We start from the raw sequence: 57,671 nt of genomic DNA, 5'->3' as shown, positions 1-57,671 counted from the left end.
GCACCTACGAGAATCCGTACTCCGAATACGGCCGCCTGATGTCCGAAATGTGGCGCGCGATCCGCCTGGTGGTCGACACCGGCATGCACGCCAAAGGCTGGACGGAGGAAGAAGCCGTCGAATACTTCTCCGCCAACAGCTCCATCCCCGAGGCCGCCATGCGCTCGGAGATCCGCCGCTACCTGATCATGCCCGGCCAGGCCACGGCCTATAAGGTCGGCATGATCAGGATGCAGCAGCTGCGCGCCAAAGCCGAGGCCGAACTGGGCGAAGCCTTCGACATCCGCAGCTTCCACGACCTCATCCTCGGCGGCGGCGCCATGCCCCTGGATCTTCTGGAGCAGCGCGTGGATACCTGGATCGCCCAGCAGCAAGGCTGACCCGAACGCCGCCCAGAACAACCCGGCGCCCGGCTTCCCCACCGAAGCCTAGAAAACAACAGATGGAGTGAGCCGCGCCCCGGCGCCGGGGGGATCGCGCCAAGCAATACATGGATGTATTGCGCGCGCGTCGGGACAGGATGTCCCGCCGCGCGAAAAGCGATCCCCCCGGCGCCGGGGCGCGGCGTCCCTCCGAAGGAACAGCGTCCGTCCGAAGGAACAGCGCCCCACCGAAGGAACAACATCCCTCCGAAGGAACGGCGTCCGAATCAGCCCCCCGCAGCCCCTTCCCGCTGCTCCATCCGCCGGCACACCGCCGCAGTAAACAGGATGTCGGTCGAAGAGTTCAGCGCCGTCTCCGCAGAGTCCTGCACCACGCCCACCACGAACCCGACCGCCACCACCTGCATCGCGATATCCGCATCGATCCCGAACAGCCCCGCCGCCAGCGGAATCAGCAGCAGCGAACCGCCCGGCACCCCCGACGCCCCGCACGCCCCGACCGCCGCCACCACGCTCAGCAGCAGCGCCGTCGGCAGGTCGACCGAAATACCCAGCGTGTGCACCGCCGCCAGCGTCAGCACCGAAATCGTCACCGCCGCCCCGGCCATGTTGATCGCCGCCCCCAGCGGGATCGCCACCGACGCCGTCGCCTCATGCAGTCCCAGCCGCTTCGCCAGCGCCAGGTTCACCGGAATGTTCGCCGCCGAAGAGCGGATGAAGAACGCCGTGATCCCGCTCTCGCGCAGGCAGGTGAACACCAGCGGGTAGGGATTGCGCCGGGTCACCGCGAACACGATCAGCGGATTGAGCACCAGCGCCACCGCCAGCATCGAACCCAGCAGCACCGCCAGCAGGTGCGCGTAGTCCAGCAGCACGCCCAGCCCGGCCGCGGCCAGGGTCGAAGCAACGATGCCGAACACCCCCACCGGCGCCAGCCGGATCACCCAGCGCACCACCGTGCTCACCGCCTCGGCCAGGTCGGCCAGTCCGGCGCGGATGCCGTCACCGGCCCGGCGCAGCGCCAGCCCCAGGGCCACGCCCCAGGCCAGCAGGCCGATGTAGTTGGCCTCGGCCATCGCCTTGGCCGGATTCTGGAACACCTGCAGCAGCACGCTGCGCAGCACCTCGCCGATGCCGCCGGGCGGGGACATCGCCATGTCCGGATCGACGTTGAGCACCAGCGTGGTCGGGAACAGGAACGAAGCCGTCACCGCGATCAGCGCCGCACCGACCGTGCCGATGAAATACAGCAGCAGGATCGGCCGCATGTGGGTGCCGCCACCGCCGCGGTGGCCGGCGATCGCGGCGGCCACCAGCACCAGCACCAGCACCGGCGCCACCGCCTTGAGCGCCTCCACGAACGCGGTGCCCAGCAGCTCCACCGAGCGCCCCGCCGCGGGCCAGGCCACGCCCACCAGGGTGCCCAGCAGCAGGGCGATGACGATCTGGGTGACCAGGCTCGGGCGGCGCAGGAACTCGGGCAATGCCATGCAGTAAACCTTTTGCGAGTGGGTCGTATCAGGCGGGCCGCGGCGGGGATACCGGCAGCGCGCGGTCAATGATCGCCGCAATCACCGTCACCACCAGCACCGGCACCGTCCAGCCCAGCCCCATCGCCGAGCCCGGCAGCACCGTCAGCCAGGACGGGATCCAGGCATCGAAACCGGCGGCGATCAGCCCGTCGATCACGCCGAACACCGTCGCCACCGCCATCGCCGGCACGAACACCCGCCGCGGCCAGCGCCACAGGCGCCAGGCCAGGCCCAGCACCATCAGGGTGATCGCAATCGGGTACAGCCCCACCAGCACCGGCACCGAGACCGCGATCAGCTGCGCCAGGCCCTGGTTGGCCACGGCCATGGAGAACAGCCCCATCACGATCACCACCGTGCGGTAGGACACCGGCAGCAGGCGGCTGAAGTATTCGCCCAGCGCCGTCAGCAGCCCGACCGCGGTGGTCAGGCAGGCCAGGGTGATCACCACCCCCAGCAGCACCCCGCCGGCGGGCCCGAATGCATGGTGGGCGTAGCCGGTGAGCAGGGCCACGCCCGTCTCGGCCTCCGGCGCGACGCTGCCGCTGGTCGCGCCCAGCCACATCAGCGACAGGTACACCAGCGACAGGCACAGCCCGGCGATCAGCGCCGCCACGATCGTGTAGCGGGTCACCAGCCGCCCGCTCTCCACGCCGCGGGCGCGGATCGAGGTCACGATCACCACCCCGAACACCAGCGCCGCCAGCGCGTCCATGGTCAGGTAGCCCTGCACGAAGCCCTGCGACAGCGGCGCGGCCTGGTAGGCGGCGTCGAACACGCCCGCGCCGCCGGCCGGCTTGACGATGGCCGCGATGCCCAGCACCACCAGCGCCAGCAGCAGGGCCGGCGTGAGCACCTTGCCCACGCTGTCGATCAGCCGCCCCGGGAACAGGGCGATCAGCGTCGCCAGCGCGAAGTACACCACCGTGTAGCCGAACAGCTGCGCCCTGCCGTCACCGATGAACGGCGCGAAGCCCATCTCGAACGACACCGTGGCCGTGCGCGGCGTGGCGAACAGCGGCCCGATGGTGAGGTAGACCGCCACCCCGAAGGCGGTGCCGGCGACCCGGCCGATCGGCGAGGTCAGCATGTCCAGGCCGCCGCCGACCCGGGCCAGGGTCACGATCGCCAGCACCGGCAGGCCCACGCCGGTGAGCAGGAAGCCCAGCGCCGCCCACCACAGGTTGGGGCCGGAGGCCAGGCCCACCATGGGCGGGAAGATGATGTTGCCCGCGCCCAGGAACAGCGCGAAGGTCATGAAACCCAGCGCAACGACGTCCTGCGTTTTCAAGCTCTGCATCCGGCGGCTCTCCCCCGCGACAAACGCGCCATTCTAGGCACAGGTCGGCGCGGCACGCCCGGGCCGCTGGTCATGCACGCACCCGACGCGCCACCGCATCCCGGTGCGCGCCGCTGAAGCCCAGCCAGCGGCGGCGCCCGCAGCGCATGAACACCTGTTCGGCCTCCGCCGCGCCGGCCGGCCGCAGCGCCAGCTCCAGCCAGTCGCCCCACAGCACCGCTTTTTCCAGCGCGACGGGCTCGCCGTCCACCCAGGCCCGGCCGGTGACCTGCTGGAAGTCCTGGAGCAGCGCCACCCGGTGGCGCCGGCCGCGGCCGCACGTCCACTCCCAGGCCCCGTGCACCCGCGCCGGGATGATCCACAGGAACACCCCCACGCCGTCCACCATCACCTTGCGATCCGGCTTCCACTCGCCCATGTCGAACGCGTGCGAGACCACCCGGGTGCCGGGCCGCAGCTCATCCAGCAGGCGCGGGCGCAGCTCCATGTTCAGCCCGTGCAGCAGGTACAGGGTGACCACCGTGGCCGGGCTGAAGTCGGCGTGCAGCAGGTCGTACTCGATGAAGCCGGTCATGTGCCCGACCCCGGCCCGCTCCGCCCAGTCCCCGGCCTGCTCCACCCGCCGCCGGTCGATCTCCACGCCCACCGCCCTGGCCCCGAAGCTGCGGGCCGCGGCAATCACGATCCGGCCGTCGCCCGAGCCCAGGTCGTAGACCACGTCGGCGGCGTCCACCGCGGCCAGCCGCAGCATCGCGTGCACCACGCGCTGCTCGCTGGGCACGTACGGCACGTCGAGCAGGTGATCCGGCTCCACCGGCCGGCCCTGGAACCACAACCCTTCGCTGTGCAACCGCCGTTCCTCACCCATGGTTCACGGCCTCCAGCATAGCAGCGGCCTTTTTTGTTCAATGGTTTACGAGTCACCTGCCGCGGACTATGCTGCAGGTTGCGCCCTTGTTTTTTTACGGCGCGCGAGCCAGTCAGTTTCCGATAGCCAACCACTTCCCGAGGATCGCTTCATGGCCAGCATGAATCGACGGCAGTTCCTCAAGGTCACGGGCACCAGCCTGGCCGGATCGAGCATGGCGGTACTGGGGATGTCCCCGGGCACCGCGATGGCCGAAGTCCGCCAGTACAAGCTGGCCCGGATGACCGAGACCAGGAATACCTGCCCCTATTGTTCGGTCGCCTGCGGCGTCCTGATGTACGGCCTGGGCGACGGCGCCAAGAACGCCCCGTCCAACATCGTCCACATCGAGGGCGACCCCGACCATCCGGTGAACCGCGGCACGCTCTGCCCCAAGGGCGCGGGCCTGCTCGACTTCATCAACAGTCCCAACCGCCTCAAGCAGCCGGAATACCGCGCGCCGGGCTCGGACACCTGGGAGACCATCTCCTGGGACGACGCCATCGACCGCGTCGCCCGGCTGATGAAGGACGACCGCGACGCCAACTTCGTCACCACCAGCGACGAGGGCAACACGGTCAACCGCTGGCTCAGCACCGGCATGCTCGCCGCCTCGGCCAGCCCCAACGAAGTCGGCTACATCACCCACAAGGTGATGCGCAGCTTCGGAATCCTGCCATTCGACAACCAAGCCCGCGTTTGACACGGCCCGACGGTGGCAGGTCTTGCCCCGACGTTTGGCCGTGGAGCGATGACGAACCATTGGGTCGACATCAAGAACGCGGACATTGTGCTGATCATGGGCGGCAACGCAGCCGAGGCCCATCCGTGCGGATTCAAGTGGGTCACTGAGGCCAAGGCGCACAACGCCGCCAAGCTGATCGTGGTCGACCCGCGCTTCAACCGCTCGGCGTCGGTCGCCGACTACTACGCGCCGATCCGGACAGGCACGGACATCGTGTTCCTGGGCGCGGCGATCAAGTGGCTGATCGACAACGACCGCATCCAGCACGAATACGTACGCAACTACACCGACATGACCTTCATCGTGCGCGAGGACTTCGCGTTCGAGGAAGGCGTGTACTCGGGCTACAACGAGGCCACCCGCACCTACGACAAGTCCACCTGGGACTACGAGCGCGGCGACGACGGCTACGTCCGCACCGACCCGACGATGCAGCACCCGCGCTGCGTCTACCAGCTGCTCAGGAAGCACTACGAGCGCTACACGCCGGAGATGGTGGAGCGCGTCTGCGGCACCACCAGGGAGCAGTTCCTGACCGTGGTCGAGATGCTGGCCTCCACCGCCACGCCCGACCGCGCCGGCACCATCCTGTACGCGCTGGGCTGGACGCAGCACTCGATCGGCTCGCAGATGATCCGCACTGGCGCCATGCTGCAGCTGCTGCTGGGCAACATCGGCATCGCCGGCGGCGGCATGAACGCGCTGCGCGGCCACTCCAACATCCAGGGCCTGACCGACCTGGGGCTGATGACCAACCTGCTGCCGGGCTACCTGACCCTGCCCAACGAGGGCGAGCAGACCTACGAGCAGTACATCACGGCACGCACGCAGATGCCCCTGCGCGCCAACCAGATGAGCTACTGGCAGCACTACCCGAAGTTCCACGTCAGCCTGATGAAGACCTGGTGGGGCGACGCGGCCACGGCCGAGAACGACTGGGCCTACGACTACCTGCCCAAGCTCGACAAGCCCTACGACATGCTCCAGACCTACGAGCTCATGGACGCGGGCAAGGTCAACGGCTACATCTGCCAGGGCTTCAACCCGCTGGCCGCCGCGCCCAACAAGGCGAAGATGAACTCGGCGCTGGCCAAGCTCAAGTACATGATCGTCATGGATCCGCTGGTCACCGAGACCTCCGAGTTCTGGAAGAACTACGGCCGGCCCAACGACGTCGACACCGCCAGCATCCAGACCGAGGTGATCCGCCTGCCGACCACCTGCTTTGCCGAGGAGGAGGGCGCGCTGGTGAACTCGGGCCGCTGGCTGCAGTGGCACTGGAAGGGCGCCGAGCCGCCCGGCGCGGCCAAGAGCGACATCGAGATCATGGCCCGGATCTTCACCCGGATGCGCGAGCTGTACGAAACCGAGGGCGGCGCGTTCCCCGATCCGATCCTCAACCTGACCTGGGACTACGTCCGCCCGCAGTACCCGACGGCGGAGGAGCTGGCGAAGGAATACAACGGCCGCGCGCTGGAAGACCTGCGTGATCCGAACGACCCCTCGCGCATCACCCGCCGCGCCGGCGAGCAGGTCGCCGGCTTCGGCGAGCTGCGCGACGACGGTACGACTGCCAGCGGCTGCTGGATCTACGCCGGTGCCTGGACCGAGGACGGCAACATGATGGCGCGGCGCGACAACAGCGACCCGACCGGCATCGGCCAGACCCTGAACTGGGCCTGGTCGTGGCCGGCCAATCGCCGCATCCTCTACAACCGCGCCTCCGCCGATACCGCCGGCCAGCCCTTCGATCCGAAGCGCCCGCTGGTGTGGTGGGACGGCAAGCGCTGGACCGGCGCCGACGTACCGGACTTCAAGGCCGACGAGGACCCGGCGGGCGGCATGTCGCCGTTCATCATGAACCCCGAGGGCACGGCGCGCTTCTTCGCCAAGGGCGCCATGGCCGAAGGCCCGTTCCCGACCCACTACGAGCCCTTCGAGACCCCGCTGGGCTACAACCCGGTCTATCCCGACGCGCCCGGTTCCACCAGCAACCCGGCCGCGCGCGTGTTCGAGTCCGACCTTGCGACCATGGGCACGGCCGAGGACTTCCCCTACGTGGGCACGACCTACCGCCTCACCGAGCATTTCCACTACTGGACCAAGCACGTCAAGCTCAACGCGATCCTGCAGCCGGAGCAGTTCGTGGAGATCGGCGAGGGCCTGGCACACGAGATCGGCGTCGCCAACGGCGACCGCGTGAAGGTCTCCTCCAAACGCGGCTTCATCGAGGCCGTGGCGGTGGTGACCAAGCGCATCCGCGCGCTCAAGGTCGACGGCAAGACCGTGCACCAGGTCGGCATCCCCATCCACTGGGGCTTCGTGGGCCTGGCCAAGCCGGGCTTCCTGGCCAACACCCTCACCCCATCGGTGGGCGACGGCAACTCGAACACACCCGAGTTCAAGTCGTTCCTGGTGAACGTGGAAAAGGTATAGGAGGCGCGCCATGGCACTGCAATCGCTTGATATCAAACGCGTCTCCGCAACCACCACCCAGCCGCCGGCCGCGCGCGTGGATGCCACGATGAGCGTCGCCAAGCTGATTGACGTCAGCAAGTGCATCGGCTGCAAGGCCTGCCAGGTGGCGTGCATGGAGTGGAACGACCTGCGCGACGAGGTCGGTGACAACGTCGGCGTCTACGACAATCCGGCCGACCTGACCCCGGAATCGTGGACGGTGATGCGCTTCACCGAGCACGAGACCGACGACGGCAACCTGGAGTGGCTGATCCGCAAGGACGGCTGCATGCACTGCGAGGATCCGGGCTGCCTGAAGGCCTGTCCGTCGCCGGGCGCGATCGTCCAGTACGCCAACGGCATCGTGGACTTCCACGAGGAAAACTGCATCGGCTGCGGCTACTGCATCACCGGCTGCCCCTTCGACGTGCCGCGGATCTCGAAGAAGGACAACAAGGTCTACAAGTGCACCCTGTGCTCGGATCGCGTCGCGGTCGGCCAGGCGCCGGCCTGCGCCAAGGTCTGCCCGACCGGCGCGATCGAGTTCGGCACCAAGGAGCGGATGACCCAGCACGCCGAGCTGCGGGTGCTCGACCTGAAGTCGCGCGGCTTCGACAACGCCGGCTTGTACGACCCGGCCGGCGTCGGCGGCACCCACGTGATGTACGTGCTGCACCACGCGGACAGGCCGGAGCTCTACAACGACCTGCCGAAGGATCCGAAGATCAGCCCGATGGTGTCGGTGTGGAAGGGCGCCGCCAAGCCGCTGGGCCTGGCGGCGATGGCGCTGACCGCGGTCGCCGGCTTCTTCCACTACATCCGCATCGGCCGCAACGAGGTCACCGAGGAAGACGAGCGCGAGGCTGCCCGCGAACGCGACGCCGCCACCGAGGAGGTTCGCCATGACTGAGCACCGCACTCCCGAGGAAATCCCGCGCTACACGCCCAACGAGCGCACCAACCACTGGCTGACCGCGATCAGCTTCGTGCTGGCCGCGCTCTCCGGGCTTGCCCTCTACCATCCGGCAACCAACTGGATGGCGGCGCTGTTCGGCGGCGGGTCGTGGACGCGGATCCTGCATCCGTTCATCGGCAGCTTCATGTTCATCGTGTTCGCGCTGCTGGCCGCCCGCATGTGGGGCCACAACCGCATCGAGCCGCGCGACCGCGAGTGGATGAAGCACACCGGCGACGTGATCAACAACCGCGAGGAGAACCTGCCCGAGGTCGGCCGCTACAACGGCGGGCAGAAGGTGCTGTTCTTCGGCCTGATCGTGGCCATGATCGGCCTGCTGGTCACCGGCCTGCTGATGTGGCAGCCGTGGCTGGCCCCGCTGTTCCCGATCACCGCGATCCGCTGGGCCTCGGTGCTGCACGCCTTCTTCGCCACGGTACTGATCGTCATGATCATCGTCCACGTCTACGCCGCGTTCTGGGTCAAGGGCGCGATGGGCGCGATGATCACCGGCAAGGTCACCCGCGGCTGGGCCTGGAAGCACCATCGCGCGTGGCTGCGCGAGGTCGACCGCGAGGGCGGCACCAAGTAGCGGCCCTGCCGGCTTTGCCCTAACCTGCCCCGTGCGGGGCAACGGCGCGCCCCACCAGGCGCGCCGTTCCTTTTTTTACGCACCCCCGATGGAGGAGCCGTGCAACGCATCCTGCCCCGAGGCGAGATCGAAAGCCTCGACCACACCCGCATCCCGCGCCTGCGCATGCCCGAGCGCGCGAGCGTGTTCTCCGACCGCGCCGCGCGCCTGCGCAGCCTGGCCGCCTCCAGCCCGATCGGCGACTACCTGGAGCTGATGGCGCGCCTGGCCGACGCCCAGCAGCGCGCGCTGAAGGAGTTCACCCCGCCCGAACCGGATCCGAAGCTGGTCGAACAGGCCCGCGAGCACAACATGCCGCCGCTGCAGCCGGCCAGCGCGCCGCGCGACGCGCCCGCCTGGCGCGCGCTGCTGGCGTGCCTGCTCGACGACGTCCTCGCCGGCGACGGCCTGTCCGACGGCGCGGCCGCCGCCTGCACCCGGCTGCGCCAGACCCTGGAGTCCACCCCGGAAGACGTGGAGGACATCGCCGACGCCCTGCTGGCATCGGGCTACGACAGCGTCGACGTCGACGCTGCGGCGGCGCCGTTCGTGATGGCCGCGCTGCAGGTGTACTGGACGGCGATGGCGGCCGCGTTCGATCCCGAGCAGGTGCCGTCCGGGCCGTTCGGCGTGTGCCCGCTGTGCGGCACCCCGCCGGTGGCCAGCGTGGTGCGCATCGGCGGCGCCTACGACGGCTACCGCTACCTGTGCTGCCCGCTGTGCAGCGTGGAAACCCATCTGGTGCGGGTCACCTGCTCGCACTGCTCGCAGACCAAGGGCATCGCCTACCACCACATCGAGAACGCCCAGGGGGTCACGCCGGAGGCAATCAAGGCCGAAAGCTGCGAGGGCTGCCGCAGCTATCGCAAGATCTTCTACCAGGAGAAGGATCTGCACGTGGAGCCGGTGGCCGACGACCTGGCCAGCCTGGCGCTGGACGTGCTGATGGGCGAGGAAGGCTACACCCGCAGCAGCGGCAATCCGCTGCTGTGGCAGGCGCGCGAGGACTGAGCGTGGCGGCCGGTGCGGAGTCGGCCACCGGGGCGGCGGCCAGCGACATTCCCTCGCTTGACCGGCTGCTGCGCGATCCGGCATTTGCGCCGCTGCTGCAGGGCCACGGCCAGACCCGGGTGACCGCCGCCGCGCGGGCGCGGCTGGGCGCGCTGCGACAAGCCGCGCTTGAAGGCCGCCTGCAGCATGCCGCGCTGGCGCCGCAGGCGCTGGCCACAGACGTCGGCCGCGCGCTGGAGGAGGGTTCGCGCGCACGCCTGCGCAGCGTGTTCAACCTCACCGGCACCGTGCTGCACACCAACCTGGGCCGGGCCACGCTGCCCGAACAGGCGCTGGAGCCGGTGCTGCGCGCGCTGACCACGCCGGTGGCGCTGGAGTTCGACCTGGGCCGCGGCGCCCGCGGCGACCGCGACGACCTGGTCGAAGACCTGCTGTGCGAACTCACCGGCGCCGAGGCGGCGACGGTGGTCAACAACAACGCCGCCGCGGTGCTGCTGATGCTCAACGCGCTGGCCAACCGGCGCGAGGTGGTGGTCTCGCGCGGCGAGCTGGTGGAGATCGGCGGCGCGTTCCGGATCCCCGACATCATGACCCGGGCTGGCGCGAAGCTGGTGGAGGTGGGCACCACCAACCGCACACACCCGGCCGACTACGAGCAGGCCATCGGCCCGCGCACCGCCATGCTGATGAAGGTGCACTGCAGCAACTACGCCATCGAAGGCTTCACCCGCAGCGTGGACGTGGCCGCGGTGGCCGAAATCGGACGGCGGCACGGCGTGCCGGTGGGCGTGGATCTGGGCAGCGGCACCCTCATCGACCCGGCCCGCTGGGGCCTGCCGCACGAACCGACCGTGCGCGAAACCATCCAGGCCGGCGCGGATCTGGTGACCTTCAGCGGCGACAAGCTGCTGGGCGGGCCGCAGGCCGGGCTGATCGTCGGCCGCGCCGACCTGATCAACAAGATCCGCCGCAATCCGCTCAAGCGCGCGCTGCGCGTGGGCAAGCTCACCCTGGCCGCGCTGGAGCCGGTGCTGGCGCTGTACCGCTCGCCCGAACTGCTGCCCGAACGCCTTGCCGCGCTGCGCCTGATGCTGCGCCCGCAGGCCGCGATGCAGGCCCAGGCCGGGCGCCTGAAGGCGCCGCTGCAGCAGGCGCTGGGGCCGGACTGGCGCGTGGACGACTGCGCGATGAGCAGCCAGATCGGCAGCGGCGCGATGCCGGTGGAGGCGCTGCCCAGCTGGGGCCTGTGCCTGCGCTGGAGCGGCAAGGGCGGCAGCGGCCGCGCGCTGGAGCGGCTGGGCAAACGGCTGCGCGAACTTCCGCAGCCGGTGATCGGCCGCATCGGCGACGACGCGCTGTGGCTGGATCTGCGCTGCCTGGAGGAGGGGGACGAAGCCGCCTTCGCGGCCCAGCTGCAGGCGCCGCACGCGTGATCGTCGGCACCGCCGGCCACATCGACCACGGCAAGACCACCCTGGTGGGCGCGCTGACCGGGGTGGCGACCGACCGCCTGAAGGAAGAGCAGGCGCGCGGCATCTCGATCGAACTGGGCTACGCCTACGCGCCGCTGGCCGACGGCAGCGTGCTGGGCTATATCGACGTGCCCGGCCACGAGAAGCTGGTGCACACCATGGCCGCCGGCGCCTCGGGCATCGATTTCGGGCTGCTGGTGGTGGCCGCCGACGACGGCGTGATGCCGCAGACCCTCGAGCACCTGGCGATCCTGGGGCTGCTGGGCATCGCCGCGGGCGCGGTGGCGCTGACCAAGGCCGACCGCGCCGACGCCGCGCGCCTGGCCCGGGTGCGGGCCGACATCGATGCGCTGCTGCAGGGCGGGCCGCTGGACGGCGCGCCGGTGTTCGAAGTCAACGCCACCGCCCCCGGCGACCCGGGCGTGGCCGCGCTGCGCGGGCACCTGGAGACGGCCGCCCAGGCCTGGCAGGGGCGCAGCGACGACGGCCTGTTCCGGCTCGCGGTGGATCGGGTGTTCACCCTCACCGGCCACGGCACCGTGGTCACCGGCACCGTGCACGGCGGCCGGGTGGTGGCCGGCGACGACGCCGCCCGGCTGGTGCTGGCCCCGGCCGGCAGGCCGCTGCGGGTGCGCAACATCCACGCCCAGGACAGGCCCAGCCCGGACGGCCGCGCCGGCCAGCGCTGCGCACTGAACCTGGCCGGCATCGACCGCGAGGCCATCGCCCGCGGCGACTGGATCGCCGACGCCCGCGCGTTCCTGCCCACCCGCAACATCGACGTCGAACTGCAGCTGCTGGAAGGGGCCGGCACCGCGGTCGGCAACTGGAGCCCGCTGCACGTTCACCTGGGCACCTCGCGCCGGCTCGCCCACGCGGTGCCGCTGGGCGAGGCGGGCGTTGCCCCGGGAACCACCGAACGGGTGCAGCTGGTGTTCGCCGAGCCGCTGTGCGCCGCGCCCGGCGACCGCTTCATCGTGCGCGACGCCAACGCCACCCACACCATCGGCGGCGGTCGGGTGCTGGATCCCAACGCGCCCACGCGCAGGCGGCGCTCGCCGCAGCGCATGGCGTGGCTGGACGGCCTGGCCGCGATGCTCGACGGACAGGGGCTGCAGGCCCTGCTGGAGCACGCCGAATACGGCGTCGACGAGGCCACCCTGGTGCGCCTGGCCGGCATGCCGCCCGAGCGGCTGCAGCTGCCCGAAGGCACGCGCTGGCTGGCGCCGCGCAACGGCCCGCAGGTGGCGATCACCGCGCCGCGCATGGCCGCCCTGCGCGCGCGCGTCGAGCAGGCGCTGGCCGACTTCCACCGCGACAGCCCCGACGAGCCCGGCCCGGAAGCCGCGCGCCTGCGCCGGATCGCCCTGCCCACCGCGCCGGCAGGACTGTGGCAGGTGCTGCTGGATGAACTGGTGGCCGACGGCAGCGTGCGCCGCAACGGGGTCTGGCTGCACCTGCCCGGCCACAGCATCACCCTGGACGAGGCCGACGCCGCGCTGGCCCGGCGCCTGCTGGCGCGCATGGCCGAAGGCGGTTTCGAGCCCTCCTGGGTGCGCGACCTGGCCAAGGCGGAGGCGGTGCCCGAGGAGCGCGTGCGCCGCCTGCTGCGCACCCTGGCCCTGCAGGGCGATGCCTTCCAGGTGGTGCGCGACCTGTTCTTCCATCGCGAGGGCATGCGCGCGCTGGCCGAACTGGTCGCCTCGCTGGCCGCGCGCGACGGCGAGGTCACCGCCGCCACCTTCCGTGACGCCACCGGCCTGGGCCGCAAGCGCGCGATCCAGATCCTCGAGTTCCTCGACCGCACCGGCCTCACCCGCCGGGTGCGCGATACCCACCTGCTGCGCGAGGACAGCGCCTGGCTGCAGGCCCTGCGGGCGCAGCCGGGGTAAAGTAGCCGCATTGGAAGGCAAGCGCGCCCGGTGGCGCGGCCGGGCTTCAAACCCGGTTGGGGGCGTCAGCCGCTCCCAGGCAGGTTCGACTCCTGTTGCCTTCCGCCACCCCCCGGCCACGCGCCTGCCATCCGCATGACGCACCCCCGCGCGGCGGGCGATACTGGGCCCATGACTGATTCCCCCGATACCGCCAGGCCCCGCCTGACTTCGCTCTCCCACGGCGGCGGCTGCGGCTGCAAGATCGCGCCCGGCGTGCTGGCCGGCCTGCTCAAGCGCGCCGCCCCGACCCAGGCCTGGCCCGGCCTGATGATCGGCAACGACACCGCCGATGATGCCGCGGTATACCGGCTCAACGACGAGCAGGCGCTGATCGCCACCACCGACTTCTTCATGCCGATCGTCGACGACCCCTACGACTTCGGCCGCATCGCCGCCACCAACGCGCTGTCGGACGTGTACGCCATGGGCGGCAATCCGATCATGGCGCTGGCCATCGTGGGCATGCCGATCAATGCGCTGCCGCACGAGGACATCGCCGCGATCCTGCGCGGCGGCGAAGACGTTTGCGCCGATGCCGGGATCCCGGTGGCCGGCGGCCACAGCATCGACTCGGTTGAACCCATCTATGGCCTGGCCGCGATGGGCATCGCCCACCCCGACCGCATCCGCCGCAACACCGACGCCCGCCCCGGCGACCTGCTGGTGCTGGGCAAGCCGCTGGGCGTGGGCGTGATGTCGGCCGCGTTCAAGCGCGGCGTGCTGGACGACGCCGGCTACAGGACGATGATCGAGGCCACCACCCGGCTCAACCGCCCGGGCGTGGCGCTGGCCGCGCTGCCCGACGTGCATGCGATGACCGACGTCACCGGCTTCGGCCTGCTGGGCCACGCGCTGGAACTGGCACGCGGCGCCGGGCTCACGGTGCGCCTGCGCTTCGAGGACCTGCCGTGGCTGCCGGGCGTGCGCGAGCTGGCCGCTGACGGCGTGGTCACCGGCGCCTCCGGGCGCAACTGGGCGTCGTATGGCGATGGAGTGGAGCTCGGCGCCGGCATCGACCAGACCGCCCGCGACCTGCTCACCGATCCGCAGACCTCCGGCGGCCTGCTGGTCTCCTGCGCCCCGCAGGCGCTGGGCGAGGTGCTGGAGACCTTCCAGAAGCACGGCTTCGCGGACGCCTCCATCATCGGCGAAACCCGCGCCGGCGAAGCGCGCGTGGAAGTCTCGTAGGCCGGGCCTACGCCCCCGACGCCCGACGTACCATCCCGACCCCCGCGTTCGCCGCGGGCCGGACATCCCTCGCGTCGGCCGCGTAGGGCCGACCTACGGGGACACCACGCGGCGTTGCCGTCGAACCCGACGGGCCACGCGGCGCTCGATATCCAGGTCTCGGATACTGGAGGGGGGTATACTTCGCCGCATGGAAACCATCGCACTCATCAACGCCTATTACGACGCCTTCAACCGGGCCGACTGGGAGGGCATGCTTGCCCTGCTGACCGACGACGTCGCCCACGACCTCAACCAGGGCCCGCGAGAGACCGGGCGCGACGCCTTCCGCACCTTCCTGGCGCGCATGGATGCGAACTATTCGGAGCAGCTGCGCGACGTCGCCGTCATGGCCTCTCCGGACGGCACCCGCGCGGCCGCCGAATACGTGGTACACGGCACCTACAAGGCCAGCGACGCCGGCCTGCCTGAGGCCCGCGGCCAGCAGTACGTGCTGCCCGGCGGGGCATTCTTCGAGGTCCGTGACGGCCGCATCGCCCGGGTCACCAATTACTACAACCTCGAGGACTGGATTGCCCAGGTCTCGCGCTGACGTGGCCGCAACGCCGCTGCGCACGCAGGTCCTGACCGGCAGGGACATCGCGCCACGGCTCGAGGAGGTCGCGCGCCTGCGCATTGCCGTGTTCCGCGAGTTTCCGTACCTCTACGACGGCGACTTCGACTACGAGGCCAGATACCTGCAGGCCTATGTCGACACCCCCGACAGCATCTGCGTGCTGGCGCTGGACGGCGACCGCGTGGTGGGCGCATCCACCGGGCTGCCCTTGGCCGACGAAGATGAAGGCTTCCACCGGCCGTTCATCGCGCGCGGGATCCCGGTCGACCAGGTGTTCTACTGCGCCGAATCCGTGCTGCTGGCCGGGTACCGCGGCCGCGGCCTGGGCCACCGATTCTTCGACGCGCGCGAAGCGCATGCGCGGGCGCTGGGCCGGTTCCGCTGGTCCGCCTTCGCCGCCGTCGACCGCGCCCCTGACGACCCGCGCCGCCCGACAGGCGCGCGCGACAACGACGCCTTCTGGATCGGCCGCGGCTACGAGCGCCAACCCGGCATGACCATGCGCCTGGCCTGGAAGGAACACGGCGAAACGGAGGAGTCCGAAAAGACCCTCACCTACTGGCTGCGACCGCTGGAGCCCGACGCATGAAGATTGCCGCCGCGAAATACGTCATCGGCGCACCGGGGGACTTCGAGGCCTTCGCCAACAGGCAGCGCGCGCTGCTGTCCGAAGCCGCTAGGGCCGGCGCCCAGCTCGCCGTGCTGCCCGAATACCTGTCGCTGGAGCTCGCCGCCGGCCAGCCGCCGGAGCAGCGCCTGGACCTGGCCGCCTCGATGGCCGCGCTGCAGCCGCTGGAGCCGGCCTGGCACGCGCTGTACGGCGACCTGGCGCGCGAGCTGGGCCTGTCGATCCAGGCCGGCACCTTCCTCACCGCCACCGGCGAAGGCCGCTTCCGCAACCGCGCCTGGTGGTACGCGCCCGATGGCCGCCGGGTGTACCAGGACAAGCTGCAGCTGACCGGGTTCGAGAAGCAGCTGGGCATCATCGAGGGCGGCGACGCGCTCAAGGTATTCGAAGCCGCGCCCGGCGTGCGCGCCGGCATCGCGGTCTGCTACGACGCCGAATTCCCCCTCCCCGTGCGCGCCCAGTACGAAGCCGGCGCGCGACTTCTGCTGGTCCCCAGCTGCACCGACACCCCCGCCGGCGCGACCCGCGTGGAGGTCGGCTGCCTGGCACGCGCGCTGGAGAACCGCTTCTTCGTGGCCAAGGCCGTCACCGCCGGCGAAGCCCCCTGGAGTCCCGCCCTCGACGAAAACACCGGCGAAGCCGCCATCTACGCCCCCATGGACCACGGCATGCCCGCGGACGGCATCATCGCCAGCACCCGCGGATCCAACAGCGAGTGGGCGATCGCCGACATCGACATTCCCGCGCTCGAAGGAACGCGCGAAGGCGCCCAGGTTGCCAATGACCTCGATTGGTCGGGACAGTCCCTTCCCGCAATCACCCGGGCCGTAGTGGAATAGCGAAGAAGGCCCTTTCCCATCAGGGAAGAGCACCCCTGATATGACGCGGGGGCGTCGGGCGGGGGACATGGAGCAAAAAGGCCTCCCGGCCGCGGCGGGGCCCATCAGGTCACCGCGAACTCAAGCGAAGCACCGTCGCCCCCTCAACGACGAGCACAAAAAAGCCCCGCCGCACTAAAGTACGGCGGGGCTGTTGGCCCGATCGATCAATGCACCCCGTGGCACATGGAGGTAGGCCCGAAGGTCTCACCAAACGTCTGCCCGTGCCCGTGATGCTGCCAGTAGAACGTCGGCGCCGGCACCGCCTGGTTGCCGATCTCCGCCATGTCCGCCGCCACATCGAACAGCCGCCCGTCCACCATCACATAGCGCGTGTCCGCAGTGTGCCGGATGTTCTCCAGCGGATTGCCGTCCAGCACCACCAGATCCGCCCGCTTGCCCACTTCCAGCGACCCCAGCTGCGACCCGAACCCGATGTAGTCGGCCCCATCGATCGTCGCCGCCCGCAGCGCCTCGAAATTGCTGAAGCCACCCTGGGTCAGCATCCAGATCTCCCAGTGCGTGGCCAGGCCCTGGAGCTGGCCGTGGCCGCCCACCTGCACCTTCACCCCCTGGTCGCGCACCGTCTTCAGCGCCTCGGCGATCCGGATATGGTTGTAGTCCCAGTCCGGCGCGATCTCGCGGCGGATCGAGCGCGCGTCCAGCGTCTCGCGCGGGAAGAAGCGGTTGAGCTTGGCGTCCTCCCACACGTTGTCGCGCGCGTACCACCAGTACTCGCCCGACAGCCCGCCGTAGCTCACCACCAGCGTGGGCGTGTTGCGCACGTCGGTTTCCTTCCACAGGTTCACCACGTCGCCGTAGAGCGGGGCGACCGGCAGGTTGTGCTCGATGCCGGTGGCGCCGTCCAGGATCATGGTCATGTTGTGGTGGAAGGTGGAACCGCCTTCCTCCACCACCAGCATGCCCAGCTCGCGCGCGGCCTGGTTGACCTGCTGGCGCTGGTCGCGGCGCGGCTGGTTGTAGCTCTTCACCGAGAACGCCCCGTTGGCCTGCATCCGGCGCAGGTGGCTGTGGGCGTCGTCGAGCGAGTCGATCTCGGCCTTGAAGCCGCCATCGGCGCCGTAAAGGATGGTGCCGGTGGAGAACATGCGCGGGCCCACCATGCGCCCGGCCTGCAGCAGTTCGGACTGCGAGAACACGAACTCCGTCGTCGCCGACGGATCGTGCAGGGTGGTGATGCCGAAGGCGAGGTTGGCGTAGTACGCCCAGTTCTGCTGCGGGACCACCCCGGAGCCAAAGTTGGAGGCATGCGCGTGCACGTCGATCATGCCCGGCACGATGGTCTTGCCGCTGGCATCGATCACGTTCGCGCCGGCCGGCACCTGCACCTCGCCGGCCGCGCCCACCGCCGCGATGGTATTGCCGTTGAGCACGATGGTGCCGTTCTCGATCACTTCCTGGCCGTTCTCCGCATCGCGCATGGTCACGATGCGCGCGTTGGTGAACGCCACCACCTCATCCGGCGCATACACCGGCGCCTCGAGCCCGACCGGGATGCCGCCGCCCGGCGCGGGCTCGGCGATCTCGGCCGGCGCGCCCGGCAGGAACGCAAAGGTCTGGTCCAGCCGGCGCGAGTGGTAGCGGTCGCCCACCAGCCAGTGCACCGAGTTGGAATCGGCCGCCCAGTGCAGGTAGCTGCCCACGTCGGCGCTGACCTGGCGCACCGGCAGCGCGCGCGTCTCGCGGTCCAGGGTGATGGTGCGCCCGGCCTCGGGCATCGGCGCCACGTAGGCGTGGAACAGCTCGGTGAACGCGACCCACTTGCCGTCCGGGCTGATCTGCACCGAGTCCACGTACTTGAGGTCGAACACCTCGCGCGGGTCCTCGCCATTGAGGCCCACCGACATCAGCTTCTTCTCCATGCCGCCGCCGGCCAGGTACAGCACCCGGGTGCCGTCGTGGTTGAACTGCGGCGACTGGCCGGACTCGGCCACCCGCACCGGCTCGCCGCCGGAAGCCGGAATGACGTAGATGCCCCGCTCATTCGACCACAGACTGCCGGTCAGGCCGCTGCCGCCGCTGCGGCTGTACACCACGTGGCGCCCGTCCGGGGAGAAGCGCGGGTGGTAGTAGAAGCCCGGCTCCTCGGTGATCTTGCGGCCCACGCTGGAGCCACCGGCGCCGCGCACATGGATGGCGCCCATGCCCTCGTCCGTCCAGCTGGTGTAGACCATCTGCCGGCCGTCGGCGCTGAAGCCCGGCTGGTACTCGTACACCCCGCGGCTGCTGGTCAGCCGCTGCGGGGTGCCACTGGGCAGCGCCTTGCGCCACAGCTGGCCCAGCGCATGGAACACCAGCGTGCCGCCGTCGGCCGAGGTGGCCACGTCGCGGATCATCTTCGGGTTGAACGTGCCCTCCGGCAGCTGCTGGGCGAAATGCAGCGCCTCGGAGACCACCTGCTCGACCTGGGCGGTGAAGGGCACCTTCGCCGCCTCGCCGCTGCCCATGTCCACCCGCCACAGCCCGCCCTGGGCCCACAGCACCACCGCGCTGGAATCGGGCATCCAGTTGAAGCCGGTGTACGGCCCGAAGATCGCCCAGGCCTCCTGCTGGTCGTGGCTCAGCCCGTCCCACACGGGCCGGATCTCGCCGCTGGCCAGGTCCATGTGGTGCAGCACGCTCTTGTCGCGCACGCGCTTGACGAAGGCCAGCGAGCGGCCGTCGGGCGACACCTGCGGACGCACCGCGCCGCCGGGGCTGCGCACCACGTCCTCGATCTTGCCCGTGTGGCGGTCGAAGCGCTTGATGGAATAGATCACGCCGTGCGGGTCGCGGTTGTAATCGAACGCCCCGCCCGGGCTCACGTCCTGCGAGTAGTACACGTAGCGGCCGTCCGGCGACACGCTCGGCTCGCCGATGTCCTGCTGCTCGTTGGGCTTTTCCACCAGCTGGATGCCGGCGCTGGTGCCGCCGGCGTGGTAGAGCCACAGCTCACCCGCGCCCAGCGAACGGCGCGAGGTGAAGTGCTTGCGGGCCACGATGTACTCGCCGTCCGGCGTCCAGGTGGGGTTGTTGAGCAGGCGGAAGCTCTCATCGGTCACCTGGCGCGCGTCGCTGCCGTCGGCGGCGATGGTCCAGATGTTGTTGCCGCCGCTGCGGTCGGAGGTGAAGGCGATGCGGCGGCCGTCGGGCGACCAGCGCGGCTGGATGTCCCAGGCGCGGCCGCTGGAGATGCGGGTGGCGGCGCCACCGCTGACCGGCATCCGGTACAGGTCGCCCAGCAGCGAGAACACGATCGTGCGGCCGTCGGGCGACACGTCCACGTCCATCCAGGTGCCTTCGCTGGTCTCGAAGCGCACGGTCTTGGCCTGGCCCTGGGTGGACTCCACGCTCCACGTGCCGTTGTCCTCGGCGGCGTCCGGGTCGGCGCGCAGGCCGCGGGCCGATTCCAGCGGCGCGTCGGCCTCGTCCACCCCGGCCGCATCCAGCGCGTCCTGCTCCAGCTGGACGTTGTCGCCCTCCTGCTCCCGGGGCTCCTGCTGCTCCACCGGCGTGGGCGGGGGCGGCGGATCCTGGGCCAGGACGGGGAAGGGGGCGAGCGCGCAGGCAAGCGCGAGGGCAAGGACGTTGCGGGTCATGCGGGCATCCAGAATGGTGATCCCGCCAACATACCGGCCCGGCCGGCGCCGGGCACAGGACAAAAGTACCGGCCGCGCGTGGCGCGCCTACTTGAAAGAGTGACCGCGGGCCGCATATCGCAGGGTTGGAGCAACCACCCTGGCCAGCATTCCATGACCACGACCACCGAAACCCGCAAATTCGAAGCCGAAGTCTCCCAGGTCCTGCACCTGGTCACCCATTCCCTCTACTCGCACAAGGAAATCTTCCTGCGCGAGCTGGTCTCCAACGCCTCCGACGCCTGCGACAAGCTGCGCTTCGAGGCCATCGCCAACCCGGAGCTGCTGGCCGGCGAGGGCGAGCTGCGGATCGACATCGACTGGGACAAGGACGCGCGCACCATCACCGTGCGCGACAACGGCATCGGCATGGGCCGCGACGAGGTCGTGGCCAACATCGGCAGCATCGCCAGCTCCGGCACCCGCCGCTTCCTGGAGGCGATGAGCGGCGAGCAGAAGGCCGACGCGCGCCTGATCGGCCAGTTCGGCGTTGGCTTCTACTCCGCCTTCGTCGTTGCCGACCGCGTCACCGTGCTGACCCGCCGCGCCGGTGCCGCCCCGGAGGACGGCGTGAAGTGGGAGAGCGACGGCCGCGGCGAATACAGCCTGGAAGACATCGCCCTGCCCGAGCGCGGCACCACCGTGGTGCTGCACCTGAAGGAAGGCGAGGACGAGTTCCTGGAAGACTGGAAGCTGCGCTCGCTGGTGCGCAAGTACTCCGACCACGTCGCCTTCCCGATCCGCATGCCCAAGGCGGCCACGACAGGCGAGGACGACGGAGACAAGCAGGACACCGCCCCGGAATGGGAGACCGTCAACGACGCCTCGGCGCTGTGGACCAAGCCCAAGAACGAGATCAGCGACGAGGACTACCAGGCCTTCTACAAGTCGCTTGGCCACGACTTCAACGACGCCGCCGCCTGGAGCCACAACCGGGTGGAGGGCAACCAGAGCTTCACCACCCTGCTCTACATCCCCTCGCAGCCGCCGTTCGACCTGATGATGGGCGGGCGCGACGAGCGCAAGGGGCTGAAGCTGTACATCAAGCGCGTCTTCATCATGGACGCGGCCGAGGAGCTGCTGCCCAACTACCTGCGCTTCGTGCGCGGCGTGGTGGATTCCGATGACCTCCCGCTCAACGTCAGCCGCGAGATCCTGCAGCACAACCGCCAGCTGGAGCGCATCAAGGGCGCCTGCGTGAAGCGGGTGCTGGACATGATCGAGAAGCTCTCGCGCGACGAGCCGGAGAAGTTCGCCGCCTTCCTCAAGGCCTTCGGCAACACGCTGAAGGAAGGCATCGTGGAGGATGCCGGCAACCGCGAACGGATCGCCAGGCTGCTGCGGTTCGCCTCGACCAAGGGCGAGGGCGAGGCGCAGACCATCTCGCTGGACGACTACATCGGCCGCATGGCCGGCGACCAGGACGCGATCTGGTACATAACCGCCGACGGCTACCGCGCCGCCGCCGGCAGCCCGCAGCTGGAAGCGTTCAAGGCCCGCGACATCGAAGTGCTGCTGATGTTCGACCGCATCGACGAGTGGATGCTCGGCCATCTCAGCGAGTACGCCGGCAAACCGCTCAAGAGCGTGGCCAAGGGCGAGCTGCCGCTGGACGAGACCCAGAAGAAGCAGCAGGAAGAAGCCGCACAGGCCGCCGCGCCGCTGGTGGAAAAGGTGAAGAAGCTGCTCGGCGATCGCGTGGAAGACGTGCGCGTGTCCGCGCGCCTGACCGATTCGCCGTCGTGCCTGACGCTGTCGGAGTGGGAAATGGCCCCGCACCTGGCGCGCCTGCTGCGCGAGGCCGGACAGGACGTGCCCGACAGCAAGCCGACCCTGGAGATCAACCCACGGCACGCGCTGCTGGCGAGGATCGACGGCGAGGCCGACGAGGCCGTCGCCACCGACCTGGCCACGCTGCTGCTGGAGCAGGCCGAGATCGCCGCAGGCGCGCCGCTGCCGGACCCGGCCGCGTTCGTGCAGAGGATGAACCGGCTGCTGGTGGGCTGAAGCGGCCGGCGTTGAGGGCGGGGCCGCTTGACCGCGGCTCCACAAACCCCAACGCCGGATGCCCTGCAGCGCATCCGCGGGTGCGCGCTGTACGCGGATTTCATCGGCGCAGGTGCACGGTGGTCGCCACTTCCCCCAAAGAGGCAACACCATGGACAACAACACCGACCGGATCGAACATTCGCTCAACGACCTGATTGAAGTGGCCCGCGACGGCAGCGAGTTCTATACCGAGGCCGCCTCCAAGGTGGACAACCCCGAGCTGTCCACCCTGTTCACGCAGATGGCCGGCCACAAGCGCGAGATCGTCACCGGCCTGACGGCCGACGTGTCCGCGATCGGCGGCGAGCCGGCCGACAAGGGCACCATGGCCGGTTCGATGCGCCAGGCCTATGCCAACGTGCGCGCCGCCCTGGGCGACAAGGACTACGCCTACGTGGCCGAGCTTGAAGAGGTTGAGGACAAGCTGCTTGAGGCGTTCAGGGACACCATCGAGGACAACGACACGCCTCCGGCCGCCAAGGCCGCGGCCCAGCGGCACCTGCCGCGCGTGACCGAATGCCACGACATCATGCGCAACCGGAAAATGGCGCTGAAGGACGCCCGGTGATCAAGCTCCAGCTGCGGTAAACGAAAAGCCCCGGCCTCGCGCCGGGGCTTTGCTTTGATGCGCAGGGCGTGGAAAGGCCCGGAAACAAGAGCGGCCCCGTTTCCGGGGCCGCGTGGGGGAGGTCAGAGCCCGTCAGCGCTGCTGATCCTGCTGGCGATCCTCGCCCTGCTGCCGGCCCTGCTGGTTGCGTTCCTGCTGCTGGCCCTGGCCAGGCTGCTGCTGTTGGCCCTGGCGCTGCCCCTGCTCCTGCTGGCCCTGCCGCTGGCCGCGTTCCTGGTCCTGCTCCTGGTCGCGGTTCTGGTTCTGGTTGGTGTTTTGCTGGTTGGTCATCTCACTGCTCCGCCTTGGGGTCCGGCTGGTGCCGGAAGACCAGTAAGCGCCTTCCAACGTGCGCAAGGGGTGAGGCCGGAAGTCCTGAATACGGCTTGTTTTCCGCTGGTTTCTGAACGGTACAGCCCCGGCCGCGCGCTACAGGCCGCCGGCCGGTTCCGCCGCCACCCGTACCGGCCCGTCGCCTTCACGGGCGGCGCGCACCTGGTACAGGCCCGCCCCCTCCACGTCCGTCATGAAGAACTCCACCTCGCGCACGCCGGCCTCATCGCGGCTGAAGCGCGGCGGATGGAAGGCGTAGCCGCCGGCCTCGCGGGCCCGGCGGTGGGCAAGGCTGGAGATCTCCTGCTCGCGGCGGACCACGTAGCCCGGCGGCACGTCGGTGCCGAAGGCGGCCACCGCCTCGGCCCAGACATCGGCCGAAGCGTCCGCATCACAGGCACCCAGCACCTGCTCCAGCGCGCCCGCGGTTCCGGGCGCCACCACCTCGCCGTGCACCACCGCCCAGGTCCGGTTGATGCTGGGCAGGGCGCTGGGCGAACGCACGCCCAGCAGGCGGCAGGTGTCACCGCCGGTGCCGGCCAGCGGCTCGGCCACCGTGTCGGCGGGGTTCCAGCCGTACATGTCGGCCGCCGCGGCGGCGACCTGCCGGTCCACTTGTTCGTGCAACTGCTGCTCGCTCACGCTGTCGGTCACTCCGCTGGAATCGCCCGGATGCTGCGCACAGCCGGCGGCGGGAACCGCGAACAGCAGGCAGCAGGCGATGGCCGGGGCAAGCTTACCCATTCGTCACGTTGTTGGTGCCCGGGGGCCCGATGGTAACCCCGGCCGGCCGGGTCAGCTCCGGCGGCAGCGGCTCGCCGGCGTCCTCGGCGTCCTTCTTGGCATCCACCAGCGCATTCACCTCGTCCACGGCGTTGTCCGGGGTGATGTCGTCGCGGCCCAGGATGGTGTTCAGGTACCCGGCGATGTCTTCCGCGTCGCTGCCGCCGGCGGCCAGCAGGTCCGCAAGGTGCGAGTAGCCCGGGCCGGGATTGACGAACACCGCCACCCGGTCGATCACGTCGGCCACGCTGGGCTCACCGCCGTGCTGGGCCTTCACGCCCACGTGGTAGGCGCGGTATTCCTCGTGGAAGCCGTAGGAGGAATTGAGCGACAGGCTGCGGTCCCAGTTCTGCATGTGGTTGACCTCATGCACGAAGGTGTGGCCGATCACCCGCAGCTCGCCGGAATGGGCGGACGCGGCCGAGGTGTCCACCGGGTTGTTGTCAGCGCCGATGTAACGGGGATTGATCCGGAACAGGTCCTCGGGGCTGAAGGGCACCGAGCCATAGGCCGCGTTCTCGCTGAAGTCGAAGCGGTACGGCGCCGACTCGCCCAGGAACAGGTCCAGGGTATTGGAGATGATCTCCTGGTCGCCCGCATCATGCTGGGCAAGGAAGGCCACGGTCTTGAAGGCGCGCTGGGTGTCGCCCAAGTCGAAGTCGCGGATCCACTGCTTGCCCAGCATCGCCTCCAGGTTCTCGACCACGCGCGTATCCGGGTAGTTGCTTACCTGGCTGAGCAAGGCGGTGCGCTCGGCGGCGCTGAAGTCCGTGTCGTCCTGGAAGTCCGCGCTTTCAAGCAGGGACATGATGGCCGCCGGCAGGTCCGTATCGCCCGGCTTGCGTGCCGCCAGCGCGTCGTTAACCAGGCGCTGGTCGCTCGCGGACAGGGCCTGGAACTCCGGCGACTGCTGCACGGCGACCTCGGTAAGCGCCGCGGTCTGCTGCGCCGGGGTCATTGCCTGGAATGAGGGATCGTGGATCAGGGTCTGCAGGTCCTGGACCGCCGCTGGATCGCCGGAGCCGGCCACCGCCTGCGCCACCAGCGCACGGTCGCCTTCCGGCAGCGCCGCGAACTCCGGCGATTCATGCAGCGCGGCCGCCGCGACGACTCCATCCGGCCCCAGGCTGCCCACCGCCGCGGCGATGTCGTTGGCGCCACCAAGCTGCAGCAGGGCGATCGTGTCCTTGAGCTCCTGCGGCGCGCCCGGATCGTCCAGCACCGCTTGCACGTCGGCCTGGCTCACCTCGCCATCGCGGCCGCTGCCGGAGAACGGGTTCCACCATGCCGACTGGTCCTGCGCGGCGGTATCCAGCACGTGCCCATAGTGTTCGCCGGCGCTGATCTCGGCGGCCGCCGCCAGGAGGTCATCACGACTGATGCGTCCGTCGACGTCGCCCTTGCCGGCCGCCACGTCCAGGTAGTTGCGTGCCACTTCGCTGCCAAGCAGGAAGCGCGCCGCCTCGCGGAGCTCCTGCGGCATGGCCGGGTCGTTGCTTTCGGCAATCGCCTCCAGGTCGGAGCGGCTGATCAGGGACGCATCGCTGAGCAGCGACGTATCGGCCGTGGCGGCGCGGTCATAGTGTTGGATCAGGGTGCTGGTGGCGGTTTCCAGGGTGGTCATGGCCGGAGTTCCGGGCTTCCTGCGGATCCTTGATGCTGGACGCCTGGCGCGGTGCCTACCAGCCGGGGCCGACCCTAGGTCGGGGCCGCCGGCAGCGCCTTCATTCCGAAGCGCCGCAGGACCCACAGCCACGCGAATGCCAGCAGCGTCCCCGCCCCGCCGTAGACCGCGTCCACCGGATCGCGTGTATGAGCAGCGGACAGCGCGAACGCGGCTCCAAGCAGCAGCAAGTGCACGATTGCCGCTCCGCCGCACGCCGGCGCAACCACGCCAGCACGCCGGGTTCCATGCCCTTGAACTTGGGGTCGTCGGCAAGCGGCGCCACCAGCAGGCGCCGCGGCGCGAAACGCCACTTGATCGCGTGGTAGACCTGCGAGCGGGTGCAGTGGGACTCGGAGAGGTACAGCCCGGGCGCGAGTTCCACCAGATCCGGCGAGGGCTCCGGATGCCCGGCAACGTCGATGTCGACATAGACCAGATAGAGGATCGGATCGGCGCCATCCATGGCCGCAAGCCTCGCACCGGCGCGCTCATGCGCCCGTGAACCGCTGCCCGTGCGTCGCCTGCGATTGGGGTGGGCGTGCGGAAGGCTCGCGCGAAAACAGGCACAATCGCCGGCAGCGCGTGCAAACGCGCGGCCGTTCAACAGGGGAGTGGCGGCAGGGGATGAAGCAACTGCGTATTGCCATCGTCGGCTACGGCACCGCCGGTCAGGCGGCCGCCGTGTGGCTCAGCCGCGACGGCCACGAGGTGTGCGTGTTCGAGCGGGTGCCCGAGCCCGGCCCGGTAGGTGCCGGCTTCCTGCTCCAGCCCAGCGGCCTGCAGGTGCTGTGGCGCATGGGGCTGCTGCCATCGGTGATGGCGCACGGTGCCCGCGTGGACCGCCTGTTCGGCGACACGCCCTGCGGGCGCCCGGTGATGGACATGCGCTATGCCGGCATGGAATCGCGCCTGTTCGGCGTGGGCCTGCAGCGCGGCGCGCTGTTCTCGATCCTGGACGCCGCCTGGCCCGGCCGCGCCAGCGCCCTGCATGCCGGTTGCGACATCGTCGACGTGGACGCCGAAGCCGGCCTGCTGCGCGACGCCCGCGGCGAGGTGCACGGCCCGTTCGACCTGGTGGTGGTGGCCGACGGCGCCGCCTCGAGCCTGCGCGGCGCCATCAGCGCGCCACGCGTGGACAAGCCCTATCCCTGGGGCGCGCTGTGGTGCCTGCTGCCCGCCGGCCAGTGGCCACACGTGGCCGAGCTGCGCCAGCGCTACGTGGCCGCGCGCAAGATGATCGGCCTGCTGCCGGTGGGCGGCCGGCCCGGCGACCCGACGCGCCGGCTGAGCTTTTTCTGGAGCCTGCATACCAGCGCGTTCGAACAGTGGGAGGCCGAGGGCCTGGCGCCGTGGATGGACGAGCTGCACAGCCTGTGGCCCGAGGCCCGCGACGTGTTCGCCGGCATCACCGGGCCCGGCCAGCTCGCGCGCGCCCGCTACGGCGACACCGTCATGCGCCAGTGGCACCGCGGCCGCGTGGTGCTGATGGGCGACGCCGCCCACGCCATGAGCCCGCAGCTCGGCCAGGGCGTGAACATGGCGCTGCTTGATGCCGAAGCACTCGCCGGCGCGCTGCGCGAATCCGCATCCATCGGCGCCGCGCTGCAGGCCTATCAGCGCGAACGGCGTGCCCACGTGTGGATCTACCAGCTCTGGAGCCGCTGGCTCACGCCGGTGTTCCAGTCCGACCTCGATTCCGTGGCGAAGATGCGCGACCTCGCCTTCCTGCCCATGGGCCGCCTGCCGGGCGGGCGCGGGCAGATGCTGCGGGTGCTCACCGGCACGCAGCGCGGACTGGTGGGCAGGCTGGGATTGGAAGAAGAATTCGTGGATGCGCTGGGGCCGGCAATGCTGGAGGGCGCTGCGATTCAAGCGGCCCGGAACCTTCAACCAGGTAGTTGACAATCCCCCCGCGCGGCGGGACACTCAACCTCATGGTTGAACAACATCTCGATCGCACCTTCACCGCGCTGGCCAATCCCACCCGCCGCGGGATGCTCGCTGACCTGATGCTGGGCGAGAAATCCATCGGCGAATTGGCGGCGCCGCACAGGATGAGCTTCGCCGGTGCGTCCAAGCACGTCGCGGTGCTGGCACAGGCGGGGCTGATCGAACGCTGCAAGGTCGGCCGGCAGCAGGTGTGCCGGATCCGGCCGGAACGGCTGAAGGACGCCAGCGACTGGCTGGGCCAGTGGCAGCAGCTGTGGACCACCCGCCTCGACGCCCTCGAGCGCGCACTGAAGGAGGACGACGCGCCAGCGGCGCGTCGCACCCGGCAGACCCCACCCGGCATACCCCCACGAGGAAACGACCATGACTGACACCCGGCATACCGACCAGGTCACCCCTGCCACGCTGCGGTTCGAGCGGCTGCTGGACGCGCCCGTGGACAGGGTCTGGCAGTTCCTGATGGACCCCGGGCTGCGCGCGCGCTGGTTCATGGCCGGCCCCACCGACGCCCGGGTGGGCGGCAGCATCGGCCTGACCATGGACCACGACCGGCTCTCCGACCGCGAGGTGCCCACGCCCGAGCCCTACCGCCCCTACATCGGCCACAGCTGGAGCGAACGCATTACCCGCTGCGAACCGCCCAACGTGCTGGCCTTCACCTGGGAGAACGGCGACGCCGGCGAAGTCACCTTCGAACTCGCCGACGCCGGCAACGACCGGACGCGCCTGGTGCTCACCCACACCGGCCTGCGCGGCCCCGGCGATGCGCTCAACTTCGGCGGCGGCTGGCACTCGCACCTCGCCGTGCTGGAACGGCGCATCCGGGGCGAGGGCGTGGAGGACTTCTGGGCGCTGCACGCGCAGGCGGAGGCGCGGATCGCGGAGATGCTTCAGCGAAGCTGAGCCGGCACCGCTGGCCAGCGCCCGGACGCTCGGGGCCGTGCGTCAGATAGCGGAAAGAATCGTAAAGAAACTACGGGGCGATACCGTCAGCAACTCCGGTAACGCCGCGGTCGACGCCTGAGCAGACGTCTGATATCGTTTCTGAATCGTAAAGAAACTGCGCCTCGATATGGCTCGCCCCCCATCTGCCACCCCGGACGACCTGCTGGCCGTTCTAGCCAGCGGCGAAGCCGTACCCGCCTCCGACATCCTTCGCGAGCTGGGTATCAGCCGGCCGGTGCTTGGCCGGCTGGTGCGCGAGGCCGGTGACCAGGTCCTGCGCGTGGGACGCGCGCGCGCCACGGCCTATGTCGCGCGCGCGAGCACCGACACGGGCAGCGCCTGGCCCCTGTGGCGGATGCGGCCCGATGCCACGCTGGAAGAGCTTGGCACGCTCTACCTCCTGCGCGGCGGACGGTTCCAGTTCGAGCCGTCGGGCGAGCGGCCCAACCTCGTCCGGCCCGTGGAGCGCGTGTCCGGGCACTTTCCCGGGCTCCCCTGGTTCCTGGACGACCTGCGGCCGCAGGGCTTCCTCGGCCGCAGCCTGGCCCATCGTGCCGGTCCGGGGCTGGGCGTACCGACCGACCTCAACCGCTGGCAGCTGCGCGATACCCTGCTCGCCATCACCCGCACCGGCGGCACTGCGATCGGGGACCTGTTGCTGGGCAGCCACGCGGTCGAGCTCGCACTGGCCGAACTGGACGCGCCACCAGACCTTGTCGACGCGGCGGGCCGGCGCACCCGCTACTCCGAATGGGCCGACGCGGCCCTGGCCGGCGAGGAGATCGGCTCCTCCCCGGGGGGCGAGCAGCCCAAGTTCACCAGCACCGTCACCCGTCCGGACGGCCGATACGCCGCACTGGTGAAGTTCGCCGTCCACGACAATGGCCAGGCGGCGGCCCGCTGGGCCGATCTGCTTGCCTGCGAGCAGATCGCGCTGGCCTGCCTGCGCGAGGCGGGGCTGCCCGCCGCGGAATCCGAACTGGTCGACGCCGAAAGGCACCTCTGCCTGGAAGTCCGCCGCTTCGACCGCACGCCCGACCACATTGGCCGGCGCGGATTCGTATCCCTGCTGGCCCTGGATGCAGCCTTCGTCGGCAGTGGCGGCCACGACTGGCCAGGCGCCGGAGAACAGCTTGCAGCCCAAGGCCTGATCGACGATGGCACCGTCGACCGGATGGCAGAGCTGCACTGGTTCGGCCGCTTCATCGGCAACAGCGACATGCACGCCGGAAACCTCGGTTTCCATCTCACCGACGCCGGCCCGCTCGCCCTTGCGCCCGCCTACGACATGCTGCCCATGTACCTGGCGCCCTCGCGCACCGGCGCCGTGCGCCCGGCCGTACCGCTGCGCCTCGGTCCGCCCGAACGGACCGGGCAGACCAGCCATATCGCGCGTGCCGCCGGGATCGCGATCCGGTTCTGGGAACAGGTGCATGGTGCCGATCGCATCCATTCCGGCGAACTGCGGGCGGTTGCGGCCCAAAACCTGGAGGTGGTGGCGCGATTTGCCCGCACGTTTGCGGCCCCGGCCCACTGAGCCGCAGCCGTGTCCCGGTGCAAGCGACTGCCTGCCTCAGATATCAATCACGATCTTGCCGAAGTGCCGCCCGCTCTCCTGGTAGCGGAACGCCTCCACCAGCTCCTCCAGCGCGAAGTGCCGGTCGATGACCGGGCGCATGGAGCTCGCCTCCAGCGCGCGCACCATGGCCTGCTGGTCGCTGCGGCTGCCGACCACGAAGGCGTTCAGGCGCAGGTGGCGCGAGAGCGCCAGGCCCAGCGGCAGCTTCGATTCCACGCCCGTCAGCACGCCGATCACCGACACGTGCCCGGCCACGCGGGTGGCCAGCATCGACTGCGCCAGCGTGTCCGGCCCGCCCACCTCGATCACGTGGTCCACGCCGCGCCCGCCGGTGAGCTTGCGCACGGTCATGCCCCACGCGCAAACACCGACACCCCGCCGCTGCCCAGCACCAGCACGTCCTGCCCCGGCTGCAACACGCCGTGCACGAACAGCGCCCGCCAGGCCGTCAGCCCCGCCGTGGTCAGCGTGGCCGCCTCGGCATGGCTCCAGCCGCGCGGCGCCAGGGTGAACGCCTGCGCCGGCGCCGTCACCTGCTCGCGCGCGTAGCCGTCGATGCCATCGCCCGGCACCCGCCCGAAGCCCTCCACCCGGGCCTCGCCATCCACCCAGTCCGGGAAGAAGGTACTGACCACGTGATCGCCAACGGAGAACTCGGTGACGCCTTCGCCCACCGCAATCACCTCGCCCCCGCCATCGGACATTGGGATGCGGCGCTCGGAAGGCCCCATGGCACCGCTGACCACGCCGTAGTCGTGGTAGTTGAGCGAACTGGCCCGCAGGCGGACGGTGATCTCGCCGGGGCCGGGATCGACGGGCTGGGTGGATTCGACGGTGACGTTGTCGAAGCCGCCGCCGGCGGGGATGTAGAGGGTTTTGATGGTCATGGCAGATTCCCGTTTTCTTAAGCACCCTGCTGGATGCTAGTGATGCACGTGCTCGCGGCGGCACCACTCAACCCAAATTGGCGAAGACCGGCGACTCGGAGCTGAGCCGCAGCGGCAGCCCATCCTTCTCCACATCAACACAGATAACGTGAAGCAAGGGCGCTCTACCAGACGCATCCGGGAGTTGGTAACTGGACGCAAGCGCGCCGGCCAATCCTTCAGACCAAGGGTAGATCAGCGCCATCTCTTTGCAGGGATAGGCAGCCGCATAGGCATTGATCTGGTAGGCATGGTGACCGGCTGGTACCAGATGGCCGCGGCGGTTTTTTTCGATAGCGCTCCACTTGGTATCAGCAACTGCAAGAACTTCATCGCCTTGCCTTAGGACAAGGTCTGGCCGGAGCTCGAAATGACCTTGCTCGGGCTTGGCGCATGAGATCGCCAGATGCCGCCCGCGCGCCTGCGCGTGCACCTGGAGTCCAGAGGAACGGGCCTGGCGCCGGAATTTCGCTGCGACCGCCGCCTCAAAGAGCCGGTTCATGTCGAACAGCAACTCGGGCGCAGAACTGGTACCGCGGCGAAGATCTGGGGACAACAGCTGCAGGATCCATCCGGCCCATCGCAGCGCAGAGTCATAGTGCCTGGCTTGGCGATTGGGAGTGAGTTGTCGCAGCAATGCGAGGGCATCGCTGCGCAACTCGATCTCATCGAATGCGGCCGCCATCTCCAGCCAAAGACGTCCTGATTCCAGGCCCCGCGCCCAGGGCCTCACCGCAACGAGCGCCGCCTTGAGGACCTGATTCCAAGGATTGTCGTTCGTCAGATCATCAAAGCGACATGCGATCCGATCCATACGCATCGCATGCACCGTGACTTGCTGTTTCAAAAGCAAGCGGCCGCGGATTACTCCCAGATCCTCTTCACGGCCCTCGTACCGCCGCAAGAGTCCCGCGCGGATGAGGGTCGCAAGCGTTCGGAGGTATGCAAGGACAAACACGTCCAGCAGTTCACGCTCCAGGAGACCGTGGTCCACCTCCCCACCAGAAAACAAGGGCAGGTCATACGCCTCGCGCAAAAGCCTGAGCAACGTGCCGCGGCCTCGCGCGGGGTCACGGTGCTCACCGACCTTCGGCAGAATCTCAAGGACGCGCCCATTGCCCAGATTCACCAGCCCGACGAACTGGGAGAGCTTCAGGGACCGGTGCCCCATCACAACGAAGCCCGGGCGCTCTTCGCTGAGCGCTACAAGGCGCTCAGCCTCTGCCGGAGAAAGGGCGGCATCCCCCGATCCGACCGGAGTGCGCTCGTGCTCAAGCAGCGTGATCGTTCGCCCGTGCATTGCTCACGTAATTGCTTCAGGCGATTCGTAGATCGATCGGAAGGTGTCTGCGCTCCAGGTTGAGACCGGAGTCAGGGTGTAGCGCGTGTGCTCCCCCATATCGAGATCCCGACGATCACCGAACACCTCCACCGCATCGAGAACATCCGCGCGCAGGAACGGAGAGCGCCCGCCGCGCGCCGAGAGCACAAGGGCGACGCGGCTCCAGTCATCGAAGAAGTACTCCTGGAGCAGCGGAATGACCTGCAGCTGGAAAACAGTACGCAGCTCTTCCAGGTCGCTGACGTGGATGAAGTACGCGTGTCCGATCAGGCGATCGCGATCGGCAAGAAACTCCAACCGCCGGTTGATCTCCTCCAATAGCCGCGCCAGATCCACTCCATCGATTTGCCGCTGCAATATTTTGTAGTCGGGCGGCATTTCCTCGAAAGCAAAACGCCGCCGTAGCGCAATGTCCAGCAAGGCGATCGACCGGTCGGCCGTATTCATGGTGCCGTAGATGTCGAGGTTCTCCGGCACCCCAAAGAGTTCCGCCTCCCCGTCCTCGTCGCCGGTGCCCGGCAGCTGGACTTCCATTCCCGCCACCAGATTCCCCGCTGCGTCGTATCGCGCGCGCTTCCCTGGTTCGATCAGCGTGATGAGCTCGCCGAACACCTTTGCGATATTCGCCCGGTTGATCTCGTCAATGAACAGCGCATACCGCTTGCCAGGATTGGAGCGGGCTTCCGCGCAGATTTGTTTGAACACCCCGTCAACCATCCTGAAACCCGCCGCCGCACCGCTGTCACCAACAACAGGCCTCAGGCCGATGACAAAGTCCTCGTACGAGTAGGAAGGATGGAATGTCACCACCCGGTAGCGCGGCACCGGGCGCCCGGCAACGCCCGGGCCTGCTCGCCACGTGTCCAGCAAGTCGGCGGCTTCCAAGTCCACATCGCGCCAATCCGGCAGGACAGCCCAATCGGACTCCTCGGTCTTGACGAACAGATATGGCGGGCGACGATCAGCCACGTTGACGGTTGTTACCTCCGGCGGTGCATGGGTCTGCATGTATCCCCATAGGCTTGCGCGCACGTTGCTCCGCTTGCGTTGTGTTGCCTTGGCCTTGACGAGAGGATGCTGCTCAAGCGTCGTCACCCTGACCGCCTGGCCGAGATCTGCGAGTGCGGCGGCAATCACCGCACGCCAGCCATAGCGGGCAACGAGCCCCAGTTCCCAGGTTGCTCTGTCCACATCGGCGGGCTGATCGGTGTAGCGACGGAAGAGCTGTTGCAACTTCCACGTCTTGCCAGTGCCGGGTGGTCCGTAGAGGATCAGATTACGCGGCGGTTCCGAGCCGGCACCCCGGTATCCGGATATCGGTTCCCGCACCTCCATACCGGGGCCGTCATTCTCGTCTTCTTCCCCTGCAGGTTCGTCCGGGTCGTTGGGTTTCCTCCATTGATCCCGCAAAGGCTCCAGGTAGAAGTCCAGCTCCCGTGTCCCATAGCGATCTTCCAGCTTCCCACGCAACTCCAGCAATGCGTCATCGAGCTGCCTGTCGGTCCAATGCCGGGTTTCCTTGAGCGTAGCTTCGCCAAATCCTGCGAGCACTTTACGGCGATCACCGTTGCTGGACATGCGTTCCACGCGCTCGGGAAACAGGAAATACCGGAGCATGTGTCGAAACTGTCGATCACCGCTGTCCGGGAGTGTCTCTACCCACGAGACGAATCGGTCGTAGTCAGCGAAGATGCCCGCACGTTCTTCCTGCGAAACTGCCTTGATCGATTGGCCAAGCCGGACGAGATAAATCATCTCTCTCCAGCGGTTGCTGTTGACGCCCATGCCGCCTGACCCAATGCCGTCCATCAGCTTGCTGGACAACATTGGGTGCGAGGGGTCAAGCGATTCGCCCGACCAGTCCCACACCTCAAGAATTCCCGCACGCTTGGTCTCTTCGCCGATATTGCTGGGGAACAGGAACAGCGCCCACAGCAATTCCGCCATCAGCTTCCGCGCCTCGGGCGGCGCGTCCGCGAGTTGGGTGCGCAACTTCTCGTAGAAACTCCCTTCGCCGGCATCGGGGCGCTGGACGAAGTAACGGTCCAGCGCATCATAGTTTTCAGCCGTGCTTATCGAACCGGTCCCGAAGACACTGCCGTCGTTAACCAGGCTGGTCTGCACCCATTCGCGGGCTGCTGCGATGATTGGTGGGGCGTCGTGCGGAGGGATATGGAGCGCCATGCTGGATCCTGTAACCAAGGGTGTTTAGGGTCGACTGAGCAATTGTATTGCCCGGCAGACACTCCGAGACACGCGCCAGCGCCCATCACGGGGCAAATTCTCCGGCGATCTTGCGGTGACTTTGCCTTGCTGACAGTGGTGACGAGCCCACCGAAAGAGAGCGGTTACCTTGCCCGTGAATTGCATAGACCTTCATCTTTTGGTGTCGCGGGTCTATGTACCACTACCTGGTCGGCATGGGCCTGAACGACCCAAGTCTTGCTGCTGCATGGCGCGTAAAAAACTGCGCTCTCGCCCAGTCGACCGACGAACTTAAGGAGAGGGTCCCTCGTGGGCGGCAGGCCGGTGGTCTCCACAGATATTACGCGCCCCCTATTTTCCGCGATCGCTCTGTCTGCATCTTGATTGGCTATAAAAGCTGCAGTTGCCGGCGCATATCCGGCCACAACCGCAATACCAGTAGCGACGCCGAATGTCCTAATTCTTTCAGGAAGCAGCGGGAGTCTCAGGAAGCACGCCGTTACGACGAATTGGAGAAGTAAGCCGAGCGCCAGCCACCAGCGCGACGCCGGCCCCCAAATGAAGAAGGCGGCAAAGCCGGCGATAATCAAACCTACCAAGGGCACTGAGATATATCGCGGCACAGTGGGCGCCGTGAGGGCTCGTCCGATGATTTGCCCGACGGCGGCCCCAAGGAACACTAGGATGATGAGCACTCCAACGGCAGCAATTCCGGCGGGAATGAGTTCACTAACGCCGCCATGCTGAAATGGCTGGAGTCCGAACCTTGCCCAGAACGCAATGAGATAGATCCCACCTACGAGATGGCCGTATCCCACCGCAGCCGACGCGGCCATTGCCACTGAGCCGGTGCTGGCAGACGAAGCTGCTGTTGGTTCCCCCATCCCATCACAACCTAGTTTCGTTGCTAACGTAGGTGAACGTTAGCATGCTCAATCCTCATGAGGATGTAATTTCAACCCCTCCAGTTCCAAAGCTCATGCCACATCCGACGCCGCCTTAAGCGCGGGACGCTCACCACGCCCATATTCCCCGGGACGCTTATGATTAGGGGAACTTGGATGCTACCGATTTCCCTTAGCCCGGTTATGTGTCACGCAGAGCATCTGGCAATTGTCAGCGTGAGTACCTCCGTTCTTGCTCCATGCCGAAACATGGTCCGCCTCCATTTCCGAGAACTTCCATATTTTACGCGCGTTACTTGCGTGCCCGACCGCGCAGTGGGGGCAGTTGGAAGAACCATCTGACTCTGCACCCTCTGTCTGCAGGGCATAAACAGCCCGTTTTGTCGCTTCATCAAACACGCGAACATCCAAAAGCTTTGGATCTTTCTGGCCGCCGAGAATATATTCGAAAATGCCACGCCGGTTTTTTACGTAAGGGTCCGCATACAGCCGCCTAACTTCATCGGAAACCTTTGCTGGATCGAACGAGTGCGAGTGATACTCTTCGTAGAGCCGACCCCACTCCAGCCCTTTCATCTCGTTTTCAACATCTTTGAAAACACTAGAAACCCAGTCGATCACGGCGTTGAAATAGGACTTCAACTCTTCGATATCGTGATCGTTGCGATGCCGGCTCATATAACCGCCGACGTCTCCCCGACTCACCCACTCCAGGGCACGCTCTAGGAAGTCTTGACGGTTAGCAGCGCCTCGAACATAGGCACTCCACTTTTGTATATTCGCATTTTGGCTGTTGCTAAATTCAGCCTTAGCGAGCGTCACAAACGGCCCCGAATAGATTGCGTTCAACAGCTCCTGCGCATTGAGCGGCACACCAGCAATATTGATTGTCTCAAACCATTGTTTAATCTCTGTCTCAGTGCCCTCGCATTCGTAAATGAGAAGCTTTGTCGAAAGTATTTTTTGCTGCTTATCTCCAGACAGGCTACTAAAATATTGAGGGTTTCCGCCCTCCATCACCGCAAATTTATTTGTGACGAACCTGCCAATGCTGGTGATTCTCTGCTGACCATCAAGAACTTCGTATTTGTCTTCGCCAACTTTGTTGAAGTAAATAAGGCCGAGCGGATATCCCTTAAGAAGCGAATCAACTACAGCTGCCTCCCGCTTGCCGCCCGCATCCGCATACAAGTAGTTGCGCTGGTATTCGGGCTGGATAGTCAGCTTGCCGCTGAGGCCGAAGAGCCCCTTGCCCTCTAACTGATTGTAGATGAAGCCATCACATATCGCGGCCACAGTTAGGTCGGTGCGCAGCGTTGTAATCACTTTTTAGCCCCCTCACGTCGTGACGGACGACGGTGCCTTATCAAAATGCGCTTGTATACCTTTCTATCATTGATGACCCCAGACATGTTCAACGGAATGCTCCCCGATTTCCCGAAACGCCTAAAGTATGCATCCCGCTGATCCTGCGCAGAGTACCACTTCGTGCGATATGGGTTATCCGGATCACTCGATTCAAGCGTCCCTACAATTTCAAATTGCTCCGGACAATACTTGTCGAGAAAGGTGACTGGCACCCCCATTACCCCGTCATAGTCGAGAGGAATCTCTTTATACGTTGCAACCTCAATGGCATCGTAGTTGTCATATCGATCGTACGTCTGCTTGCCCTTCAGCCCTCGGCTGTACTTTAGGTTATCTACCATCGTCATAAGACTTAATGGCTTATGACGACGCCCATGATCGAGATTGGTATACCAGCAGGAAGTCGAAACACGTGCAATTTTCTTGCCCGTTTCAGGATCTATATGGTGAAACTTACTCCAGCTGTCTGGAACCTCAAAGAACATCCCCACGTTAAAATTGGTGCAGCCGAGCCACATTCTGTCGGCTTTTATATGAGGAAAGACATCCTTATATGTTATGGCGTTTGTATTTCCGATGATCAAAAATTTTTTCTTATGACGCATCAGCTGAGCCACGTATTCGCTAAAAAGCGAAAATGGCGGGTTTGTCACCACGATATCCGCCTGTTTAAGCAAATCTTCACACTCGGGACTTCGAAAATCACCTCCGCCGGACAGAGCCGATCGCGTGTGTGGATTTTTTTCTAAAAATCTTCTAACGTCCGCAATTCCAGCTGAACTCGCCCCATCCTCGCTCTTCACTTCTTCAAGTGAGAGGGCAACCGCTTTAGGCTTTGGGCGATCGCCGTTCTCCGCTTCATACTCTCCAAACTTAAGTTGAGCACCGGCGATAGGTGAACCATCATAACTCGTCGTCAGAAGACGCTTTAGGCCCAACTTATTGAAGTTTGCAGCAAAGTATTTAAAGAAGTTGCTTTCAAATGGATCGTCGCAGTTGCAATACACTACCTTGCCTCGGAACGTATTAGGATCGGACTCGAGGTAGGCTTCAACTTCTTTTTGGATGTCAACGAATCTCGTGTAAAACTCGTCCTGCTTGGCTTCCCTTGCAGCGGTAAGTTTACGATTCAGTGGTTCGCGTGTTTCGGTACGCACCCTGGGGGCCAAACTCGATTTCGACTTGTTTCGTCCGGTTCGGAATGATGATGATTTGGTCATAGCTATTCTTATTGCCCGATCACAGGTGGTTGGATTACCTGGCGATCTAACATAGATGGCGTAGCCACTTATTTACGGAAATGAATAAAAACGTAGCAGTCAGGCTGGCTTTATCTCTTTCATCTTAATCACGGCTTTCGCCAGCACCGCAACGAGCGCGACTTCTGGCTGTAAGATTCGGCAGCGTCTTCGTAGAGACTTCCATCCGTAAAATCGCAGAGGCAAAGGGACTAGGCCGCTATATCGCCTCGCACCCGGTTTAGGAGTGTACAGTTATTTCGTCGCTGAGTCCTTCGCAGGGGCGAGCGCAATCAAGCTATTTTTTGTGTCCCTTGATGAGGTCGATGAAGACTAATACTTACTCCAACTGCACCTTCGAATTGGTCATAAAGTTAGTCTTCGATAACGGAGAGGTATAGTAGTCTTCATCTAGAAATCGAAGTAAGCTTTTTAACTGTCTTTTGTCTGACGGAATCACAAGCTGCTCCGCCCCCTCTGCGTCTCGCTCGTGGTTTATCTCAAGCTTGAAACCTTCTGCGGCCGCTCGCAGTTCGTCAGGCGGAACCTTCTCGAGAATCTTACTTTGCTGGATTAGCCAGACCTTCCTTCTTACCCACGAATCGCTGATTTCTTTAAATTGGTCGATATCTGTCACTTTTACTTGGCTGATATTTGCGAATTCCGTAATGTCAGCGTCTGTCGCCTCTTGATAGTAGATGGATAAATCAAATATTTGGCGCGCAAGGAAGAAGCTACGGAAGCTCAACTTTTGCCCATCCAACTTAGCCACAACTCGGTGGTCAATAGTAAGGCCCGTTCCTTCTAGGCGCTTATAGACGTCGCCGGAGTGAAATATAGAAAACCCCTTGTTAGAAATTAAGCGACGTCGATCAAATGCCTGCAGATAAACCACCCATCCCTGCGGCCCATTAATTCCAAAGAAAAGGGACTTGATAGATTGAAGCAAGCTTTCTGTTTGCGCGGCGACCGGCACGGTCATCGGATTCGCGACCGCCTCGCTTAGGGCATCTATGTCGTCGAAATCTGAAATGTATAAACACTCATCAGAATCCGGCCTATAGTTGCCGTCGAACAACACTTCGTCGCACCTATCAAACTCTGCCGCCTGACGCTCAAAGTACTCCGTCAACTCGGTCTGCAGAGAGGCATCCAATTCAAATCGAACCAGCCGCTGCGCTGGGTCCTTTGTGAAAGCGAAAAGTGTAATCATCTTTCCTCCATGATTAGTCCCGGGGCCACTTCCCTTATTTTTGTTATCGAAGACGCATCTAGCACCCTACGGCGAGTTATTAACCAGTAGACGACGCCGCCGGCCAGTTCAGCCTTGTAGAAACGAAATCTAAACAGGTGCAATACAGGATGAAACGGGATGGAGTCGAGCGCCGCCAAGGCGGCTATCGCCAAAACCAGGATCAAGGTGAGCTGATCAAATGTCATGCCAACCAGCGGAATCATATACCCAACTGCCGCGACGAACATTGGCCACTCGAGGCTTTCTACCTTTTTGACGGCCACGGGCAACACCTCTGCCCGTTGGAGCAAGGCCCGAATAATGAGCAAGGGGAGTATCAATGCGAGCGCACCTCCGACCAGCCAATAGACGGCCTCCGAAGGAGGATCCGGCTGAAAAAGATGTTTAATCGACAGTATTACCATTGCCGGCGCGAGGGCCGATGCAAATAGCGCGACGCGAATGGGCTTTCTCAAGGCCTCCCCCAGACCATCCTCTATTGAGCCGAGCGATTAGTTGATACGGACGTGTAAGTTCGCCGCTCACGCTTTGACGGTTCCCGATACCGCAAAGCTTATGATAGCGGTTTTACACCGTTTGGAAACTCACCTCTTTCGAACATTCATTCTTCGCTCCAACCTAGATTCACGTTGGGTCGTACGACCTAGCGCGCGCATGAGAGGGTCCTTACTTGCCGCCACATGAAGCTGCACGCGCCCTCGGGTTATTCCCGTGTAGATCAGCTCCCGCGACATCACGCGGTTGAGACGCCCCGGTAAGACCAACCACACTTTGTCAAACTCGCTGCCCTGCGACTTGTGCACCGTGGTCGCAAATGCACCCTCGTGGCCCGGCAATGTCGCCGGGTGGAATGGTCTAGGACTCTCCTCGCCGGCGAACCATGCCATGACCGCCCCCCTCCCGTCTTGCAGGCAGATGCCAACGTCGCCGTTGAACAATCCATAGCGGTAGCTGTTCTCGGTAATGAGGAGCAGCCGTCCATGGAAGTAGCGGTCACCTTTGGCTGCTCGGGCGGTGCCATCCTTCGCATCGACAAGCATCTCCTCGACACGCGCATTTAAGCTGCGTGCGCCTTGGGGGCCCTCCTGTACGGCGGTGAGGATCCGCAGGGAGTTCACCCGGGCGAGTGCTTCTGTCGGATCATCCACCTCTGCCAGTGATTGCCAGTGCGCCAGCAGGTGGTCGCGGTGCGTCCGAAGCGGATCGGCGTCACCTTCGTGGAAGCGGACGCCGGAAAGGGTGCCGCTGCGCAGCAGTGAGATCGCGCTCTCAGCATCACCTTCGCGCACAGCCGCCGCGAGCGGTGCAAGGTCGAGTTCCGCGCTCTGGCGATACCCGCGAGTGAGATGGATGTGGCGCGCGGGAAAATTGCCACTGTCCCTACTGGCTTCCGCGGCACGAAGGATGCCCGCCAGCACATCCCCCGCCTCCACCGAGGGCAGCTGATCGGGATCCCCAAGGAGCACCAGCCGCGCGCCATCCGGTACCGCGTCCACCAGCTTCGCCATCAGCGGCAGGTCGATCATGGAGGCTTCGTCCACCACCACCACGTCGAACGGCAGCGGGTTGTCGGCGTGGTGCCGGAACGTCGGGCTGTCGGGGATGGTGCCGAGCAGGCGGTGCAGGGTGGTGCCGGCGGTGGGGAGCTGGACGCACAGGGCCTCGTCCACGCCCAGGGCGGGCAGGGCCTGCACGGCGTGGCGCACGCTCTCGGCCATCCGTTCGGCGGCGCGGCCGGTGGGCGCGGCCAGGGCGATGCGCGGCGGCGCGGCGCCGGCCTCGCGGGCCTGGGCGGCAAGCAGCACCAGCATGCGGGTGATGGTGGTGGTTTTGCCGGTACCGGGGCCGCCGGTGACCAGCAGCAGGCTGTGGTGGAGCGCGGCGGCTGCGGCGCGCGATTGCATGTCCTCGCCGCTGGCGGCCTCGGGGAAGAGCCGGGCAAACAGGTCGGCGAGGTGGTCCGGCACCTGGGCCGGGCCGGCTTCGCCGGCTTCCGCGGCCACGTGCGGGGTGGCGCTGCCGATGCGGCGCAGGCCCTCGGCCAGGCGGCGCTCGTACTCGCGGTAGCGGCGCAGGTAGACCAGGCCGTGTTCGAACACCAGCGGAGCGTCGGCGGGGGATTCGGCGTCGCCGGCCTGCGGGCAGGCCACCCAGCGCGAGGATTCCAGCGCCTGGCGCCAGGCGTCCGGCGTGGGCCAGTCGATGGGGGCTTCGATGAGGCGCTGCGGTTCGGCGGGGTCGAAGCCGGCGTGTCCTTCGGCCACGGCCAGCGAGGCCAGGGCGGCGGCGGCGAGCACGGCGTCGGGCGTGTCGGGGTCCAGCCGGCGCAGGCTTTCGGCCAGGGCGTGGTCGAGGGTGCGCAGGGCGCCGGCGCTGGTGAGGGCCTTGAGCAGGCTCATGCGGCGGCCTCCTGCGGTTCGCCGGCAAACAGCTTGTCGAGCGCGTGCACCAGCTCGGGCTCGAAGCGCCAGGCGTGGATGCCCTGCCCTTCGCTGCCGGTCGCGTCCACGCCACGGCAGAACACGTAGCGGGCGCCGCCGAAGTCGCGCGCGTAGTCGTAGCCATCGCCCAGGCGGAAGCGCAGCCAGCGGTGCAGGGCCAGGGTGTAGATCAGCGCCTGCAGGCCGTACTCGCTGTGCGCCATGGCCTCCTCCAGCTCGGCGGGGCCATAGCCGGGCAGGCGGTTGGATTTGTAGTCGAGCACGTGCCAGCGGCCGTCATGCAGGTAGGTGAGGTCGATCAGGCCGGTCATCAGGCCTTCCAGCCTGCGCCGCGCGCCAAAGCCCTGGCGGCTGGTGAGCAGGCCGTGGCGGTGCAGCAGGGCCAGCAAGTCATCGACGCGGGTGGGCGCAAGCGAAAACTGGAACTCGATTTCCGCGCGGCGGTGGTCTTCCGGCACGGCGGCCAGCGCGGTGCCTTCGGGCAGGGTGGCGGTGAGGGTGTGGCCGATCATGGGGGTGATGACGGCGATGCCCTCCTCCATGTCTTCGGCGGGATAGCCGCCCTTGCCCTGGGCGTCGGTGATCTTCTTCAGCTCGCCTTCGGGGGCGTCGTCGCCGGGGCGCCAGCCCTGCCAGGCGGCGAAGTCGGCGTTCTCGAACACCTCGTGCAGCACCACGCCGAAGCGGGCGCCGCTGAACTTGCGGTCGGTCTCGGAGAGCTCGATGGGAGCGGCATCCGGATCCACGTGCGACTCGTCGCGGCCGCCGGGGGCGGGCTGGGTGGCGGCGCTGGAGGTGTCGTGGCCGGCCTCCGCCCGGGCGAGCTGGGTGAAGCTGTAGACCCACCAGTCGCTGGCGAGCGGGCGCTTTGCGGTGCGGGCCGGGGGCACGTCTTCCGCCAGCTCGGCGCCGAGCCAGGGCAGGTCGCGGGGCGGCGGGACGTCGTCGATGGCGATGGCATCGGGCACGCGCGCGGCCAGGGCTTCCGGGATGCCCACCATCTGGCACAGCGGCGACTGCGTGCTGGCGTAGAAATGGCCGGTGGCCAGCCACAGGGCGTCGCGGGTGCGGGTAAGGCCGACGTAGAGCAGGCGCGCGTCCTCGGCGCGCTGGCTGCGGCGCCAGGCTTCGCAGGCCTCCTCCCAGCCGCTGGTCTCTTCCTGCAGCTTCCAGTGCAGCTCGCGGCCGTTGTCGCCGTGCACCACCACGCGCCCGCCGTGGGAACGCGGCTTGCCGCCGATGCCCACGTAGGGCAGGAACACCAGCGGGTATTCCAGGCCCTTGCTCTTGTGCAGGGTGACGATCTGCACGCGCCGGGCGTCGGACTCCAGGCGCAGCAGCTGGGCCTCGTCGTTATCGTTGGCCTCGGCAATCGCGCGCGCCAGCCAATCGAGCAGTCCGTGCAGGCCCAGGGCGGTGCGCTGGGCTTCCTGCAGGTGTTCGGCCAGCTGCAGGTAGTTGGTGAGGCGGCGCTCGCCGTCCATCAGGCCGAGCAGGCGCGGGGCGTGCTGCGCGCACAGCCCGCCCACCAGCGCCAGCGGGCCGCCGCGCTGCAGGCGCTCGCGCCAGGCCAGGGCCTCGAGCTGCTTCTGCTGCAGCACGTCGCCTTCGGCGTCCAGCGCGGCGATGGCGTGCGCGTCCTCGCCCACCAGCACGGTGGCCAGGGCCGCGCGCAGGCGGCGGTCGTCGGCGCCGTGCACCAGCGCCTGCAGCAGGGTGTGCAGCTCGCGCGCCTCGCTGGTGCCGAACAGGCTCTGCCTGCCGGCCGCCACTGCGGGAATGCCCACGGCGGCCAGCGCATCGCGCATCTGCATGGCTTCGCGATGGGTGCGCACCAGCACCGCGATGTCGCCGGGGCGCACCGGCTTGCCCTTGATGGTGGCGGTGCCGGCGCGCGCCTCGGTGAGCACACGGTGGATGGCGGCGACGCAGGCGCGGGTGGCCAGCTCGCGCGACTGCCCGGCGCTGTAGGGCTTGGGGTTGCCCTGGCGATCGGTCTCGGTCGGCTCCGGGGCGCGCCACAGGGTGAGCGCGGGGGCGGGTTTGCCGCCGCGCTGGTACTCGGCGTCCTCGCGCTTGCCGCCGGGCTGCACGGGGTAGAAGGCGATGCGATCGTCGATGAAGGGCGGGGCGATCTTCTCCGGATCGGCGGCGTGCGCGTCCTGCGCCTGGGCGTAGAGCGCCTCGATGCTTTGCAGCACGGACGGGCGCGAGCGGAAGTTGTGCCCCAGCGGCGGGGCCTCCTGCGCGGTCTGCCTGGCGGCGAGGTAGGTCTCCACGTCGCCGCCGCGGAAGCCGTAGATGGCCTGCTTGGGGTCGCCGATCAAAAACAGCGCGGGCTGTTCGCTGTCGGCGCCGAACACGCGGTTGAAGATCTTCCACTGGCGCGGGTCGGTGTCCTGGAACTCGTCCACCAGGGCGATGCGGTACTGCCCGCGCAGGCGCTCGACCAGGGCGCGGCCGTGTTCGCCATCCAGCGCCTCGGCCACGCGGTCGATCTGGTCGTCGAAGGTGTGCACGCGGGCCTGCTGTTTGTGGCGGTGCAGGCGGCGGCGCGCGTCTTCGCGCAGGCGGTGCAGCAGGGCGGTCTGGCGGCCTTCGCGCATACGGTCGACCTCGGCGAGAGCCGCGGCATATTCCTCCACCGCATCGCACAGCGGTGAGTCCGGAGTGCGGCCGGCGCCGGCCTTGCTGGTGCCCTTCAGCAGGGTCGCGCGATGCAGGTTGCCGAGCTTGGCGTGGTGGAAGCGGGTGCCGGCGTCGGCGCGCGTGCACCAGCGCGCGAGTTGGTCGAACAGGTCCTGGATCCACTCGGCCTTGTAGCTGCCGCCCTTCAGCACCTTGCTTTCGGCGGCGCGCAACAACTCATCGCGGAAGCCATCGCCGTGGGTGCGGGCGGCTTCGGCGAATTGTTCCGCGGCGGCGCGGAGCATCGGGCCCGGGTCGGGCAGGTCGTCGGGGGGCTCCGGCAACAGTTTGTCCTCGCGCACCAGCGGCGAGAGGTCCTTCGCCAGCGCATCGGGGCCCGGCGGCCACAGCGCATGCAGGTCGTCGACGGTATCGGCGTCCACCGCGTGGGCGCGCCACAGGTCGGCGGCGATGGCGGCGCGCAGGTCGGCGTCGCTGGGCAGCAGCTCGGGCGGATCAAAGCCCTGCCCGCTTTCCAGCGCGTGCTCGCGCAGCACGCGGGCGCAGAAGCCGTGGATGGTGAAGATGGCCGCCATGTCGATGTCGTCGGCGGCGCGGCGCAGGCGGCGGCGCAGGGCGTCGCGGGTTTCCTTGCCCTGCGCGAGATGCTGGTCGATCAGCGCCTGCATCAGCGTGGCTTCCGGGGAGTCACCAAGCGGCGCTTCCGCCGCCACGTCCGCTGCCAGCACCAGCCGCTGGCGCGCCCGCGCGCGCAGCTCCTGGGTGGCGGCCTCGGTGAAGGTGACGGCGAGGATCTCGCCCACGCCCAGGTCTTCCTCAAGCACCAGCCGCGCCAGCAGGGTGGCGAGGGTGAAGGTCTTGCCGGTGCCGGCGGAGGCCTCGATGGCCCACACGCCCTTCAGTTCCTGGCTCAGGTAGGGATCCGGCGTGCTCATTCGCTGTCCTCCGGCTCGTGCGGACGGGCCAGGCCCGCGAGTGAGGCCGGATCGACGCCGCCGTGGACCACGCCGTCGCGCAGGGCGACGAACACGGTCAGGGCGACATCGGCGAAGCGGAGCACGGATTCGTCATCCGCAAACGGATCGCAGCCGCGCAGCACCTGGCGCAGCGCATCGCCCTGCCCTTCGGCAAAGCCGCCGAAGCCGCCGCTGCCGTGCCACTGCTTGCGGGCGGCGTCCACGCCGGGGTCAAAGTTGTCGGCGTTGACGAAGCACCACGCGCTGTAAGGCGCGTAGAGCAGGGGCTCGCGCAGGCCCATCGCCCGCACGGCGAACAATTCCCGCAGGGCGGTACGGGCCTGCTCTTGCGAAATCGCCTCGCGCTGGTGCGGGCCGGGTCCGGCGTCGCCGCCGTCATGGAAATCCACCACCGGGAGATCGATGCCCGCGGCGCGCGCGAGCAGCCAGTCCAGTCCGCTGCGGATCACGCTGGGGCCGTTGGGCTTGCCGAAGCGCAGGCGGGCGATGCCGTGCGGATACACGTCCTGGATGCGGCCATGCACGCGCACGCCGTCGATCTCCACTTCGGCCGGCAGCGACTCTGGCTGCGCATCTCCGCGCCATGCGGCGAAGGCTTCCAGCCACGGCTGCAGCAGCTCGCGCTGGTCGGCCAGCACGCGCCGGCCGGCGGCGCCCGAGGGCAGCAGGCCGCGGGCGCGCAGCGACGCGTGAATGGCGTCCTCGTCGCGGCCGTGCAGCAGCTCGTCGAACAGCGCGCGCTGCAGGATGCTGCGCTCCAGCCCGCCTTCGGGGCCGGCGAGCGGCTCGAGGTCGTCGCCGTGCGCCTCCACTTCCACCAGGCGCATGCCCATGCGCTCGAGCAGGGATTCGGCGGGGTTCAGCAGGAAGCGGCGCAGCACGTTGATCGACAGCTCCGGTTCTTCCTCGTCGCGCTCAAACGGCTCGCCGGCGAACCACGGCGGCAGCGGCACCCGCCGGTCGGCGGCGCCGGCGGCGGCCTGCTGCCAGCGGGCGTGGTAGGAGAAGCGGCGCGGCTCGTCCCTGGAGCCGAAGGCCTGCGGGGAGAACGGCTGCAGCGGGTGGCGCACCACCAGCGCTTTGGCGGCCTCGGCATCGGGCGCGTGCTGGGCGGCGGCGGCGTCGATCAGCTCGGACACCAGCACCGAGGGCTCGCGGGCGCTGCCGTCGCGCGGGTCGGCGCCCTGCCAGCTCACGTAGAACACGTCCTGGGCGGCGGTGAACAGCTGCAGGAACAGGAAGCGGTCGTCGTCGCGGGTGGAGCGGTCGCCGGCGCGGCGTTTTTTGGTGCCGAGCTCGGCGGTGAGGCGGTTGAGGCCGGGGGCGGGATCGCGGCGCGGGAACTCGGCGTCGTTCATGCCCAGCACGCAGATCACCCGGAACGGCAGCAGCCGCATCGGCACCATGCGCGCGATGCTCATGCCGCCGGTGAGCAGCGGCGCGCGCACGTCGGCCTCGGCCAGCACCGCACCGAAGTGGGCGCGCACGGCCTCGGCGGGCACCGGGGCGTCGAAGCCGGCCTTCCCAGCGGTCTTGGCGAACTCGTCCACCAGGGTGCGCAGGCGGTCCAGCGCGCGCTGGCTGGCGGGGCTGGAGGGTGGCTTGGGCAGCAGCGCCTTGAGCAGCTCCAGCAGGCGCTCGCGCCACTGTGCGGGCGTCATCGCCTCGTCCAGCACCCTGGCGTGGCGGGCGAGCACGCGCAGCAGGCGCACCAGGGTGTCGAGGGCTTCCAGCGCGCCGCCTTCAAGCTCCGGCAGCGGCGCCACGAGGCGGCCATCGCTGGCGCGGATCAGCGCGTCGCTGCCGCTGGCGTGGCCGAGCAGCAGGCGGTCGAGCGCAAAGGCCCAGGTGTAGGCGTCGTCCTCGGGCGCGTCGAAGCGGGCGCGGTGGCTGGCGTCCAGGCCCCAGCGCGCGCCGGCGGCATCGAGCCAGCCCTGCAGGCGCTCGATGGCGGGCGCGTCCAGGCCGTTGGCCTCGGCCAGCGCGGGGCTGGCGAGGAGGTCCAGGGTTTCATGCAGGCCAAAGCGCGAGACCGGCAGCGCCAGCAGGCGCAGGAAGACTTCGGCCAGCGGCTCGTTGGCCAGCGGGCTGGCATCGGCGAGCGCGTAGGGAATGGCGTCGGTGCCGGCGCGGTCGCCAAACACCGCGTCCAGGTACGGCAGGTAGGGGTCGATGTCCGGCGCCAGCACCGCGACCTCGCGCGGCTGCAGCGGCGGGTCGAATCGCTTGTCGTCGAACAGCGCGCGCAGCTGGTCGCGCAGCACCTGCAGCTCGCGCAGGCGGGTGTGGCAGGCGTGCAGCTGCAGGCTGGGATCGGCGCGGTCGACTTCCTCGCGCAGCGGAAAGCCGGGCGCGCCGCGGCGGTGGAACAGGTCCGACTGCAGCCGCCGCAGCAGGCTGCCCTGCAGCGCGCCGCCGCTGTCGGCCGGGTCGGCGTGGGCGGCGAACTCGGCCGAGGCGTGGACCACTTCGTAATTGCCCACCAGGCGCATGAAGTCGACGCCGGCCGCGCCCCAGGCCTGCAGCAGGCGGCTCTCGCCCCCGGCCAGCAGGGCGCCTTCGGTGGCGAGTTCGGATTCCGGCACGTCCCGCACCTTCTGCAGGTCGCCCCAGTAGTCCTTCACCGGCGAGGGCACGAAGCAGTGCAGGGTGCCGGCGCGGGCCTGGGTGGCGATCACCCGCAGCACGTCGGGCGAGACGTTGAGGGTGGCGAAGGCGGACAGGCGCGCGGGCAGGCCTTGGGGCCGTGGGCGATCGGCGGCTTCGAACCGGTCCAGGTACTGCTGGATCCGGCGCGCGCGATGCGCCTTGCCGCGCGCCACCCGCCGCCACAGGATCGCCTGCGGATCCTCCGGATCGGCGCCGTCCTCCCAGCGCAGCAGCCAGTCGCGCCGCCAGGCCTGGTACTTGCCGAACACCTGCGCGAGCTCGCCGGCCAGCGACCAGGCGCGCAGCGGGTCGTCAGCCTGCACGTGGGCGGCGATGGCGGCCAGCGGCGGTTTGGCCAGCAGATCCTGATCGGTGAGGGCGGCGTAGAGCGGCCAGTGCAGGGTCTCGGGATCTAGCTCGTCACCCTCGGCGTCCAGGTTCGCCTTGAGCGCGCGGCCGACGAATTCGCCGGGGGTGAGGAACTCGATGTTCGCGGCCACGCCGTGGCGCGCGGCCAGGGTGGCCTGCAGCCAGCGCCGCATCGCCACCTGCGGGATCAGCACCACGTCGGGCGCCAGCGGCGAGGCGCCCGGCGGCGGCGTGCGCAGGATTTCCGCCAGGATCCCCGCCAGCACCTCCAGCGAGTTGGAGTGGTAGAGGCGGAAGTCGGGCGCGGCGGGCGTGGTCATGGATGCGCCCATTGTGCCGGAGGCCGTTCGCAATTCCGGAGACGCGCGCGGTTCCGGGCGATACTCGGGTTTTCCCCTTGGTTATGGAGCGTGGACATGTTTGACCTCTCTGGGCAGGTGGCGCTGGTGACCGGCGGCGCGGCCGGGATCGGCAAGGGCATTGCCGCGGTGCTGGCGAAGGCCGGGGCCAAGGTGGTGGTGGCGGACATCAACGCCGACACCGGCGCGGCAACGGCGCAGGACATCGGCGGCGTGTTCAAGCAGCTCGACGTGACCGACCAGGCGCGGGTGCGGGCGGTGGTGGACGAGGTGGTGGCCGAATGCGGCCAGCTCGACATCCTTGCGTCCAACGCCGGCATCTTCCCGCAGGCCACGCTGGAGGAGATGACCGAGGCCGACTGGGACCACATGCAGGCGGTCAACGTGAAGAGCATGTTCTTCGTGGTGCAGGCGGCGCTGAAGGCGATGGCGCCGCGCGGCTACGGGCGGGTGGTGATCACCTCCTCCATCACCGGGCCGATCACCGGCTTCCCGGGCTGGAGCCACTACGGCGCCAGCAAGGCGGCGCAGCTGGGCTTCATGCGCAGCGCGGCGCTGGAGTACGCCAACCGCGGGATCACCGTGAACGCGGTGCAGCCGGGCAACATCCTCACCGAGGGGCTGAAGGCGCAGGGCGAGGCCTACCTGGACCAGCAGCGCGCGATCATCCCCACCCACACGCTGGGCACGCCGGAGGACATCGGCCACGCCGTGGCGTTCCTGTCCTCGCGCGAGGCCAAGTTCATCACCGGGCAGACCATCGTGGTCGACGGCGGGCAGATCCTGCCCGAGTCGCCGGAGGCGCTGCTGTAGGCCACGCGCGGCGGGACGCTTCATCCCGCCCGGGGGTGCGGCCATTCCTGTACCGGCTGGTACATTAGTAGACCCTGCATTCAGGGTGCGCCTGCGATCCTTCGCAGTCGACGCTCGCCCGCAGCATTCCGATACCCGCCGATGCCCGAAGCCAACGACATCGCCGTCCGCCTCTCCGGCGTCCGCCTCGACCGCGGCCCGCGCACGATCCTGTCGGATATCGACCTGGACGTGCCGCGCGGCAGCGTGACCGCGGTGCTGGGGCCGTCGGGCTGCGGCAAGTCGACCCTGCTGGCGGCGATCACCGGCGAGCTGCCGATCGCGGCGGGCAGCATCGAGGTGCTGGGCCAGCCGGTGCCGCGCAAGCAGCGCGCGCTGCTGGAGCTGCGCAAGGGCATCGGCATGCTGCTGCAGCACAACGGCCTGCTGACCGACCTGACCGCGGCCGAGAACGTGGCCCTGCCGCTGCGCACCCACACCAAGCTGCCGGTCGAGGTGCTCGACCGGCTGGTGGAGATCAAGCTGCACGCGGTGGGCCTGCGCACCTCCGGGCACCTGTATCCGCGCGAGCTGTCCGGCGGCATGGCCCGGCGCGTCGCGCTGGCCAGGGCGCTGGCGCTGGATCCGCCGCTGATGCTCTACGACGAGCCGCTGACCGGGCTGGATCCGATCGCGATCGGGGTGATCATGGGCCTGATCTCGCGCCTGAACAAAACGCTCGGCCTGACCAGCATCGTGGTCACCCACCACGTGCGCGAAAGCCTGGAGATCGCCGACCGGGCGCTGGTGCTGGCCAACGGCAACATCGTCTTTTCCGGCACCCCGGCCGAGCTGCACGAAAGCAGCGACCCGCTGGTGCGCCAGTTCCTGGAGGGCCGCCCGGACGGGCCCATCGCCTTCGACGCCGCGCCGCGCGAGAGGGCCGCCTGATGGCCTTCGCCGATGCCGCCCGTTCCGTCGGCCGCGCCGGGCTGTTCTCGCTCTCGGTGCTGCGCGCCTCGAAGCCGACCGCCGACTTCTTCAACGAACTGGTGCGCGAGATCTACAAGATCGGCGGCCGCTCGCTGCCGATCATCGCCGTGGGCGGGGCCTTCGTGGGCCTGTCGCTCACCCTGCTGGCCTATCGCGGGCTGGAGACCTTTGGCGCCACCAACCAGGTCAGCATCCTGATCGGCCTGGGGCTGTACCGCGAGCTGGCGCCGGTGCTCACGGCGCTGCTGTTCGTGGGCCGGGCGGGTTCATCAATTGCCGCCGAGCTGGGCCTGATGCGCGCCACCGACCAGATCACCGCGCTGGGCCTGATGGCCATCGACCCGGTGGCCAAGACCGTGGCCCCGCGCTTCTGGGCGGCGGTGATCACGGTGCCGCTGCTCACCGGCTTCTTCTGCAGCTTCGCCATCGCCACCAGCTGGTTCCAGGGCGTGCAGGTGCTGGGCATCGACTCGGGCATGTTCTGGCAGGCGATGCAGGACGCGGTGGATTTCCGCAAGGATTTCGTCAACGCGTTCGTCAAGGCCGCCGTGTTCGGCGGCACCGCGGCGCTGGTGGCGTCCTACGTGGGCTACCACGCCGAGCCGACCATCGAAGGCACCTCGGTGGCCACCACCCGCGCGGTGGTCAACGCCTCGCTGCTGGTGCTGATGTTCAACTTTGTCCTCACCGCGTTCCTGTATTGATCCGGAGACTTCCATGAGCCAGTCCCGCGGCCCCCGCATCGAGTTCGCCGTCGGCGCTTTCCTGCTGCTGGCCCTGGCCACGCTGCTGGTGCTGGCCATCGCCTCGACCAACAACAACTTCAGCTTCGGCTTCGGCGGCAAGACCTATCCGGTCACCGCCCGCTTCACCGACCTGGGCCAGCTGCGCCCGCAGGCGCCGGTGAAGGTGGGCGGGGTGACGATCGGCCGGGTGGGCTCGATTCAGCTTGACCCGGTCAGGTTCGACTCCATCGTCACCCTAGACATCGACAATCGCTACAACGAGCTGCCGATCGACACTTCGGCCACCATCCTCACCGGCGGCCTGCTGGGCGAAAGTTACGTCGACCTGCAGCCGGGCGGCGACCTGGAGTCGCTGCAGCCGGGCGAGGAGATCGCCTTCACCACCCCGGCGGTCGACCTGATCCAGATGGTCGGCCGCTACATGTTCAGCGGGCCCGGCGGCGGCGATGACGCGGCCCAGCCGGCGCCCGCCGACGACATCTTCGCCCCCGAACCGCTTCCTGCCCCCGAGGAGCAAGACCAATGAAGAAATCCATTTTCCCCCTGATCATCGCCTCCGCCCTGCTCGCCGCGGCGCCTTCGCTGGCGCTGGCACAGTCCGCGCAGCAGGCCGACGCGCGCACGCAGGGCTCGCCCAGCGAACTGGTGCTGGACAACACCCAGCGCGTGCTGGCCACGATCGAGGAGCGCCGTGCCGAGTTCAGCAACGACCGCGCGGCGCTCGAGGCGTTCGTGAAGTCCGAGTTCGAGACCATGTTCGACAGCGACTACGCCGCCCGCCAGGTGCTCGGCCGCCACGGCCGCGGTGCCGACGACGCCGACATCGCCTACTTCGCCGACGCGCTGGCATCCAGCCTGCTGCGCCGATACGGCTCTTCGCTGCTGGACTTCAATACCCGGCTGCGGGTGCGGATCGTCTCGGAGAACGCGCTGCCGCGCGGGCTGGGCGTGCGCGTGGCCAGCGAGTTGCTGCGCCAGGGCGGCGAGCCGATCCCGGTCACCTACCTGATGCGCCAGAGCGGCGGCCAGTGGAAGGTGTTCGACGTGCAGGTGGAGGGCGTGAGCTTCGTGAGCACGTTCCGCCGCCAGTTCGACAACGAGCTGCAGAACAAGTCCATCCGCCAGGTCGCCGACGAACTGCGCAGCGGCCGGGTGCAGGCCGATGCCGGGCTCTGACCGCGCCTCGGTACGCCGCGAAGGCGAGGCGCTGGTGTTCTCCGGCGCCCTGCTGCGCGACGCCATCGCCGGCCTGTGGCCGGACGCGGTGAAGTCCCTGGACGGCGTGTGCCGGCTGGACGTGGCCGCGGTGCCGCGCATCGACAGCGCCGGACTGGCCCTGCTCTCGGCGCTGTCGGTTCGCGCCGGCGGCGGGCTGGACACCGCCGGCAACCCGGAGGGGCTGGAGGAGCTGTGCGCCGCCTACCGGCTCTCGCCCTCGCTGGCCTTCGGCGAAGGCCGGCCGGCGGGGCAACCGGCGTAGACCCAAGGAAAGGACGTCCCGACCCGATGAAGACACGTTTGCCGACATCCAGCCGGCTGTTGCCGTTCACCGCCGCGGTGCTGGCGCTGGCCCTGTCCGCCTGCTCCGGCGGCGACCGGGTGCGCGCGCAGGCACCGGCACCCGTTGCCACGGCGGCTGTCGCTGCCGATGGTGATGGCGCGGTGGCTGCGGGCAAGCCGGCCGAGGCCGTCGACCACGCGCACGGTGAAGTGGCGATCGCCGCCGAAACGGTGCAGCCACCCGCCGTCGATGCCGCCGTCGAGCCTGTGGCCGCTGCGGATTACGAAACGCCGCCCGCCGGAGCCGCAGGCAACGGGCAGGCGCCCACCCAGGCCGAGCTCGACTACGCCGCGATCTACGGCGAAGGGCCCTACGACCCGGTCGCCGACCCCACGCTGCCGCCGTCGGCGCAGATGCCGGCCAGCTACGACCCGTGGGAGCCGTTCAACCGCCGCATGCACGCGGTGAACAACGCCATCGACCGCACCGTCGCGCTGCCGCTGGCGCGCGCCTACGTGAAGGTGGCTCCCCGGCCGGTGCGGCTGGGGGTGGGCAACTTCTTCACCAACCTGGGCCAGCCGGTGAGCGCGGTCAACGCGCTGCTGCAGGGCAAGCCGAAACAGGCCGCGCAGTCGCTGGGGCGGTTCGTGCTCAATTTCACCCTGGGCATCGGCGGCATCTTCGACCCGGCCAGCGATGCCAACATCCCGCTGCGCAGCGAGGATTTCGGGCAGACCCTGGGCCTGTGGGGCTGGGAGAGCTCGCGGTATCTTGAATTGCCGCTGTTCGGGCCGCGCACGGTGCGCGACGTGTTCGGCCTGGTCGGCGACGCGCCGCTCTCGCCGACCCGCCAGCTCGATGACGACGCCGCGCGGATCGGCCTGCAGGGCCTGGCGCTGGTCGACATCCGCACCCAGCTGATGGCGGTGGACCGCATGCGCGAGGGTGCCGCCGACGAGTACGCACTGGTGCGCGACGCCTGGTTGCAGCGGCGCAACTACCAGATCCACGGCGACCGGGTGGAAGCGGACGACGAATACCTGCTGCCCGACTACCTGCTCGACGACGAAGCCAACCCGACCGTCCCGGCCGACGCGATGCCGGTGCCGATCCCGGATATCTGATCCGGTCAGTCCGGGTCGTCGCCCGCGGAGGCGTCCTCGCCCAGCAGCTGCTCGGCCTCCGCTCCCGGCAATGCCTCCACGTCCCTGAGCTGGCGTTCGATCGCACGCGTGCGCACGCCGGCCTGCTTGATGCTGTTCTGCACGGTGTTGAGCTGGCCGTGGGTCTTCTCCAGCACCGTTGCAAACTTGCCGAACTCGTTCTTGACCGCGCCCAGCAGCTTCCACACCTCGCTTGAGCGCTGTTCGATCGCCAGGGTGCGGAAACCCATCTGCAGGCTGTTGAGCAGGGCGGTGAAGGTGGTCGGGCCGGCCACCACGATGCGGTGCTCGCGCTGCAGGGTGTCGACCAGGCCGGGGCGGCGGATGGTCTCCGCATACAGGCCCTCGGTGGGCAGGAACATCACCGCGAAGTCGGTGGTGTGCGGCGGCGCCACGTACTTTTCGCTGATCGATTTGGCCTGCACCCGGATCGCGCGCTCGAGCTGGTTGCCGCTGGTGCGCACCGCTTCCGCGTCACCCTGCTCCTGGGCGTCGAGCAGGCGCTCGTAGTCCTCGCGCGGGAACTTGGCGTCCACCGGCAGCCACACCGGCGTGTCGTCGTCGCGCCGGCCCGGCAGGCGGATGGCGAAATCCACGGCCTCGCCGGAGTCCGGCCGCACCCGGGCCTCGCGCTCGTACTGCTCGGCGATCAGCACCTGTTCCAGGATGTTCTCCAGCTGCACCTCGCCCCAGCCGCCGCGGTTCTTGACGTTGCTCAGCACCCGCTTGAGGTCGCCCACGCCGGTCGCAAGCTGCTGCATCTCGCCCAGCCCGCGCTGCACCTGCTCCAGGCGCTCGGACACCAGCTTGAACGAGGAGTCCAGGCGGGTGTTGAGGGTGGACTGCAGCTTCTCGTCCACGGTCTCGCGCATCTTCTCCAGCTTCTGCGCGTTGTCGGCCTGCAGCGCCTGCAGCTGTTTTTCCAGGGTTGCCCGGATCTCGGACATGCCGCGCTCGTTGCGCTGCACCAGCTCGTTCAGGCGCTGGCCCAGGCCGTCGGCGAAGCGCTGCTGCGCCTCGGCGCCTTCCAGGCGCGCCTTGCGCGCGTCTTCGGTGAGCGAATCGCGCAGCACGTCCAGGCGCTGGTCGGTGCGCACGGTGAGCTCGTTCAGGCGACCGCCGAAGGCGTCGATGCGCTGCTCCTGGGCCAGTGACAGCCCCTCCAGCTGCTGGCGCAGCTCGCCGCGTCCCTCGCGCTGCTCCTCGCGCAGCGCCTGCTCCAGGCGGGCTTCCGGACGCCGAAGTACCAGCATCAGCAGCAGGGCGACGGCTGCCACCAGCAGCACGACAATCACGATGAGAAGGTTCTGGCTGTCCATCCGGCCAGTGTAGCTGCCGCCGTCTCACCGGCTGCGCCGGGTGGCCCGGACGACCGCGTGACAGATGATCCATGCACCGACGCACGCATCGGCGGACACTGGCGCCACCGTCACGGACTGCCCCCGGAGGACCCATGTCACGCACATTCCCCGCGCTCCTGCTGGCCCTGCTGTGCCTGTCGTCCGCACCCGGCCTGGCGCACGCACAGGCGCCGGCAGGTGACGATGTCGCCGGCGCCCGCGCGGTGGTCGAGGACCTGATGCGCATCCCCGGCCCCGACGGCGTGCAGGAGACCTACCCCGCGCGCATCGGCGGCATCGACCAGTGGATCAGCATCCGCGGCCAGGACCGGGCCAACCCCGTGATCCTGTTCGTGCACGGCGGCCCGGCGACGCCGACCATCCCTAGCCTGTGGCAGTTCCAGCGCCCGCTGGAGGACTACTTCACCATGGTCAACTACGACCAGCGCGGGGCGGGCAAGACCTACGCCGCCAATGATCCGGATGCAGTCTCCGACACCATCCACGTGCAGCAGTTCGTCGCCGACCTGATCGAGGTCGCCGAACACACGCGCGACAAGCTGGGCAAGGACAAGCTGGTGCTGATGGCGCACAGCTGGGGCACGATCCCGGCCATGCACGCGGCGCGGCAGCGGCCGGACCTGTTCCACGCCTACGTCGGCATCGGCCAGGTGATCAACGTGCGCGACAACGAGCGGCTGAGCATCGCCTGGGGCCTGGAGCAGGCGCGGCGGCACGGCAACGCCGAAGCGGTGGCGGAGATCGAGTCGATCATGCCGTACCCGGGCGACGAACCGATCACCCGCGAGCGCATCGTCACCGCGCGCAAGTGGCCGCAGCACTACGGCGGCATGGCCGCGTTCCGGGACGAGACCAACCTGTGGTTCTACGGCGCGGCGCGGCTCTCGCCCGACTACGACGCCGACGACCGCGCCGCGCTCAACGCCGGCAGCCTGTTCACCCTGGGCCGGGTGCTGGACGAGTTCGTCCAGGTCGACTTCAATCCGGTGCGCGAATTCCCGGTCCCGGTGGTGATGTTCATGGGCCGGCACGACTACACCACCCCCTCGCAGCTGACGGCCGAATGGCTGCAGCGCGTCGAGGCGCCGTACAAGCAGGCAGTGTGGTTCGAACGCTCGGCCCACATGCCGCCGTGGGAGGAGCCGGGCAGGTTCCTGGTCAGCCTGCTCGAACACGTGCGGCCGCTGGCGGAGGAGTAACGCCGCGCCGCTTCACGCCGGGTTCGCGATGGCCGGCGACACTGGGGCATGGGCAAGGCAGGCACCACCGTCGAACTGGCCGCCAAGCGCGCCTACGCGGCCGCTGCGAACGGCGACGGCCGCCGGGTGCTGGTGGATCGGGTGTGGCCGCGCGGGATCACCAGGGAGAAGCTCGGGGCCGACGCGTGGGTGAAGGAGGTCGCGCCCAGCACGGAGCTGCGCAAGTGGTTCGGGCACGATCCGGCGCGCTGGGAAGAATTCCGCGAGCGCTATTTCAAGGAGCTCGACGACAACGGCGAAGGGCTTGAGGCGCTGTATTCGGAGCTGCGCGGCGTGAAGCGCGCCACCCTGCTGTTCGGCGCCCGCGACGAAGCGCACAACAACGCCGTCGCCCTGGTCGAATACCTCTCCCGGTAGGAGCGCGTCTTACGGGGTGGGGACGATGGTGATGGGGAGGTCGTGATTGCCGAGGGCGCGGTTGCCGGCGGCGTCCTCGGCGAAGGCGCGGATGATGTAATCGCCGGGCGGCAGCTCCGACGGCTGCCAGGGCACGACCGCCATTTCGTTGGCGCGCACGCGGTTGTTGGCCACGTACAGGAAGCGGGTGCGGGCGGCGCCGTGCACGGTGATGCCGCTGCTGGCGGCGTAGGCCACCTTCACCGCGTCCGGGTACGGCGGCATGCGCGAGAAGTCGATGTTCATTTCAGGGCGGGCGTGGCCGGGCAGCATGGCGCCGTCCGCGGCCAGGAGCTGCCAGCCGACCCGGTGCAGGCCCAGGCGCCGGCGCGCCAGGTTGCCGTCCACCTGATCCCAGGCCTCGACCACGATCTGCACACCGCGCCCCTGCGGCACCAGCACCCGGCCTTCTTCGCGCTCAACGATCGGCCGGTCGTGTTCGTCGAGCAGGGACACGGCGTCGATCCGTGGAGCCACGGTATCCACGTAGTTCACCAGGCCCAGCCGGATCGCATTGAGCTGGTGGCCGTACGGGCCGACGATCAGGTGGGTGTGGGCCTGGGCGTTGGTGGTGCCCAGCGCCTCGCCGG

45 protein-coding genes, 1 tRNA gene and 1 pseudogene (2 of these 47 only partly in view) are annotated in these 57,671 nt (G+C 68.1%); 27 read left to right on the top strand and 20 right to left on the bottom strand.

The window, feature by feature from the left end:
* Positions 1-380: the 3' end of a DUF885 domain-containing protein gene (locus tag ACOZ90_RS03230; RefSeq protein ID WP_422892195.1), read on the top strand. 1,471 nt of this gene lie to the left of the window's left edge; only the last 380 of its 1,851 coding nucleotides appear in the window; its start codon lies beyond the left edge, outside the window; the stop codon is at positions 378-380.
* A gap of 269 nt (positions 381-649) precedes the next feature.
* Here the strand turns inward: ACOZ90_RS03230 and sstT are convergent, their stop codons facing one another.
* From sstT to ACOZ90_RS03215, 3 genes are all read right to left on the bottom strand, one after another.
* Positions 650-1,873 carry a serine/threonine transporter SstT gene (gene sstT / locus ACOZ90_RS03225; protein WP_422892194.1) on the bottom strand — a complete coding sequence of 408 codons (1,224 nt, stop codon included), beginning with the start codon at positions 1,871-1,873 and terminating at the stop codon, positions 650-652.
* A 28-nt stretch (positions 1,874-1,901) separates the two neighbouring features.
* Positions 1,902-3,206, bottom strand: coding sequence for a branched-chain amino acid transport system II carrier protein (brnQ, locus tag ACOZ90_RS03220; protein ID WP_422892193.1), 1,305 nt, complete (start codon positions 3,204-3,206; stop codon positions 1,902-1,904).
* Positions 3,207-3,285: 79 nt separating this feature from the next.
* Entirely contained in the window at positions 3,286-4,083 is a 798-nt protein-coding gene (locus tag ACOZ90_RS03215) for a class I SAM-dependent methyltransferase (RefSeq protein ID WP_422892192.1), read from the bottom strand.
* A 151-nt stretch (positions 4,084-4,234) separates the two neighbouring features.
* On the opposite strand from ACOZ90_RS03215, the gene fdnG reads away from it, so the two are divergent.
* From fdnG to ACOZ90_RS03160, 11 genes are all read left to right on the top strand, one after another.
* Complete coding sequence (gene fdnG, locus ACOZ90_RS03210) at positions 4,235-7,303, top strand: formate dehydrogenase-N subunit alpha (RefSeq protein ID WP_422892191.1); 3,069 nt, start codon at positions 4,235-4,237, stop codon at positions 7,301-7,303.
* Positions 7,304-7,313: 10 nt separating this feature from the next.
* Positions 7,314-8,234 (top strand): formate dehydrogenase subunit beta, encoded by a 921-nt coding sequence (gene fdxH, locus ACOZ90_RS03205; RefSeq protein WP_422892190.1) that lies wholly within the window; start codon positions 7,314-7,316, stop codon positions 8,232-8,234.
* On the top strand, positions 8,227-8,871 hold the full coding sequence (locus ACOZ90_RS03200) for a formate dehydrogenase subunit gamma (protein WP_422892189.1): 645 nt from the start codon (positions 8,227-8,229) through the stop codon (positions 8,869-8,871). Before fdxH ends, ACOZ90_RS03200 begins: the two co-directional genes overlap by 8 nt.
* Before the next feature lie 99 nt (positions 8,872-8,970).
* Positions 8,971-9,921, top strand: a complete 951-nt coding sequence (gene fdhE, locus ACOZ90_RS03195; RefSeq protein ID WP_422892188.1) for a formate dehydrogenase accessory protein FdhE — start codon at positions 8,971-8,973, stop codon at positions 9,919-9,921.
* A 2-nt stretch (positions 9,922-9,923) separates the two neighbouring features.
* Complete coding sequence (gene selA, locus ACOZ90_RS03190) at positions 9,924-11,354, top strand: L-seryl-tRNA(Sec) selenium transferase (RefSeq protein WP_422892187.1); 1,431 nt, start codon at positions 9,924-9,926, stop codon at positions 11,352-11,354.
* Positions 11,351-13,285: a selenocysteine-specific translation elongation factor gene (gene selB / locus ACOZ90_RS03185; protein ID WP_422892186.1), complete on the top strand. Its 1,935-nt coding sequence runs from the start codon at positions 11,351-11,353 to the stop codon at positions 13,283-13,285. Before selA ends, selB begins: the two co-directional genes overlap by 4 nt.
* 12 nt (positions 13,286-13,297) lie before the next feature.
* Positions 13,298-13,393 (top strand) — tRNA-Sec (locus tag ACOZ90_RS03180).
* Between the two features lie 63 nt (positions 13,394-13,456).
* Positions 13,457-14,515, top strand: coding sequence for a selenide, water dikinase SelD (gene selD / locus ACOZ90_RS03175; protein ID WP_422892185.1), 1,059 nt, complete (start codon positions 13,457-13,459; stop codon positions 14,513-14,515).
* A 190-nt stretch (positions 14,516-14,705) separates the two neighbouring features.
* On the top strand, positions 14,706-15,107 hold the full coding sequence (locus tag ACOZ90_RS03170) for a ketosteroid isomerase-related protein (RefSeq protein ID WP_422892184.1): 402 nt from the start codon (positions 14,706-14,708) through the stop codon (positions 15,105-15,107).
* A gap of 1 nt (position 15,108) precedes the next feature.
* Complete coding sequence (locus ACOZ90_RS03165; RefSeq protein WP_422892183.1) at positions 15,109-15,720, top strand: GNAT family N-acetyltransferase; 612 nt, start codon at positions 15,109-15,111, stop codon at positions 15,718-15,720.
* Complete coding sequence (locus tag ACOZ90_RS03160) at positions 15,717-16,598, top strand: carbon-nitrogen hydrolase family protein (RefSeq protein WP_422892182.1); 882 nt, start codon at positions 15,717-15,719, stop codon at positions 16,596-16,598. The genes ACOZ90_RS03165 and ACOZ90_RS03160 overlap by 4 nt, the downstream gene beginning before the upstream one ends.
* Before the next feature lie 206 nt (positions 16,599-16,804).
* On the opposite strand, the gene ACOZ90_RS03155 is transcribed toward ACOZ90_RS03160, so the two are convergent.
* On the bottom strand, positions 16,805-20,236 hold the full coding sequence (locus ACOZ90_RS03155) for an amidohydrolase family protein (RefSeq protein ID WP_422892181.1): 3,432 nt from the start codon (positions 20,234-20,236) through the stop codon (positions 16,805-16,807).
* Positions 20,237-20,389: 153 nt separating this feature from the next.
* On the opposite strand from ACOZ90_RS03155, the gene htpG reads away from it, so the two are divergent.
* Both htpG and ACOZ90_RS03145 read left to right on the top strand, forming a co-directional pair.
* On the top strand, positions 20,390-22,282 hold the full coding sequence (gene htpG / locus ACOZ90_RS03150; protein WP_422892180.1) for a molecular chaperone HtpG: 1,893 nt from the start codon (positions 20,390-20,392) through the stop codon (positions 22,280-22,282).
* 151 nt (positions 22,283-22,433) lie between these two features.
* Positions 22,434-22,892 (top strand): PA2169 family four-helix-bundle protein, encoded by a 459-nt coding sequence (locus ACOZ90_RS03145; RefSeq protein WP_422892179.1) that lies wholly within the window; start codon positions 22,434-22,436, stop codon positions 22,890-22,892.
* Between the two features lie 132 nt (positions 22,893-23,024).
* Here the strand turns inward: ACOZ90_RS03145 and ACOZ90_RS03140 are convergent, their stop codons facing one another.
* The 4 genes from ACOZ90_RS03140 to ACOZ90_RS03125 all read right to left on the bottom strand — a co-directional run bounded on the left by ACOZ90_RS03140 (position 23,025) and on the right by ACOZ90_RS03125 (position 26,176).
* Positions 23,025-23,222 carry a hypothetical protein gene (locus tag ACOZ90_RS03140; protein WP_422892178.1) on the bottom strand — a complete coding sequence of 66 codons (198 nt, stop codon included), beginning with the start codon at positions 23,220-23,222 and terminating at the stop codon, positions 23,025-23,027.
* Between the two features lie 138 nt (positions 23,223-23,360).
* A complete protein-coding gene (locus tag ACOZ90_RS03135; protein ID WP_422892177.1) occupies positions 23,361-24,008 on the bottom strand; it encodes a hypothetical protein in 648 nt (215 codons plus the stop codon).
* Positions 24,001-25,671, bottom strand: coding sequence for a hypothetical protein (locus ACOZ90_RS03130; RefSeq protein ID WP_422892176.1), 1,671 nt, complete (start codon positions 25,669-25,671; stop codon positions 24,001-24,003). Before ACOZ90_RS03130 ends, ACOZ90_RS03135 begins: the two co-directional genes overlap by 8 nt.
* A 100-nt stretch (positions 25,672-25,771) precedes the next feature.
* Entirely contained in the window at positions 25,772-26,176 is a 405-nt protein-coding gene (locus ACOZ90_RS03125; protein WP_422892175.1) for a hypothetical protein, read from the bottom strand.
* A 161-nt stretch (positions 26,177-26,337) separates the two neighbouring features.
* Between ACOZ90_RS03125 and ACOZ90_RS03120 the strand changes: the two genes are divergently transcribed.
* The 4 genes from ACOZ90_RS03120 (at position 26,338) to yjjJ (ending at position 30,145) form a co-directional block, all read left to right on the top strand.
* Entirely contained in the window at positions 26,338-27,615 is a 1,278-nt protein-coding gene (locus tag ACOZ90_RS03120) for an FAD-dependent oxidoreductase (RefSeq protein ID WP_422892174.1), read from the top strand.
* Between the two features lie 32 nt (positions 27,616-27,647).
* The gene (locus ACOZ90_RS03115; RefSeq protein WP_422892173.1) at positions 27,648-28,034 is read left to right on the top strand and encodes an ArsR/SmtB family transcription factor; all 387 of its coding nucleotides are present in this window, start codon (positions 27,648-27,650) and stop codon (positions 28,032-28,034) included.
* Entirely contained in the window at positions 28,027-28,566 is a 540-nt protein-coding gene (locus ACOZ90_RS03110; protein ID WP_422892172.1) for an SRPBCC family protein, read from the top strand. Before ACOZ90_RS03115 ends, ACOZ90_RS03110 begins: the two co-directional genes overlap by 8 nt.
* Positions 28,567-28,735: 169 nt before the next feature.
* The gene (yjjJ, locus tag ACOZ90_RS03105) at positions 28,736-30,145 is read left to right on the top strand and encodes a type II toxin-antitoxin system HipA family toxin YjjJ (RefSeq protein WP_422892171.1); all 1,410 of its coding nucleotides are present in this window, start codon (positions 28,736-28,738) and stop codon (positions 30,143-30,145) included.
* Positions 30,146-30,181: 36 nt separating this feature from the next.
* Here yjjJ and ACOZ90_RS03100 read toward each other — a convergent pair.
* The 10 genes and pseudogenes from ACOZ90_RS03100 to recC form a co-directional block, all read right to left on the bottom strand.
* Positions 30,182-31,074: pseudogene (locus ACOZ90_RS03100) on the bottom strand (zinc-dependent alcohol dehydrogenase family protein).
* Between the two features lie 67 nt (positions 31,075-31,141).
* The gene (locus ACOZ90_RS03095) at positions 31,142-32,413 is read right to left on the bottom strand and encodes an McrC family protein (RefSeq protein WP_422892170.1); all 1,272 of its coding nucleotides are present in this window, start codon (positions 32,411-32,413) and stop codon (positions 31,142-31,144) included.
* A 3-nt stretch (positions 32,414-32,416) separates the two neighbouring features.
* Complete coding sequence (locus ACOZ90_RS03090) at positions 32,417-34,639, bottom strand: AAA family ATPase (RefSeq protein WP_422892169.1); 2,223 nt, start codon at positions 34,637-34,639, stop codon at positions 32,417-32,419.
* 1,085 nt (positions 34,640-35,724) lie between these two features.
* Positions 35,725-36,891, bottom strand: coding sequence for a GmrSD restriction endonuclease domain-containing protein (locus tag ACOZ90_RS03085; RefSeq protein ID WP_422892168.1), 1,167 nt, complete (start codon positions 36,889-36,891; stop codon positions 35,725-35,727).
* The gene (locus ACOZ90_RS03080; RefSeq protein ID WP_422892167.1) at positions 36,888-38,153 is read right to left on the bottom strand and encodes an adenine-specific methyltransferase EcoRI family protein; all 1,266 of its coding nucleotides are present in this window, start codon (positions 38,151-38,153) and stop codon (positions 36,888-36,890) included. Before ACOZ90_RS03080 ends, ACOZ90_RS03085 begins: the two co-directional genes overlap by 4 nt.
* Before the next feature lie 358 nt (positions 38,154-38,511).
* On the bottom strand, positions 38,512-39,384 hold the full coding sequence (locus tag ACOZ90_RS03075) for a Kiwa anti-phage protein KwaB-like domain-containing protein (RefSeq protein WP_422892166.1): 873 nt from the start codon (positions 39,382-39,384) through the stop codon (positions 38,512-38,514).
* Positions 39,381-39,881: a hypothetical protein gene (locus ACOZ90_RS03070; protein WP_422892165.1), complete on the bottom strand. Its 501-nt coding sequence runs from the start codon at positions 39,879-39,881 to the stop codon at positions 39,381-39,383. The genes ACOZ90_RS03075 and ACOZ90_RS03070 overlap by 4 nt, the downstream gene beginning before the upstream one ends.
* Positions 39,882-40,010: 129 nt before the next feature.
* Positions 40,011-41,825, bottom strand: a complete 1,815-nt coding sequence (recD, locus tag ACOZ90_RS03065; protein ID WP_422892164.1) for an exodeoxyribonuclease V subunit alpha — start codon at positions 41,823-41,825, stop codon at positions 40,011-40,013.
* Positions 41,822-45,451, bottom strand: coding sequence for a UvrD-helicase domain-containing protein (locus tag ACOZ90_RS03060; protein ID WP_422892163.1), 3,630 nt, complete (start codon positions 45,449-45,451; stop codon positions 41,822-41,824). The genes recD and ACOZ90_RS03060 overlap by 4 nt, the downstream gene beginning before the upstream one ends.
* Positions 45,448-48,831: an exodeoxyribonuclease V subunit gamma gene (gene recC / locus ACOZ90_RS03055; RefSeq protein WP_422892162.1), complete on the bottom strand. Its 3,384-nt coding sequence runs from the start codon at positions 48,829-48,831 to the stop codon at positions 45,448-45,450. Before recC ends, ACOZ90_RS03060 begins: the two co-directional genes overlap by 4 nt.
* Positions 48,832-48,927: 96 nt before the next feature.
* Here recC and fabG point away from each other — a divergent pair, with 96 nt between their 5' ends.
* From fabG to ACOZ90_RS03020, 7 genes are all read left to right on the top strand, one after another.
* Complete coding sequence (gene fabG / locus ACOZ90_RS03050; protein ID WP_422892161.1) at positions 48,928-49,683, top strand: 3-oxoacyl-ACP reductase FabG; 756 nt, start codon at positions 48,928-48,930, stop codon at positions 49,681-49,683.
* 141 nt (positions 49,684-49,824) lie between these two features.
* Positions 49,825-50,613 (top strand): ABC transporter ATP-binding protein, encoded by a 789-nt coding sequence (locus ACOZ90_RS03045; RefSeq protein WP_422892160.1) that lies wholly within the window; start codon positions 49,825-49,827, stop codon positions 50,611-50,613.
* Positions 50,613-51,359: an MlaE family lipid ABC transporter permease subunit gene (locus ACOZ90_RS03040; protein ID WP_422892159.1), complete on the top strand. Its 747-nt coding sequence runs from the start codon at positions 50,613-50,615 to the stop codon at positions 51,357-51,359. The genes ACOZ90_RS03045 and ACOZ90_RS03040 overlap by 1 nt, the downstream gene beginning before the upstream one ends.
* Before the next feature lie 13 nt (positions 51,360-51,372).
* Entirely contained in the window at positions 51,373-51,927 is a 555-nt protein-coding gene (gene mlaD / locus ACOZ90_RS03035) for an outer membrane lipid asymmetry maintenance protein MlaD (protein ID WP_422892158.1), read from the top strand.
* Entirely contained in the window at positions 51,924-52,577 is a 654-nt protein-coding gene (locus ACOZ90_RS03030; RefSeq protein WP_422892157.1) for an MlaC/ttg2D family ABC transporter substrate-binding protein, read from the top strand. The genes mlaD and ACOZ90_RS03030 overlap by 4 nt, the downstream gene beginning before the upstream one ends.
* Positions 52,564-52,881 carry an STAS domain-containing protein gene (locus tag ACOZ90_RS03025; RefSeq protein ID WP_422892156.1) on the top strand — a complete coding sequence of 106 codons (318 nt, stop codon included), beginning with the start codon at positions 52,564-52,566 and terminating at the stop codon, positions 52,879-52,881. Before ACOZ90_RS03030 ends, ACOZ90_RS03025 begins: the two co-directional genes overlap by 14 nt.
* A gap of 26 nt (positions 52,882-52,907) precedes the next feature.
* Positions 52,908-54,026, top strand: coding sequence for an MlaA family lipoprotein (locus tag ACOZ90_RS03020; RefSeq protein WP_422892155.1), 1,119 nt, complete (start codon positions 52,908-52,910; stop codon positions 54,024-54,026).
* A gap of 5 nt (positions 54,027-54,031) precedes the next feature.
* Here the strand turns inward: ACOZ90_RS03020 and ACOZ90_RS03015 are convergent, their stop codons facing one another.
* Positions 54,032-55,384 carry a DNA recombination protein RmuC gene (locus ACOZ90_RS03015; RefSeq protein WP_422892154.1) on the bottom strand — a complete coding sequence of 451 codons (1,353 nt, stop codon included), beginning with the start codon at positions 55,382-55,384 and terminating at the stop codon, positions 54,032-54,034.
* 134 nt (positions 55,385-55,518) lie between these two features.
* Between ACOZ90_RS03015 and ACOZ90_RS03010 the strand changes: the two genes are divergently transcribed.
* Both ACOZ90_RS03010 and ACOZ90_RS03005 read left to right on the top strand, forming a co-directional pair.
* Positions 55,519-56,625, top strand: a complete 1,107-nt coding sequence (locus ACOZ90_RS03010; protein WP_422892153.1) for an alpha/beta fold hydrolase — start codon at positions 55,519-55,521, stop codon at positions 56,623-56,625.
* 48 nt (positions 56,626-56,673) lie between these two features.
* Positions 56,674-57,042 (top strand): DUF488 domain-containing protein, encoded by a 369-nt coding sequence (locus tag ACOZ90_RS03005; protein WP_422892152.1) that lies wholly within the window; start codon positions 56,674-56,676, stop codon positions 57,040-57,042.
* A 9-nt stretch (positions 57,043-57,051) separates the two neighbouring features.
* Here ACOZ90_RS03005 and ACOZ90_RS03000 read toward each other — a convergent pair whose 3' ends face one another.
* Positions 57,052-57,671, bottom strand: partial view of an NHL repeat-containing protein gene (locus ACOZ90_RS03000; RefSeq protein ID WP_422892415.1) — the 3' end only. It continues 1,459 nt past the right edge of the window; only the last 620 of its 2,079 coding nucleotides appear in the window; its start codon lies beyond the right edge, outside the window — the gene reads right to left on this strand; its stop codon occupies positions 57,052-57,054.

It is taken from the genome of Luteimonas dalianensis (assembly GCF_049339425.1).
Lineage (GTDB): Bacteria > Pseudomonadota > Gammaproteobacteria > Xanthomonadales > Xanthomonadaceae > Luteimonas > Luteimonas dalianensis.
Note: the sequence above shows the minus strand (reverse complement) of the source record. Positions and strands in the feature narration are given on the sequence as shown.

Coding starts and splice junctions, on each gene's coding strand:
- sstT (WP_422892194.1), bottom strand. CDS start 1,873: ATGGCATTGCCCGAGTTCCTGCGCCGCCCGAGCCTGGTCACCCAGATC.
- ACOZ90_RS03215 (WP_422892192.1), bottom strand. CDS start 4,083: ATGGGTGAGGAACGGCGGTTGCACAGCGAAGGGTTGTGGTTCCAGGGC.
- fdxH (WP_422892190.1), top strand. CDS start 7,314: ATGGCACTGCAATCGCTTGATATCAAACGCGTCTCCGCAACCACCACC.
- ACOZ90_RS03200 (WP_422892189.1), top strand. CDS start 8,227: ATGACTGAGCACCGCACTCCCGAGGAAATCCCGCGCTACACGCCCAAC.
- selD (WP_422892185.1), top strand. CDS start 13,457: ATGACTGATTCCCCCGATACCGCCAGGCCCCGCCTGACTTCGCTCTCC.
- ACOZ90_RS03170 (WP_422892184.1), top strand. CDS start 14,706: ATGGAAACCATCGCACTCATCAACGCCTATTACGACGCCTTCAACCGG.
- ACOZ90_RS03160 (WP_422892182.1), top strand. CDS start 15,717: ATGAAGATTGCCGCCGCGAAATACGTCATCGGCGCACCGGGGGACTTC.
- ACOZ90_RS03155 (WP_422892181.1), bottom strand. CDS start 20,236: ATGACCCGCAACGTCCTTGCCCTCGCGCTTGCCTGCGCGCTCGCCCCC.
- htpG (WP_422892180.1), top strand. CDS start 20,390: ATGACCACGACCACCGAAACCCGCAAATTCGAAGCCGAAGTCTCCCAG.
- ACOZ90_RS03145 (WP_422892179.1), top strand. CDS start 22,434: ATGGACAACAACACCGACCGGATCGAACATTCGCTCAACGACCTGATT.
- ACOZ90_RS03140 (WP_422892178.1), bottom strand. CDS start 23,222: ATGACCAACCAGCAAAACACCAACCAGAACCAGAACCGCGACCAGGAG.
- ACOZ90_RS03135 (WP_422892177.1), bottom strand. CDS start 24,008: ATGGGTAAGCTTGCCCCGGCCATCGCCTGCTGCCTGCTGTTCGCGGTT.
- ACOZ90_RS03130 (WP_422892176.1), bottom strand. CDS start 25,671: ATGACCACCCTGGAAACCGCCACCAGCACCCTGATCCAACACTATGAC.
- ACOZ90_RS03125 (WP_422892175.1), bottom strand. CDS start 26,176: ATGGATGGCGCCGATCCGATCCTCTATCTGGTCTATGTCGACATCGAC.
- ACOZ90_RS03120 (WP_422892174.1), top strand. CDS start 26,338: ATGAAGCAACTGCGTATTGCCATCGTCGGCTACGGCACCGCCGGTCAG.
- ACOZ90_RS03115 (WP_422892173.1), top strand. CDS start 27,648: ATGGTTGAACAACATCTCGATCGCACCTTCACCGCGCTGGCCAATCCC.
- ACOZ90_RS03110 (WP_422892172.1), top strand. CDS start 28,027: ATGACTGACACCCGGCATACCGACCAGGTCACCCCTGCCACGCTGCGG.
- yjjJ (WP_422892171.1), top strand. CDS start 28,736: ATGGCTCGCCCCCCATCTGCCACCCCGGACGACCTGCTGGCCGTTCTA.
- ACOZ90_RS03095 (WP_422892170.1), bottom strand. CDS start 32,413: ATGCACGGGCGAACGATCACGCTGCTTGAGCACGAGCGCACTCCGGTC.
- ACOZ90_RS03090 (WP_422892169.1), bottom strand. CDS start 34,639: ATGGCGCTCCATATCCCTCCGCACGACGCCCCACCAATCATCGCAGCA.
- ACOZ90_RS03080 (WP_422892167.1), bottom strand. CDS start 38,153: ATGACCAAATCATCATCATTCCGAACCGGACGAAACAAGTCGAAATCG.
- ACOZ90_RS03075 (WP_422892166.1), bottom strand. CDS start 39,384: ATGATTACACTTTTCGCTTTCACAAAGGACCCAGCGCAGCGGCTGGTT.
- recD (WP_422892164.1), bottom strand. CDS start 41,825: ATGAGCCTGCTCAAGGCCCTCACCAGCGCCGGCGCCCTGCGCACCCTC.
- ACOZ90_RS03060 (WP_422892163.1), bottom strand. CDS start 45,451: ATGAGCACGCCGGATCCCTACCTGAGCCAGGAACTGAAGGGCGTGTGG.
- recC (WP_422892162.1), bottom strand. CDS start 48,831: ATGACCACGCCCGCCGCGCCCGACTTCCGCCTCTACCACTCCAACTCG.
- fabG (WP_422892161.1), top strand. CDS start 48,928: ATGTTTGACCTCTCTGGGCAGGTGGCGCTGGTGACCGGCGGCGCGGCC.
- ACOZ90_RS03045 (WP_422892160.1), top strand. CDS start 49,825: ATGCCCGAAGCCAACGACATCGCCGTCCGCCTCTCCGGCGTCCGCCTC.
- ACOZ90_RS03040 (WP_422892159.1), top strand. CDS start 50,613: ATGGCCTTCGCCGATGCCGCCCGTTCCGTCGGCCGCGCCGGGCTGTTC.
- mlaD (WP_422892158.1), top strand. CDS start 51,373: ATGAGCCAGTCCCGCGGCCCCCGCATCGAGTTCGCCGTCGGCGCTTTC.
- ACOZ90_RS03030 (WP_422892157.1), top strand. CDS start 51,924: ATGAAGAAATCCATTTTCCCCCTGATCATCGCCTCCGCCCTGCTCGCC.
- ACOZ90_RS03025 (WP_422892156.1), top strand. CDS start 52,564: ATGCCGGGCTCTGACCGCGCCTCGGTACGCCGCGAAGGCGAGGCGCTG.
- ACOZ90_RS03020 (WP_422892155.1), top strand. CDS start 52,908: ATGAAGACACGTTTGCCGACATCCAGCCGGCTGTTGCCGTTCACCGCC.
- ACOZ90_RS03015 (WP_422892154.1), bottom strand. CDS start 55,384: ATGGACAGCCAGAACCTTCTCATCGTGATTGTCGTGCTGCTGGTGGCA.
- ACOZ90_RS03010 (WP_422892153.1), top strand. CDS start 55,519: ATGTCACGCACATTCCCCGCGCTCCTGCTGGCCCTGCTGTGCCTGTCG.
- ACOZ90_RS03005 (WP_422892152.1), top strand. CDS start 56,674: ATGGGCAAGGCAGGCACCACCGTCGAACTGGCCGCCAAGCGCGCCTAC.